The sequence below is a fragment of the Streptomyces sp. NPDC093065 genome, assembly GCF_044754585.1.
GTDB lineage: Bacteria > Actinomycetota > Actinomycetes > Streptomycetales > Streptomycetaceae > Streptomyces.
This window is the reverse complement of sequence record NZ_JBIVPJ010000015.1, coordinates 54,908-103,595: the sequence shown is the minus strand read 5'-3', so window position 1 is coordinate 103,595 and position 48,688 is coordinate 54,908. Positions and strand designations below refer to the sequence as shown.

The following is a 48,688-nucleotide window of genomic DNA, read 5'->3' as shown; positions in this document are numbered from 1 at the left end:
CGCGGGCCACCGCGATGCTGCTGTCCGGCTGCGCGCTGCTCGCCGTCTACGTCGTGCCGTTCCTCAAGTACCCGGCCAACCCGCCGGCCGTCGGCGATCCCGACACCATCGGCAAGCGGACCACTCTGTACTTCCTGATGATGGTGCTCGCGGTGCTGCTCGCCGTGGCCGCGGCCATCCTCGGCAAGCGGATCACGCCGAGGCTGGGCACCTGGTACGCCACCGTCGTCGCGGTAGCCGGGTTCGCCATCGTGATCGGCCTCGCGTTCGCCTTCCTGCCGGCCGTCAACGAAGTGCCGAGTGACTTCCCGGCCACCGTCCTGTGGCGTTTCCGAGTCTCGGCGCTGGCCATGCAGGTCACCCTGTGGGGCGGCTTCGGTCTCCTCTTCGGCGAACTGGCCGAGCGGTTGCTGAACCCCAGGCCCGCCGTTGTGGTCCCGGCCTCGACGGCAGCCGCTCCCCACTGACCGGAAGGCGACCACATGTGAGGGCCCGCGGAACCACCCGCAGGCCCTCTCGCGTTCTCCGGGCAGTGAAGGCATCGGGAGCGGAGGAAACGAGTGGCCAAGCTACCCCGACCGCGCCACATCACCCTCGGCGGCCACGAGGCGGTGGCGCTCACCGTGGAGGAGTACGAGCAGCTGATCGCCAGCCGCCGGCAGATCGGCGGCCAGAGCGCCCGCGTGCGGGTACTCGCTCAACAGGCGCAACGCACCGCGGAGTTACTGACGGAACTGGAACAACTGGTCGGGCCTCCGGAGGGCTGCCGCGAGGGTGCCACTACGGAATGGGAGGACTGCCCTCCGACGTGCGCCGCAGGTGACAGCGGGCCCTCGGAGCAGGACAGTGGCTGTCTCCGCTGCACCATCGCCAAGCTACTGCGCCGGCACCGGGACCTCTCATCCTGACCATCTGTCGAACGGCCGGAAGACTATGCCCCGCCGTGGGTCGATGTGACCCAGCCACGCATCCCGGTCGTCCGCCCCTGGGCGACTCAGGGGAGGCGGCAGGAACGGGCGGGCGAGGACGAGGCCCGCGTCCTCACGGAGCAGCGGCGGCGCCCGAGACGTCCAGCCGACGGCCCAGCCGCAGATTCCACCGGCCGGATCTGCCGCTGAGCTCCGTGGCCGACAGGGGCGGGACGTCCAGCCGCCAGAAGGCAGTGGTGGGCAGCCCCAGCGCGCACACGACGGCAGCTCGCACAATCTCCGGCTCCACCACGGCCAGCGTGCGTTTCTCGCTCCCCTGCGCTGTCTCGAGCCACTGTCCCACCCGGGCGCACATGTCTTCCACCGACTCACCATGGTGCGGCGCCCACGTCGGGTCGGAGAGCCAGCGGGCCATCCCCTCGGGTTCGGTGGCGGCGACCTCGTCGAGAGTCAGGCCCCGCCACCGACCCACGTTGAGGGGCGCCAGGCCGGGCTCTTCCTCACCAAGGAGCAGCAGAGCGACGGCTGTCTCGTGGCACCGCACACTCCCAGGGGAGAGAACGACACGGCCGGCCCGGGGCAGCGAGCCGGCCGCCGCACGGGCACGAGCGGTGCCCGCCTCGTCGAGCGGTCCGCCGTCGTCGAAGCGGGCCTGCCGCAGCGACTGGCTCGTCGCGGGAGAGATGAGAATGACTTTGCTGGTCACGCGGCGGCGCCTCCTGCTGCTGCATGGGTTTCCGGCCGGCGGGGAGAGGAAGGAAAGCGTATGACACACGAGGACGAGATCGACGCGGCTGGAGGCGATCCCGGTCTGGACACCGGCGCGACGAGACCCCTCGTCGTGGTGGCCGCGGCCGTGGTCCAGGCGGAGCGCCTTCTGGTGGTGAGCAAGAAGGCGGCTCCTGAGATCTTCTATCTGCCCGGCGGCAAGCCCGACGGCGACGAGGAACCACTGCAGACGTTGACCCGGGAGCTGGACGAGGAACTCGGGGTTCGGCCGCTCACGCCGCGATTGCTCACCGCCGTCGAAGCCACTGCCGCGCTGGAGGGCGTGCCGATGAGGATGACGGTCTTCGAAACGGAGATCGACCAGCTCCCGTCGCCGGCCTCCGAGTTGGCCGACCTGCGTTGGATCACCGGGTACGAGCACGACATACGCCTCGCTCCCGCGCTGACGGACCATGTGCTGCCCATGTTGAGACGGCGAGGTGCCCTGGCCTCATGAGGGAACCGGCGTCGGCACCCGTTCACGACGACTGGACGGGCCCGGTGCGGGGCTCGACGGGGTAGGGCACGTAGGTCCGCCGGTCGGGGTCGACTGCCAATCGGCCGCCCGCCGGTGGCCTGGCACGCTGGGCGCAGTCACGGCGCTCGCAGATCCGGCATCCGAGCCCGATCGGTGTCGCGGCGCGGGGGTTGTCCAGGGCCACGCCCTCCGCATAGACGAGGCGGTGGGCGTGGCGGAGTTCGCATCCGAGGGCGACGGCGAACTCGGCGCGCGGTGCGTGGTGCCCGAATCCGCCGCGCGTGATGGTGCGCGCGACCCAGAAATACCGCTTCCTGTCGGGCATCTCGGCGACCTGGGTGAGGATCCTGCCGGGCGCCGAGAACGCCTCGTACACGGTCCACAGGGGACAGGTGCCGCCCAGCCGGGAGAAGTGGAAGTCGGTCGCGGACTGCCGTTTGGAGATGTTGCCGGCCCGGTCGACGCGCAGGAAGGAGAAGGGCACCCCGCGGTGTCCGCCGCGTTGCAGAGTACTCAGGCGGTGGCAGACGGTCTCGAAGCCGACGCCGAAGCGGGCCGACAGCAGTTCGACGTCGTAGCGCACTTCCTCGGCCACGGTGTGGAAGGCGGTGTACGGCATGAGGAGCGCACCGGCGAAGTAGTTGGCGAGACCGATACGCGCCAGCGCCCGTGACTCAGACGAGCGCAGACCCGGTGAGCTGTCTGTCAACTGCCTCAGGAGCGCGCCGTGTTCCAGCAGGGCGAACTGAGTCGCGAGCTGGAAGGCACGCTGGCCGTCGCTCAGCCAGGGGGAGAGGAACAACAGTCCCGTCTCGGGGACGAAGCGCCTGGCGTCGCCCGACCGTCCGGGGGCCGCCTGCACGACGCGAACGCGATGGCACTCGGCAAGCAGCCCCGTCAGCGGGGCGGCCGCTTCACCGGGACGCAGGTCCAGCGTGCGAGCGGTCCGCTCGGCCTCGGTGTCGAGCGGCTCGAAGTGGTTGTGGTGGGCGTAGAAGAAGTCTCGCACCTCGTCGTGGGGCTCGGCCGGATGCAGTAGAGCGCCGACCCGTCCCGGGGATCCCAGAGCGGCGGCCTGCTCGACCGTGTCGCGGTAACGGCGGTGCAGTGCGACCAGGGCGCGGGCCACGTCGGGGTGGTCGCGGGCGGCCTCGGTGACGTCCTCTGGGGCGAGCGGACTCACCCCGCACGCCTCGTCGGAGAGCGCGGCCCGCAGGTCGGCGGCGAGTCGGTCCTCGTCGGCGTCGGAGAAGAACTCCGCGTCGACACCGAACACCTCCGCGATCCGGAGCAGCACGGAGGCGGTCAGTGGTCGCTGGCTCTGCTCGATCTGGTTGGCGTAGCTGGTGGAGATGGAGAGGGCGCGCGCCATGTCGACCTGGTTCATGCCGTGCTCGCGACGCAGCCGCCGCAGCTTGGCGTGGGCATAGACCTTGCGACCGGCTGCTCCTCGTGGCACGGCGCACCTCCTTGTCACAGGCCGGAAAGCGGGACATTCCGGCAGGCGCCGCTTGCGAACATAGCATCCGCCTTCTTCGCAGAATCCGCAGATTCGCAGCTCCGGGTTGTAGGGATTCCGCAGATTGGAGAGGTGGCCGCACGGCGCAGGAGCGGGCACCGTCGATCACATCAGCACCGGCCAGGACCGTCCGAACCCCACGAGGAGCCCCGTGATCGAGCACCACGTCCGTGTCCACCCCAGCGCCGACCGGCTTCCGCGCGAGGAGCAGCTCGCCTGGAAGCTGGCCGCCGTGGCCACCGGCACCCAGGACCTGGACACCGACAGCGCCGCCATGGCGGTCAACCGGGTGATCGACAACGCCTCCGTTGCCGTCGCGTCCCTGCTGCGCCGCCCGGTCGCCGTCGCCCGCGCCCAGGCCACCGCCCACCGCGCCACCACCCCCGGCGCCTCCGTCTTCGGCAGCCGTGCCCGGGTCTCCCCGGAGTGGGCCGCCTGGGCCAACGGCACCGCGGTCCGCGAACTGGACTTCCACGACACCTACCTGGCCGCCGACTACTCCCACCCCGGCGACAACATCCCGCCCCTGCTCGCCGTGGCCCAGCACACCGGCCGCCCCGGCGCCGACCTGCTGCGCGGAGTGATCGCCGCGTACGAGCTCCACGTCGCCCTGGTCAAGGGCATCTGCCTGCACGAACACCGCATCGACCACGTGGCCCACCTCAGCGCCGCCACCGCCGGCGGCCTGGGAGCGATGCTGCGGCTGCCGACCGAGACCGTGTACCAGGCGATCCAGCAGGCCGTGCACACCACCACCGCCACCCGGCAGTCCCGCAAGGGCGCGATCTCCAGCTGGAAGGCGTACGCCCCCGCCTTCGCCGGCAAGGCCGCCATCGAGGCCGTCGACCGCGCGATGCGCGGCGAGACGTCTCCCTCGCCGATCTACGAGGGCGAGGACGGGTTCCTGTCCTGGATGCTGAACGGTCCCGAGTCGGACTACACCGTCGTCCTGCCCGAGCCCGGCGAAGCGCGTCGCGCCATCCTCGACACCTACACCAAGGAGCACTCCGCCGAGTACCAGGCACAGGCGATCATCGACCTTGCCCGGCGACTGCGGGAGAAGGCCGGACCGCTGCGGAACGTGCGCTCGATCGTCCTGCACACCAGCCACCACACCCACCACGTGATCGGCTCGGGTGCGAACGATCCGCAGAAGTACGACCCCTCGGCCAGCCGGGAGACGCTCGACCACTCGGTGCCGTACATCTTCGCCGTCGCGCTGGAGGACGGGACCTGGCACCACGAGCGCTCCTACGCCCCCGAGCACGCGCGGCGCCCGGAGACCGTCGAACTGTGGCGGAAGATCACGACGGTCGAGGACCCGGAGTGGACCCGCCGCTACCACGACCCCGACCCGGACCGCCGCGCCTTCGGCGGACGCGCCGTGATCACCCTCGACGACGGCTCGGTGATCGAGGACGAACTCGCCGTCGCCGACGCCCACCCGGCCGGCGCCCGGCCCTTCGACCGCACCGAATACGTCGGCAAGTTCCGCACGCTCGCCGAGGGCGTCGTCACCGAGTCCGCGCAGAAGGCGTTCCTGGACACCGCCGCCCGCCTCGCGGAGCTGTCTGCGGTCGATCTGGACGGCCTTTTCCCGGCCGTCGACGCCGACGCCGTCGCCGCGTACGACGCGAGCCTGCCGAAGGGACTGTTCTGATGGCGCTGCACACCCGGACCACACCCGCCGAGCGCCGCCGGACCTTCCGCGCACAACTGGCCTCGGGCCGGCTGCTGCGCATGCCGGGCGCCATCAATCCGCTGTCCGCCCGCCTGATCCAGGACACCGGCTTCGACGCCGCCTACCTGTCCGGCGCGGTACTGGCCGCCGACCTCGGTCTGCCCGACATCGGCCTGACCACCTCCACCGAGATCGCGGCCCGCGCCCAGCAGACCACCCGCGTCACCGACCTCCCCGTCCTCATCGACGCCGACACAGGCTTCGGCGAACCCATGAACGCGGCCCGCACCGTCCAGCTCCTGGAGGACGCCGGCTTGGCCGGACTGCACCTGGAGGACCAGGTCAACCCCAAGCGCTGCGGCCACCTGGACGGCAAGACGATCACGCCCCGGGAGGAGATGGTCCGCCGGATCCGGGGAGCCGTCGACGCCCGCCGGGACCCGGACTTCCTGCTGATGGCCCGCACCGACGCCCGCTCGGTCGAGGGACTGGACGCCGCGATCGACCGGGCCAGGGCGTACGTCGACGCCGGCGCGGACGCGATCTTCCCCGAAGCCCTCGCCGACATCTCCGAATACGAGGCGTTCCGCAAGGCCGTCGACGTGCCGCTGCTCGCCAACCTCACCGAGTTCGGCAAGACGCCCCTCCTCGACACGGCCACCCTGGAGAACCTCGGCTACAACATCGCCCTGTACCCCGTCACCCTACTGCGCATCGCGATGGGCGCGGTCGAGGACGGCCTGCGCACCATCGCCGCGGAGGGCACCCAGGAGTCCCTGCTGCCGCGCATGCAGACCCGCTCCCGTCTGTACGAACTCCTCGGCTACGAGGAGTACTCGGCCTTCGACTCGGCCGTCTTCGACTTCACCCTCCCGCCCGGCAACTGACCCGGCACCTGACCCACGAAGGCAGGCACCCCATGACCACCACCGCGCCCGGGATCCACCGCGGTCTCGCCGGTGTCGTCGTCGACACCACCGAGATCTCCACCGTCATCCAGGACACCAACTCCCTCACCTACCGCGGCTATCCCGTCCAGGACCTCGCGGCCCGCCGCTCCTTCGAGGAGGTCGCCCACCTGCTCTGGTACGGCGAACTCCCCGACGACGGGCAGCTCCGCGACTTCCAGGCCCGTGAACGCGCCCTGCGCCCCCTCGACCGCACCACACTCGAACTGCTCACCCGTCTGCCCGAGACGTGCCACCCCATGGACGTCCTGCGCACCGCCGTCAGCTTCTTCGGCGCCGAGGACCCCACCGAGGACGACGGCAGCCTCGCCGCCAACCGCGCCAAGTCCCTCACCCTGTTCGCGAAGCTGCCCACGGTCGTGGCAGCGGACCAGCGGCGCCGCCGGGGCCTGGCCCCGATCCCGCCCGACCCGTCGCTCGGGTACGCCGAGAACTTCTTCCACATGTGCTTCGGCAGCGTGCCCGACCCGGACGTGGTCCGCTGCTTCGAGGTCTCCCTGACCCTGTACGCCGAACACAGCTTCAACGCCTCGACGTTCACCGCCCGCGTCGTCACCTCCACCCTCTCCGACCTCTACAGTGCGGTCACCGCCGCGATCGGCGCCCTCAAGGGACCGCTGCACGGCGGCGCCAACGAGGCCGTGATGCACATGCTGCTGGAGATCGGCGATCCGCAGCGGGCCGAGGCGTGGCTGGACGAGGCGCTGGCGACCAAGCGGAAGATCATGGGGTTCGGCCACCGTGTCTACAAGCACGGCGACTCCCGCGTCCCGATCATGCAGGACGCCCTGGACAGGCTGGTGGCGCGGGTCGCCGACCCGGAGGTGACCCGGCTCGCCACCCTGCACGCCGCCCTGCGGCACGCCATGGTCGACCGCAAGGGGATACACCCGAACCTGGACTACCCGGCCGGGCTCGCCTACCACCTCATGGGCTTCGACATCCCGGTCTTCACGCCGATCTTCGTGATGAGCCGGATTACCGGCTGGACGGCGCACATCACCGAGCAGCTTGCCCACAACGCGCTGATCCGCCCCCTGGCCTCGTACGACGGCCCGGGCCAGCGGGCGGTACCGGGCGCGGCGTGAGTACCCGTCAGACGGAGGCCGCACAACTGTCGTCCGAGGCGGCCGGCACCTCCTCGGCGTCCGTCCCCGGACACAGCACCTGAGCAGCGTCGAGAAGCGTCTCGACCACCTCGTCCAGGTCGAGACGCCTCTCGACGGAGTGCAGCTGCGGCAGCCCGGCGCGGGTGCTGACCCGCGGAGGTGCGAGCAGGCTGCAGCAGTCCTCGTCGGGCAAGACCGAGATCCCGGCTGTGCCGATGGACGCGGCCTCGTCGATGATCTCCTGCTTGTCCCAGCCGATCAGCGGCCGCAGCACGGGCAGTGCCGCCGCCTCGTCCACGGCGACCAGGTTGGCCAGCGTCTGACTGGCCACCTGGCCGAGGCTGTCGCCCGTCACCAGCGCCTCCGCACCGGTACGTGCGGCCAGCGCCGACGCGGTGCGCACCATCAGACGGCGTTGCGCCACTACCTGGAGCCGCCCCGCCCCGGCCACGGCGATCTGCTTCTGGGCCTTCCCGAGAGCGATGACGTGCAGCCGGCCGGGCGGCTGGTAGCGGTTCAGCTCCCTGGCCAGGGCGTACGCCTTGTACACCGACGACGGATTGGTGTACGGGGCGCCGTTGAAGTGTACGAAGTCGCAGGCCAGGCCGCGCCTCATGGCCCGATGGGCGGCCACCGGTGAGTCGTAGCCGCCGGACAGCAGGACCAGGGCACGGCCGCTGGAACCGACGGGCAGCCCGGTAAGGCCCGGGAGGCGTTCGCGGGACAGGTACGTCTCCTTGCGGTCGATCTCCACCGCCAGGACGACATCGGGCCGGGCCAGGTTCACGCGCAGGCCGGGGACCCGGGCCAGGACCCCGGCCCCGACGTGGGCGTCCACCTGGGACGAGGTCAACGGGAACTGCTTGTCCCGCCGTCTGGTCCGCACGGCGAACGTGGCGCCGTGCCGGGCGTCGGCCAGCGCCTCCACCGCCGCCGCGGTGATGGCCTCCAGCTCGCTGGGCACCCGCACGGCCGGCTCCACCGAGTTGAAGCCGATCACCCTGCGCGCCCGCTCCAGCAGAGCCTCTTGGGGTACCTGGCCGCCCAGTACGGTCACGTTCTGCGCGGTCTTGATCCACGTCGAGCCGCCGATCCCGCGCAGTGCGAGGCGCAGGTTGTCGTGCAGCCGCTCGGTGAAAAGGTGGCGGTTGCGGCCCTTGAGGAAGATCTCGCCGTGCTTGAGCAGCACGCACGAGCCGAGACGGTCGGACGCGCCACGGGGAGCGGGCACACGGGGTGTGTCGGACACGGCAACCTCTCAGAAGTCCCAGTCGTCGTCGGCGGTGTCCTCGGCCTTGCCCATGACGTACGAGGAGCCGGACCCGGAGAAGAAGTCGTGATTCTCGTCCGCGCCGGGCGACAGCGCCGCGAGGATCTCCGGGTTCACCTCGGTCTCCTCGGCGTCGAAGCGGGCGGGGTAACCGAGGTTCATCAGGGCCTTGTTGGCGTTGTACCGGACGAAGACCGCCACGTCGTCCATGAGTCCGAGCGGCTCGTACAGCTCGCCGGAATACTGGAGCTCCAGCTGGTACAGCTTCTCCAGCAGGTCGTACGTGAACGCCCGCATTTCCTCCTGACCGGCGGCGTCGAGCTTCTCCAGGCCCCGCTGGTACTTGTAGCCGGAGTAGTAGCCGTGCACGGCCTTGTCGCGCAGGATCAGCCGGATCATGTCGGCCGTGTTGGTGAGCAGGGCGTGGGTGGAGAAGTGCAGCGGCAGATAGAAGCCCGCGTACAGCAGCAGCGAGGACAGGAGGGTGGAGGCGACCTTCCGCTTCAGCGGGTCGTCGCCGTAGTAGTACTCCAGGACCGTCTTGCAGCGCTGCTGGAGGACGTCGTTGTCCACGGCCCAGCGGTAGGCGTCGTCGATCTCCGGGGTGGTGGAGAGCGTCGAGAAGACAGAGGAGTAGCTGCGGGCGTGCACGGCCTGCATGAAGGCGATGTTGGTGTACACGGCCTCCTCGTGCTCGGTGCGGGCGTCCTGGATCTGGACGATCTCGCCGACCGTGGCCTGCACGGTGTCGAGCATGGTCAGGCCGGTGAACACCCGCATCGTGAGCGTACGCTCCTCGGCGGTGAGCTTCTGCTGCCAGTCCTTGACGTCGTTGGACAGCGGGACCTTCTCGGGCAGCCAGAAGTTGGCGGTGAGCCGGTTCCAGACCTCCAGGTCCTTCTCGTCGGTGACGCGGTTCCAGTTGACCGGCCGGAGCCGGGCGGCCGGGTCGTGACGGTAGGAGGGCGGCGTGACCGACAGCTCGGTCGGTGCAGGGGGAGTCGTGGTCATGGTGCGTGCTTCCAGAAGGTGGGGGAGGGCGGGGTCACAGGGTGCAGGACAGGCAGTTTTCGATCTCGGTGCCTTCGAGGGCCTCTTGGCGCAGCCGGATGTAGTAGAGGGTCTTGATGCCCTTGCGCCAGGCGTGGATCTGCGCCTTGTTCAGGTCGCGGGTGGTGGCGGTGTCCCGGAAGAAGAGGGTGCAGCTCAGACCCTGGTCGACGTGCTGGGTGGCCGCCGCGTAGGTGTCGATGATCTTCTCGTAGCCGATCTCGTACGCGTCCTGGAAGTACTCCAGGTTGTCGTTGTCCATGTGCGGCGCCGGGTAGTAGACGCGGCCGAGCTTGCCCTCCTTGCGGATCTCGACCTTGGAGGCGATCGGGTGGATGGAGGCGGTCGAGTCGTTGATGTAGCTGATGGAACCGGTGGGCGGTACGGCCTGGAGGTACTGGTTGTAGATGCCGTGCTCCATGACGGACCGCTTCAGCTCGCGCCAGTCGCCCTGCGTGGGCAGGGCGATCCCCGCGTCGGTGAACAGCGTCCGCACCCGCTCGGTGGCCGGCTCCCACACCCGCTCGGTGTACTTGTCGAAGTACGAGCCGTCCGCGTACGCCGTGTTCTCGAAGCCGTCGAAAGCCGTGCCGTGCTCGATCGCGATCCGGTTCGACGCGCGCAGGGCGTGGAAGACGACCGCGTAGAAGTACATGTTCGTGAAGTCGACGCCCTCCTCACTGCCGTAGTGGACGCGCTGCGAGGCGAGGTAGCCGTGCAGGTTCATCTGGCCGAGGCCGATGGAGTGGGACAGGTCGTTGCCGTGCGCCACGGAGGGCACGGCGTCGATGTTCGACTGGTCGGAGACGGAGGTGAGTCCGCGCACCGCCGTCTCGACCGTCGCGCCGAGGTCGGGGGAGGCCATCGCGGCGGCGATGTTCAGCGAGCCCAGGTTGCAGGAGATGTCCCGGCCGACCGTATCGTAGCCGAGCGAGGCGTCGTAGGTGCTGGGAGTGTTGACCTGGAGGATCTCCGAGCACAGGTTGGACATGTTGATCCAGCCCGGGATCGGGTTGGCCCGGTTCACCGTGTCCTCGAACAGCAGGTACGGGTAGCCGGACTCGAACTGCAGCTCCGCAACGGTCTTGAAGAACTCGCGGGCACTGAGCGTGGTCTTGCGGATGCGCGGGTTGGCGACCATCTCGTCGTAGTGCTCGCTCACCGACAGGTCGGCCAGCGGCCTGCCGTACTCGCGCTCCACGTCGTAGGGCGAGAACAGGTGCATGTCCTCGTTGCGCTTGGCGAGCTCGAAGGTGATGTCCGGGACGACCACGCCCAGCGACAGAGTCTTGATGCGGATCTTCTCGTCCGCGTTCTCCCGCTTGGTGTCCAGGAACCGCATGATGTCCGGGTGGTGGGCGTGCAGGTACACCGCGCCCGCTCCCTGCCGCGCGCCGAGCTGGTTGGCATAGGAGAAGGAGTCCTCGAGGAGCTTCATCACCGGGACGACACCGGAGGACTGGTTCTCGATCTTCTTGATCGGCGCCCCCTGCTCGCGCAGGTTCGTCAGCAGGAGCGCCACGCCGCCACCGCGCTTGGAAAGTTGGAGGGCGGAGTTGATGCCGCGTCCGATGGACTCCAGGTTGTCCTCGACGCGGAGCAGAAAGCAAGAGACCAGTTCGCCGCGCTGGGCCTTGCCGGCGTTGAGGAAGGTCGGGGTGGCCGGCTGGAACCGGCCGGTCATCATCTCTTCGACGAGCCGCGAGGCGAGGGTTTCGTCGCCGGCACCCAGGAACAGGGCGGTGGCGACGACCCGGTCCTCGTAGCGCTCCAGGTAGCGGGAACCGTCGAAGGTCTTGAGCGTGTACGACGTGTAGTACTTGAACGCCCCGAGGAAGGTGCGGAAGCGGTGCTCGTGCGCGTACGCCTGCCGGTAGAGGTCCTCAAGGAACTCCCAGCGGTAGCGCCGGATCGGCGCTTCCTCGTAGTAGTCGTGTCCGACGAGGTAGTCGATCTTCTCCTTGAGCGACCCGAACTCCACGGTGTTCGGGTTCACATGCTGGAGAAAGTACTGCCGTACGGCTTCGCGGTCCTCGCCGAACTGAATATTGCCGTCGCAGTCGTACATGTTCAGCATGGCGTTGAGCGCGTGGTAGTCCTTGCGCGTGCCGACCGACTCGCGCTGCGCCGCGGGGACCGTGACCGCCGTGGGGAGGGTGCTCATGCCGCCTGCCGCTCCGCCGTCCGCCTGGTTGACGAGTGTCGTGTCCAAAATTCCTGCAGCCCTTCCCTCACGGCGCGGACGTCGCGGTCCGTGCCCAGCAGTTCGAATCGGTACAGCTCCGGGACCCGGCACTTCGCCGAGATCACCCGGCCGGCCAGGCAGTAGTCGGCGCCGAAGTTGGTATTGCCGGAGGCGATGACTCCGCGCAGCAGCAGCCGGTTGGCCTCGATGTTCAGAAAGCGGATCACCTGCTTGGGCACCGCGCCCGCGCGTTCACCGCCGCCGTAGGTCGGAGTGATCAGCACATACGGCTCGGTCACCTGCGGCATGCCCTCACGACGTGGGTGCAGGGGGATCCGCCTTGCCGGCAGGGCCAGTTTCTCCACGAAGCGCCTGGTGTTCTCCGAGACGCTGGAGAAATACACGAGACCGCTCATCGGCCGCCGTCTCCTCTCGCTCGTTCCCGTCCGTGACCGAGGACCAGGAGGAGGAGCGGTGCAGGACGTGCGGCGGAACACCGGGGCGACGGGAGGAAACCGATACGCCTCACCCGGGGCCGTGCGTCTGCCACCTGGCCCTCCCTCGGGGCCTCGGAGCGCGCACACCGCTGTCCGGCGTGCGCACCGGTGGCAGGTCTTCGGACTCGCGGGCGTGTCTCGTGTCGTACGAGACTCCTACTGGCCGTCGCTTCCCAGGCCCGGCATGGTGGACCCAGTGCTTGTGACGGCGGTTGTTCCCGCTCACCGCTGCGGGGCAGTCCCGGTTTTGCACCGGGTTCCCTCTTGCGCCGCCGAACACAACAGTGCCCGGCGAACCACCAGCACCGACAACACTACATCTAGAACTGGGTCGGCATGCGCGGCCCAGATGTTGTGTCGTGGTGGGAATTTAGGTATACCTAAGTTCTGGTATGGTCGGACGGATTCCGGCTTCTCGGGGAGTGTTCTGTTCCGGTTACGGCGCGTACATGGGGTGCGCGCCACTGTGTCCAGGAACTCGCTCAGGTCGGCCAAGGTGTCGCGCAGCAGGCGCTGCTTGGCGGTCTGGCTGCCGAGCTGTCTGAGCATGGTCAGCAGACTCTGAAACTGTTTCGGACACGGCGATCATGGGGTTGTCGTCCACGATGGCCTGCCGCGGACTGACCGAAGAAGGCAGTGGGCCGGCACGGGAGGGCCGGTGAACGCCGCGCTCGCGCTCACCGCCCCTCCCTGTCACGCCGCAGGGACCCTCGCCCCTGTGACGCTGCGTGCCCCTCGGCCCGCGTCTTATCAGGCCCTCAGCCCTGGTCGCAGGTGTGGAACCCCCGGCCGGTCTTCCGGCCCAGCAGCCCCGCTTCTGCCATCCGCTGGAGCAGCGGAGGCGGAGCGTAGAGAGATTCGCGGAACTCGTCGTAGAGGGATTCCGCGATGGAGGCCACGGTGTTCAGGCCGACGAGGTCGGCCAGTCTCAGTGGGCCCATCGGGTGTGCGCAGCCCCGTTCCACACCCGCGTCGATGTCGGCGACCGTGACGAACCCGGAGTCCGCCATCCGCACGGCCGAGAATAGGTAGGGGATGAGCGGCGCGTTGACGACGAAGCCGGCCCTGTCCTTCGAGTGGACTACCGTCCTGCCGAGCGTACGGGCCGCGAAGTCCTCCACCGAGGTGGTCGTCTCGGTGGACGTGTGCAGCGAGGTGACCACCTCGACCAGGGGCAGTACGGGAACGGGTTTGAAGAAGTGCAGGCCGACGACCCGGTCCGCGCGAGCGGTCGCCATGCCGAGCCGCATGACAGCCAGGGAGGAGGTGCTGGCGGCGAGGACAGCCGCCGGATCTTCGACGATCTTGTCTAAGGCCTGTCCGGCGGATCATGGAGCCGGGCTGAGGGTGGCTGCTTCAGCTGCGGGAAATTCGGTGGACCGCCCCGGATCGACCGTGCAACGGTCCTGGCATGCCGAGCGAGATCAACTTGTCAGAGTCCTGCGGGGCCACAGCGTCGTTGGAGTCCTTCGACGGAACCGCCATCAGCTACCGGCAGCTCGGGTCGGGGCCACCGGTCGTCCTGGTCCACGGCTCCGGCGGTGGACTGCATTCCTGGCAGCCGGTGGCCGAACATCTCGCCGCCCGGTTCGAGCTCTGGATGCCCGCTCGCCGAGGGTATGCCCCGAGCGGGCCGGGCCGATCACCGAAGCGCTTCGCTGACGAGGTGGGGGATCTTGACGCGCTGATCACCAAAATTGGCCGCCCCGTCCACCTGGTCGGGATGTCCTATGGCGCCACCGTCGCCCTGCATGCCGGGGCATCCGGGCTGCCGGTTCGGTCGTTGGTGCTGTGGGAACCGCCGCTGTACGCGGCCGGCGACGAGCTGACACCTGTGCGGGACGAGTTCGCGGCACTGACCGCGAAGGGCGACCGACGGCGGGCCGATCGGCTGCTGGCGGAGAAGGTGGCCCGCGTCCCGGCCGCGCTGCTGGAGCTCATGGATACGGGCGAGCCCGCTGACAGTGAACCCGACGACTCGCCCGGCTGGCAGCGCGACCTCGAATCGATGGCCGCCGACTCGGCGGATACGGGGCGCTGGTCCACCGTCACGGCCCCGACGCTGCTGATGCGCGGCGCCGACACCTGGCAGCCGATGCCGGCAACTCTCGACCGGCTCGCCAACGCGCTGTCCCACGTCACCTGCACGACGTTCCCCGGCCAGATGCACTTTGCGCCGTCGGTTGTCCCTGAAGCCGTGGCGGCGGAGATCATTCGTTTCCTGCCGCGCTCCTGAAGCCTTCCAGGGACTGCCGGACCGGCCTGGTCACGTCACGGCCTGAGCCACAGACGGATCGCGGCGACGGTGACGTGCCGTGGAAGATGTAAGCGACGCTTGCCGTACCTGGTGGCCACGGCCCTACAGTCCTTGAGGCCGTGATCGTCCGCTCAACTTCGTTCCTCCTCTTGTAGATCATCTTGTCGAACCCGCTGGGCCGACCGCCTCTGCTTCCTCTGCTCCGGCGGTTGGCCCGCTGGTTCTTCGGTTCGGGGATGGTGTGCTTGATCTGGCGTCGTCGCAGGCGGCGGCGGTTTCGGCGCGAGGAATACGCCTTGTCGCCGCCGACGCGGATGCGCTCCATGACCGGGATGAGCTGCGGGGCGTCGCCCCACTGGACTGGCGTCAGCAGCACAGCCAATGGGCGGGGGCCGCCTTGACCTGCAAGATGGCTCTTGCAAGGTCAATCCGCCCCGGGAGCGTCCGAGTTCGCTGCTGTTGATCATGGGGTCGATCGTTGGGGTGTTGGTGCTGGGGCAGGGGGTGTTGATGCGGATGGTGGTGGTGTGCTGTTGGGTGTGGCGCGAGGTGGAATCCACGTTCACCCTCGACGGTTCGATGTGGCTCTTCAGTGTCGGCGTGGGCCGGGTCGGCTGAGAAGTTCCTGTCCCACGTACGGTCGGCCGAGCAGTGTCTGTGGTGCTCGACGCGGTCCTTCACTTGTTGAAAGGTGTAGGTAGGTCCCGCCGTGGTACCCCGGTCCGATTCCGGTACATGATGCCGTTGATGACCCTGTGATGGCTCGCCCAACGACCGCCTCGGGTGCCGGACTTGGGCAGATGCGGTTTCAGCCGAGCCCATTCCTCGTTGGTGTTGTCGTTGGTGGGGCTGTGGGCCTGGTGGCGGGTGTCGGTGGGTTTTTGGTTGTTGTGTTGACGGCGTTTTCGTTGATGTCGGCGGGGTCGGCGGTGGTGCTGGTTTCGGTGAGGGTGTGTGTGGTGGTCGGGCTTGTGTGGGAGGTGGTGCGGGTGGCGTGGGTGGCTTGGGTGGTGAGGTTGTTGGTGGGTTCGCGTGTGTTCTCCCGTCGGGGGGCGAGGGGTGTGGGGGTGGGTCGGTGTTGTGAGGGGCTGGTGTGGTGGGGCGGCACGGTTCAGAGCGGGGTGGGCTGCGCAGTTCATGTGGGGTGTTTCCTGGGGTGGTGGGGCGGTCATGGGGTCGGTGTGGTGTTGGAAGGCGCCGCGCCCGGTATGGATGGTGTGGAGGTGCTTGGCCGGTGCCGGCGGGCTGGAGTGCTCGGTGTCTGGCTGGATTGCGCCGGGGACGGGGGTGAGTGGTGTGGATGGCGCCGGGGTGTCGTGGAGCGTGGTGGTGTGGGCGGTCTCGGCGGTGAACGCGGTCGGGGTGCCGGTCCGTTCCGGGCTGTTCTGGTCTGTTCTGGTCTGTTCCGGGGGTGGGGAGTACCGGGCTGCTGCCGTTGACGATGAGCAGGGTGCCTCGGTCCGGCTCCCGTATTCCGGGCAGGATGGTGTTCATGCAGGTTGCCGGGTCCTTGACGGAGGGGGCCGGGGGATCCGCCGGATCGCGGCGGTTGTCTCCGGGTCCGGCTTGATGGAGTCGCCGCGGGGTGCCGGGCTGAACTGGAGGATTTTGATCGGTCTCGGCTCTGGCCGCTGCGGTGAGGGCCGGGGTCGGGGGAGCGGGGTTGGGGGCGTCGGAGGTGAGGCCGCGCGTCCGGATGCCGTCGTCGTTGAGTTCGGCTGCGGGGGCGTCGGGGTGCTCGGCGTTGGGGGGGGAGAGCGAGGTGGTGGCGGCCGGCGCCGAACCGGGCGGCGCCACGACGGGCGTCTGGGCGGGGGCGGCTCCGGCCGGGGTGCCGGCGTGGTCGGTCGGCAGCCGGGCGGGCTGCGAGGTCAGCCGGTGGCCGGGGCGGTGGTGTACTCCTTGTCGGTCATGGGGTTCCGTCAGTGCACGACGTCGTGGGTGTCGTCGCCCTGGTTGATGGCCACGTGGACCATGAGCCGGTTCGGGGCTGCGTCGTGCCGGTGCTCTTCGTCGGCTTTGAACAGGATGCGGTCGCCGGGCCGGATGACCTCGACGGGGCCGCCGCGGTGCTGGCACAGGCCGATGTCCTCGGTGACGAAGACGGTCTGGTCCAGCGGGTGGCGGTGCCAGTGGGTGCGGGCGCCGGGCGTGAAGTGCGCCAGGGACGCGGTGACCCGGGACGGTGCGGGGGCGGCGGCGACGGGTCGATGTAGACGTTGCCGGTGAACCAGTGGGCCGGTCCCTTGGCGGTGTCGATCGAGCTGTGGGTGATCTGCACGGGGTGCTCCTTGTGTGGATGGCGGGTCAGGGGTGAGGAGGGTCGTGACGGTGCGGCGTTTGTCCATCGCGCGGCAGCCGTCGGTGATCTGGTCCGGGGCAGGGTGGGGGTCGGGGACCTTGCCCGGGCCGGTCCGGCCGGAGAGGACACGGTCGGTCAGGTGGGTCAGGTGGGTCAGGTAGCGGCGCGCGGGGGCGGGGCCGCCGCGCAGGCCGGCGTGGGAGAAGGACAGTTCCTGCCCGTCGACGGCGGCTTCGTGGGGGCCGCCGGCGGGGCCGGTGTTTCCGCCGGGTCGGGCGGTGTGCGGGGCCTGGCTCATGGCCTTGGTGGTGCCGGCGCACTCCGGGACGCTGTCGGCGCCGGTCCCGCCGGTCCGCTCCTTGGTCTGCTTCACGCCGTCGTCGCCGCGCTCGGTGACGATGTCGGTGGCGTCGAACTCGCAGGCGGGTTTCTGCCGGCTCGTGTGCCGGGGCATGGCGGTGGTCCGCGCGGCGTCCGTTTCCTTGGCGGCCCTCACGGCGCTCACGGCGCTCATGGCGTTCATGGCGTTCATGGTGTTCACGGCGCACAGGCCGGCTGGCGCCGTCGCCGGCGGCCGCGGCGGTCGTGCCGGGCCGTGCCGGGGCGGGCCGGGGCGGCGTGTGCGGCTCACCGGCTGGTGCCCGGGGCCTGGGAGCCGGCTGGCAGCCCTGGCCACCATGTTTTGCCGGGTACCTCGTGGGTGGCGACCAGGGTGCCCTGGGTGGTGGGGACGCGGCTGTGCTCGGCAGCCTGGCAGGCGGGGATGAACGTGTGGTGCGGGCGGCTGGACTGGGGGCCGTTGGTGCAGTGTGCGCAGGTGTTGGCGGAGGCCGTGAAGGAGCCGGTGACGGACTGGCCCGGCTTGACGGTGGTGATGGCGGCGCCGGTCTTCTCCACGGAGCCGACGTGCTCGACGTGTTCGTGGCCCGTCGGGTGCGGGTTGCCGATCGGGTCGGTACCCCGGTGGGGCCGCGGGTGCGAGCCGCAGGTACGGGTGACGGTGCCGCAGGTACGGGTGACGGCCGTGCGGGTGGTCGTGTCGGTGGGGTGGGGCAGTTGCGGGTTGTCCAGGGACTGGAAGCGGACGACGTCGTCGGGGGCGTGAATGACTGCGCCGGGTATGGGGGGAGCTTCTTTCGCGTGCCGGGGCGTGCGGCTCCCGGCGGCTCCCGGGGTGGCGGTGGTGGTGGGGTGCAGGGCCGGGTGCAGGGCCGGGTGGGGGATCCCGTCGTGATGGCCGGGCGGAGAGCATCACGTCGTCGTCCAGGTATCGCGCTCTTGGCGCGGGGAGCGGGACACCGTCAGGGGGTGTACGGCCAGTACATTCCTGTGGATGCGGCGGGACGTGCCGTCGAAGGTGTGGACAACCAGGAAGAGGTCCGCGGGTTCCTGGTCTCGCGGCGAGCGTAGATTACTCCCGGGCGGGCCGGTCTGCCCTGCGGCAGCGGCCGACGGGTGCCGGGCTTGCGCCGCAGTGAGGTCGCCGTGCTCGCCGATGTGAGCCGTGGAGTAGTACGCCGGGCTGGAGCGCGGCAATCTCGCCGGGGTTTTCCCTGCTGTCCTTGAAGTGGTCGCCCGCGCCCTGCGGCTCGGCGACGCGGAACGCGCCCATCTGCTGAATCCGGCGCAGGCTGCCGACGGCTCCGGCGTGTTCACCCGCTCCCGGTGCCGCGTCGTGCTGGGGAAGGCGCGCCGCAGCCTGCAGTGGGTTCTGGACGCCGTTATCGCGGGCCTGGCCTTCGTGTGCAACGGCCGCATGGACCTGCTCGCCGCCAACCAGCTGGCCCGCGCCTTCTGCGACGACGTCTGCGCCTTGGCCGGCAACCGGTTCAACCTGGCCTGCTTCCAGTTCGCCGGCCCTGCCTCCCGGCGCTTTTGTCCCGACGGGGACCGGGCCGCTGACGTGGCCGTGGCCGTGGCCATCCTGCGTACCGAAGCCGGCCGCAGTCCCCACGACAAGGGCCTCCACGGCCTGGTCGGTGAGCTGTCCACCCGCAGCGGCGAGTTCCGCACCCGCTGGGGTGCCCGCAACGTCCGCCACCACGGCACCGGCACCAAACGCTTCCACCACCACACCGTCGGCGGTCTCACCCTCACCACACCGTCGGCGGTCTCACCCTCACCACACCGTCGGCGGTCTCACGCTCGCCTACGAGGGACTCGAGATGGCCGCCGTGCCCGGTCTCACTCTCACGGTTTACACCGCCGAATCCGGCTCGTCCTCTGAAGAGGGCCTGCGTCTCCTGGCCTGCTGGGCAGCCGCCCAGAGCGTCGGCGCCCCCATGGAGCAGGGTGCCGGCTGACGACCCTGCTTCGGTGGGCGCGCCGCGCCGAAGCAGGGTCGTGGACGGCGACCGCGAGCGCACGGCTGCCGCGCACCCCGGTCGCCGACGACGTGTTCCGCACGGTGCCGTTGCCCCGGGGGGGGCGGACGGTCCCGTGGGGGGACAGACAACGACGGGGAGTGGTGACGTTGGCGGGGGCGGCGGGCCGTCGTGCCGGCCACGTTTCCGGGCCGCCGCCCCCGGGGCTGCTATGTCGTGTCAAGCCGTTTGAGAGAGCTCTTCCTCGTTCGACTGATTCCTTCGTTCGAGGATCTTGAAGATCTGGCGGCAGACGTTGCGTTTGAGGCATCGCTGGGCGTCGCGGGAGCTCTTGTCCTGGCTGATCCGGCGAGCGATGTACGTCTTCGTGGTGGGGTCCGGCCTCATCCTGGTCAGGGTGATCGTGTGCATCGCTCGGTTCAGCTGGCGGTCGCCGCCCCGGTTCAGCCGGTGCTTGTTGGTCAGGCCCGGCGAGGCCGGGATCGGCGCGACGCCGGCGAAGGAGGCGAAAGCAGCCTCGGAACGGAACCGGCCCGGATGCGACCAGCTGACCAGGATCTGGGCTGCGGTGATCGCGCCAACGCCAAGCATCTCCAGTAGTTCGGGGGCCTGTTTGCCAACGAGCTGGAGGAGTTCCTTCTCCAGCTCGCGGGCCTCGGCCTGGAGGTGCCGGATGCGCTGGGCAGTAGACCGCAGGGCGCGGATGGTCATTACGGTGCTTGGCGGACAGCGCTGGGCGGTCACGGAGGTCAGCGCAGCGTGTGACCTGCTGCGGTCGGCTGAGGCGTCGGAGTTCGGCGCGGAGGTCGTCCGGCGCGGAGACGATCAGCGCCTTGAGCTGGTTGATGGCTGCGGTGGAGGCGTGCACCGCGCTCTGCCGGGTGGCCAGCAGCACGCGCATCGCCTCGCGTTCTCCGCGGCTTCGGGGCTGGATGACGTGCTCGGTGGCCGGGGCCTCGCGGGCCGCGCGGATGGCATCGAGCATGTCCGTCTTGCGGCCTTCGCGGACGGGCGGGTGTTTGGGGCGACAGACCTCGGCAACGCGTTCACCAGCGTCTTCGAGGAAAGAGGCGAGGCCGGCGCCGTAACTGCCGGTTCCTTCGAGTGCCCAGCAGCGGCGTCCGGGCACGTGCTGGCGGGCGAACTCCAACAGGCGCCGGTAGCCGCGGGTGTGAGCGGGTGCGTCGGTGGTTTCCAGGACAGCACTGATGGGGCGGATGGCGGCTGCGGCAAGCGTGTCGCGGTGAGTGTCGACTCCGGTGACGCCGTCGAGGTGTTCTGCGAGCATGGTCACGCGGTTGTTCTCCTCCGGGCGGACGGGCCGTGGTCGGCGTCGGCCTGGGTGGAGTCACCACGTGGCGGAACTGTGATGAGTCACGCCGTGAGGCGGACAAGCTGCTGATCAAGCCAACGGGTGGGCCAGGTCGGCGCCCGCGTCCGGCAGACATCTCGGGGGCACGGCAGCCCCTGATGGGGCGCCAGTTATTTTGCGAGTCATGCCGGATCACGAGCGCCGAGCCTGGCAGCAGCCCGTCCCGGGCCGCAGAAGAACTCTCACAGTTGTGTTTTTCGCGGTCCTGCAAGGGGGCCGCTGGCCTCCGGGCCGGGCATGACTGTGTCCCCCTGTCGAAGGCATGGCCTGGGGGTGTGTCGCCGGGCCCGGGGGGTGCCGTCGGGGACGTTGATGGGAGGTCCGGCCACCATCCGGTCCGGCGTGATGCCGGACAGTTCGCGGGTGGCAGGTCTGCATAACGTGGATGCGCGCGTACGCCACCGGTGCCGGGGCCGGCACGTTCAACTCCCTCGGAAAGGGCGCAATGTTCGCCACCGAGGGCGTGGGCGTCTTCCTCGGCCTGGACGTCGGCAGGGGTACTCATCACGGCCATGGGCTGGCCCCGGTCGGCGAGAAGGTTGTCGACAGGCAGCTGCCCAACAGCGGGCCGAAACTGCGGGCCGAAACTGCGGGCCGTCTTCGACAAGCTGGCCGCGACGTCCGGCACCGTCCTGGTCATCGTGGACCAGCCCGTCTCCGTCGGCGCCTTCCCGTTCATGGTCGCCCGGGATGCCGGCTGCCAGGTCGCCTGCCCGGCCTGGCCGTGCGCCGGATCGCCGACCTGTATGCGGGCGAGGCCAAGACCGATGCCAAGGACGCCGCCGTGATCGCGGACGCGGCCCGCGCCAGGCCGCACATCCTGCGCTCGCTGGAGCTCACCGACGAGATCACCGCCGAGCTGACCGTGCTCGTCGGCGTCGGCCAGGACCTCGCGGCCGAGGCCACGTGCACCTCCAACCGGATACGCGGCCTGCTCATCCGGTTCCCCCCGGCCTGGAGTGCGTCCTCGGGCCGCGTCCGGACCACCCCGCCGGCGCCTGGCTGCTGGAACGCCACGGCTGCCCGGCGGCGCTGCGGAACGCCGGTCGCCGCAGACTCGTCGGGGTGTTTCGGCCCAGGGCCCCGCGCGGGGCCGCCCGGCTGATCGACAACGTCTTCGACGCCCTCGGTGAACAGGGCGTCGTCGTCCCTGCACCGGCACTCTCGATGTGGTCATTTCCTCGCCGGCCTGCTTCCTCGCCGGCCTGCTTCCTCGCCGGCCTGCTTCCTCGCCGCGGTCCACGAACAGTGCCGGGCCCTGGAGACCCAGATCCAGGCCCTGCTGGAGGACCAGTCTCTTTCCACGGTCCCGACCCCGATGCCGGGGGTCGCGGTCAGGACCGCCGTCGTGCTGTTGGCCGCCGTCGGCGACGGCACCGGCTTTTCCACCGCCGTCCATCTCGCCTCCTACGCCGGCCTTGCCCCGGCCGCCGTGAAGTCGTCCGGCACCTCGGTCCACGGCGAACACGCGCCCCGAGGCGGAACCGGCGGCTCCGGCGGGCCATGTTTCTCTCCGCCTTCGCCGTCCTGCACGATCCCGCCTGCCGCACCTGTGACGACACATGCCGGGCATGCGGGGAAGCCCACACGCAAGCCCTCTTCCGCCTCGCCCGCCACTGTGTCAGCGTGCTCTTCGTCATGCTCCGCGACGGCACCTTCTACGGACCACGCACCCCCGAGGCAGCCGTCGCATGGCCAACTCGGGCCTGACGGCGGACGGTGAAGCCCTCCACCCGGCCCTTACCCCTGACGTAATCGACCGCGCTTCCCTGCTGCGGCAGCGTGGTACATGCCAGCGAGATCCCGACGAGGGTTCCGGCACCTAAGGCGCGAGGAGCAACCATGCCCGTCAAGTCCGCTGACCTCACCGCGAGTTCCGTCACCGGCACCACCCGCCACGTCGTCCAGGAGTTCCTCGCCGCCCGGATGGCCGGGGACGTCGAGCGGCTCGTCGCGCTCTTCGCGGACGACGTCGACTGGCTCCTCGCCGAGAACCCCGCCGTTCCGTGGATCCGGCCGCGCTCCACCGGAGCCGAATGCGCCGCCCAGTTCACGGAGCTGGCCGAGCACACGGTGGCCGAGGATGCACGGGCCTTCGTCGACACGTTCCTCGTCGACGGCACCGACGCCGTCCTGACGGGGTACCTCTCGGGGACCGTGCGCGCGACGGGGAAGTCCTTCGAGGGCCCCTTCGCGCTGCGCCTCACCGTCGAGGAGGGCCGGATCACCCGGCATCACCTCTACGAGAACAGCGTATCGATCGCCGAGGCGTGCACCCCTTCCTGAGTCCCGCCTTCCTGAGTCCTGCCCTCCCGAGTTGCGACCTGGCTGGTGCCGGGGCAGGCCCTCGCGGAGATGGTCCGCGCGCCGAGCGGGTGGCGTAGCGCGGTCTTCGGAAAGACCCGCACCCCAGCTCCCTTGCGCCTGGTCCGCCACCGCACCAGTGTGCTGTCGCGATGCTCCCCGACAGCACCTTCTACGGACCCGGAACGCCGCGCGCCGCTTGACGAAAGACACAGAGGCACTCCCCGTCGGCGGGTACGGGACTGACTGGTCTGCGTCGGTCCACGGCAGGGCGCGAGGGGGTGCAGTTCGCGTCGAGGCTCCAGCACGCGAAGCCGGGCCGTCCGCCCGGTACTTCTGGCGTCTCCAGGACGTGCCCCGGTTCGCCCCGGACGATGCAGTCCGCGCCGCGCCGGCCGTACGCGAACGCGAAGCTCACGCCGTCTCCGGCGCGGGCCGACGGCCACCCGTCCTTGACGGCAGGGACGGTTCCCGTACGGCGACGACGCCCGCGCAGGCCTACGCCGCGGTGCCGGGCCCGGCCTCCCGCACATTCCCGTGCGGCCGCGTCAGCCCCTCATCGGTGGGCAGGCGTCGTGCCGGCTCCGTCTGGTCCAGCTCCCAGTGGTGCCGGCACTCCTCGCACCGCACCCCGTCGACCAGTTCCTCGGTCTCCCCGTTCGGGCAGTCTGAGCCGTCCCCGCGCCCCGCACACGCCTGCACCCGCGCATCCGCCATACGCTCGACCGTGCGACGGTCCGGCCTGCGTCGGGCAGTGGGCGCAGCGGGGCGCACAGGCGTACGGCACCGGTCGCGTCACCCCAGCACCCCCCTTGCGCATCACACGCCGCCTGAGGGACGTTCACGGGCTGTGGTGGTGCACCCGAGAGGAGAAAGCGCTGCGCCTCCGGACACCCGTCGAGAGCGTCTCTATGCCTGTATGTCGTCGTCGGCGGTCGGCAGCTCCTTGCTGCTCTCCCACCACGGGTTCGACCACCCGCAAACGCCGCAGCTGTAGAGTCCGTTCACTCCGGCGATCTCCGTACCGCACTGCCCGCACTGCGTATGCGTGATCTCCTGCCTCTCCAGGAACGCCGCCGCAGCTGCGGCCGTCTCCGGGTCCGGGACAGCCTGCGGGAGGGAAGTCTTCCGGCGTGTCACCCTGCCGACCCTACGCGCGGTGGGGGCGCCGTCCCAGAGAGCGAGCCGATGGCTGCGGACGGGGCCGGCGAACCGTTTCGCCTGCTGCTCTGCCGGTCATACGACGTCACGTGGCCCCAAAGGCCGCGAACGGAAGCATGGGACGGCACACACGCACCAGGCGAAGCCGTCACCGGATGAGGACTCCGCCTCCCATCGCGCCGCGCGCCCGGCGGCCTCTTCCACGACCGCCGGCCGCTCCGGGATTGCGCCCCTGTGCTCCTCGACGGCCCGCACGGGCTCCGTTTCCGCGACGGCCCCGTCCAGGTTCTCGCGGAGCGGCACGCACGTACACAGGAATCCGGTGACCTGCGCAGGATCGGCCTGCACCTCCGCATCAGTGCGGACCGGAACGAAGCTGGCGCCCGGTGAACGCATCACTTCCGCGCCCTGCGCGCGCGTGTGCGAACTCGTGGGCGCAGTCGATCCGGCTGTCAGTCCCTGTGAGCCATCGCCCACGGGCGGGTGCCGGCAAGGCTCTGCCCGTGGGCATTCCTGCCGGGGGGCAGCCGCTCGGACTGCATGGGCCGGCCGGCCGCTGCCGGCCGCCGCGGACCACCATCCGCACCTGGTCACCTCCAGAGCCGGCACGGCCGCGTCACGCCACCCCCTCTCCGGGGCGGGGCCGCTCCAGGGGCGTTCCTCCCCGGCACCGTCCTGACCCGCCGCCCGCACGGCCCGGACACGGGCGGGCCGAAACCTTCCAGCGGGGCCGGGACCCACCGTCGACACCACCGAGGCGAGGGAACCGGCACGGGCAGCCGTGGCGGCGGACGTCTTTGCAGGAAGGCACGTCCGGTCCCGGTGACTGACAGTGAGTCCGTCGCCGAACCCCGGCCGTACTGCAGCCGGGTCGTGCGCACCGCGCGCGGGCCGCCCGTCCGCAGGCCGCGTCAGAACGCCTGCTGTCCAGTGGCCGGGTCGGACCATTGCCGCGCGCCTGGACGCCGGGGCGGGGGGTGCCTGTACGTGCTGCACGCCGAGCGTGGTCAGCCGGTGCCGCTGCCCGGCCGGCGGCTGTTCCCGGGCGGCTGGCCGGCGGGCACTTTCGCTTCAGCCATCGTCCGGTGGCGTCGTCCATGAGGACGTCAGGTGCGCTGCCGGGCGGATGGCCGTCCGGCCCGTCGCCGGGAGGCGGGCGAGGACGTGCCTCAGCGGCCCTGCGAGCCCAGTGGCCAGGGACGGGCGCAGGAGACCCCGCGCGTTCCCACGCCGTCAGCTCCAGCCCGCCCAGGGGCCGGGCTACTGGCCGGCCCCTGGGCGGGATGTGCCCGAAGGGCACCCGCCGGAGTCCTGCGGACCGGGACCGGACGCGGGCGACGTGGACAGCATGCCGGACACACCCGCCATCCGCCGGCGCGGCCGGTGTTCACGGTGCCGCCGGCCGGTGGCACCGCGGCCGTCCTGCACAGCCCCTCCTCCGGCATGTCGCCGGTGTCCCGCGCCGGCACACCGATCTGACTGACACGCGGCCGCCCGCCGTGCGCGGACCGCCCGGTCCGGAGCGGAGACGGCCGGCGGTTGGTGAAGACTTTGCGTGTGGCCGATTCCGCGTGGCGAACGCCCTGGCCGAGGGCGGCGGAAGGTATCGCGACCGCAAAGGACGGCCGGAAATGAGGGATGACCCATGCCCCTCGCATCACGGCCATATTGACCCCGCCTACTCGCATGACGCACGCTCAAAATATAGATGGCAACTACAACCGGTTCGTTGTCGGCCTCACTCGCAGCCGCAAAGCAAACGACTGTGCAGAGTCGACCGGCAGGCCGGACGCGGGAGGTAACGTATGTGCGGCATCACCGGCTGGGTCTCCTTCGACCGCGATCTCGGCACCGAGAAGGCGGCGCTGGACGCGATGACCGAGACGATGGCCTGCCGCGGACCGGACGACCACGGCATCTGGACGCAGGGCCCCGCCGCGCTCGGCCACCGCAGGCTCGCCATCATCGACCTGCCCGGCGGCCGGCAGCCGATGAGCACCGAGACCCCCCACGGTACAGTCGCACTCGTCTACTCGGGAGAGACCTACAACTTCACCGAACTCCGCCGTCAACTCCAAGGCCGCGGGCACCGTTTCGCCACCGGCTCCGACACCGAGGTCGTGCTGCGCGGCTACCTCGAATGGGAAGACGCCCTCCCCGAACACCTCAACGGCATGTACGCCTTCGCGCTCTGGGACGGCCGCAAGAACAAGCTCGTCATGGTCCGCGACCGCATGGGCATCAAGCCGTTCTACTACCACCCGACCGCGGACGGCGTGCTGTTCGGCTCCGAGCCCAAGGCGATCCTCGCCCATCCACTGGCCCGCCGCCGCGTCCGGCTCGACGGCCTGCGGGAACTCTTCACCATGATCAAGACGCCCGGCCACGCCGTCTGGGACGGAATCCGCGAGGTCGAGCCCGGCACCGTCGTCACAATCGACCGCTCGGGCCCGCACCAGCGCCGCTACTGGGAGCTGGAGACCCGCCCGCACACCGACGGCAGGAACGCCACGATCGCACACGTCCGCTCACTCCTCGACGACATCGTGCGCCGCCAGCTGGTCGCCGACGTGCCCCGCTGCACCCTGCTCTCCGGCGGACTGGACTCCTCCGCGATGACCGCGCTCGCCGCCCGGCAGCTGGACGGACACGGCGAGACAGTACGCAGCTTCGCCGTGGACTTCGCAGGCCAAACCGAGAACTTCATCGCCGACGAACTCCGCGGCACCCCCGACACCCCCTTCGTCCACGACGTCGCCCGCGCCTCGAACACCGACCACCAGGACATCGTGCTCGACGCACAGGCCCTCGCCGACCCCGAGATCCGCGCCGAGGTCGTCCGCGCCCGGGACCTGCCGGCCGGCCTCGGCGACATGGACGCCTCCCTCTACCTGCTCTTCCGGACGATCCGCGACCACTCCACCGTGGCCCTGTCCGGCGAGTCCGCCGACGAGGTCTTCGGCGGCTACCTGCAGTTCTTCGACGAGGCGGCACGCCACGCCGACACCTTCCCCTGGCTGGTGTCCATGAGCCGTCACATGGGACAGGACACAGACGTGCTGCGCCCCGACGTGACGGCCAAACTGGACCTGCCCGCGTACGTGGCCGACGGCTACCGCGACGCCGTGACCGGTATCCGGCGCCTGGACGGCGAGAGCGACTTCGAGTACCGGATGCGACGGATCTGTCATCTGCACCTGACCCGCTTCGTGCGCATCCTGCTCGACCGCAAGGACCGCGCCAGCATGGCCGTCGGCCTGGAGGTCCGCGTCCCCTTCTGCGACCACCGGCTCGTCGAGTACGTGTACAACACCCCCTGGACACTGAAGTCCTTCGACGGCCGGGAAAAGACCCTGCTGCGCGAGGCGACCGCGGACGTGCTGCCGAAGTCCGTGTACGGCCGGGTCAAGAGCCCCTACCCCTCCACCCAGGACCCCAAGTACGCGGCGGCCCTCCAGGACCAGGCCAAGGACCTGCTCACCCACACCGGCCACCCCGTCTTCGACCTCGTCGACCCCGCCCGCCTGCGACAGGCCGCCGAGCGGGAGACGCCGATGAACGGACAGGCGGACCGACGCGGCCTGGAACGCGCCCTCGACCTCGCCCTCTGGCTGGACCTCTACCGCCCGGAACTCGAGTTGAGCTGAACGACTCGCCCCCCGCCCCCGAGGCAGGGTCAACCGGCACGGCGCCCGGAGACGAGCACCCGGCAAACCGGCCCTGGACGTGTTCGTACGGGGGGAGGGATGCGGTCTCCCGCGTCGGGCACGGAGCACGGCCGGCACCGCCGGACGGCACGGAACAACCCGTGGGCACAACGATGAGTACAAGGCTCCCGGACGAGGCCCGTCCCGCCGACGCCCACCTGCAGGAGAGCGGGTGGACGTACTCAAGATGGGTGTACTTCCAGGACAGTGACCGCCGCGCCGAAGGCTTGCAAGAGACCCCGCTCAGGGACAACGCGCACCTTGAATTCGCCCTCTGACGGCCGCACCCACACGGCCAGGAGCCAGCCGCAACGCGAGGGCAGCGCGCGGCCCACCACCTGCAAGGACATCGACGAAACCGCCGACCGCCGACCGCCGCCCGCCGGAAACCGGCATCCGGCGAACGAGATCAAGATCGCCGCAACCGGTTCGACGTGGAAATACACCAAGCGCGTGGCGACCGGAGAGTCCGGTGACAACACGTGGCCCGACGACGTGGTCGTACGCCGGGCCAACGGCGAGGTGACGAGGCACACCAACGTCGATGGTGCGGGGTTCCACGCCGCACAGCAACTGCAGGCCCCAGTGCCCTGTGGAAGAACCACGCCACGATCACCTGAGGGCGACGACTTCGACCTGCTCGTCCGCTGGTCCGACGGCGAACTCACTGTCTGCGAGGACCTCGGCGCCAACAGTCTGAAAGGGGAACGGGGCTCAAGCCCGCGAACCAGTTGTGGCCCACTCCCGTGGTCTCGCGCCTGGCGAGTTCGGTTGCAACCTGTGGGAGGACGACCTCTTCGTCCGCTGGACCGATGGTGAAGTGACGGTCTACGGAAACACCCGGGCCGACGCACTGAGCCGGGAGCACCGGCTTGTTGACCCGCCTGCCAGGAGCACGGCGCGACTGCGCGGGCAACTCGGTGGCCGGCCCGCCGAAGAATCCCGCGACTCCGTGTGCAGCCCCGGTCTGCTGCGACGGATCGCCGTAGGCGAGTGAGCAACAACCCACGTTGAGGCGGCGGCGGGGCCACGGCCCCGTCACCGACCCTCTACCAACGGTGGACACATGCGTAAACGTCGATTCCTGCCGGTCTGCGTCGCAGTGATCGCTCTGCTCACTGGCTGTGCCGACGCGACGCCGGAGCCGGACGGCGCAGAGGACCAGTCGTCTGCTCAGCCGTCGGCGCCCGCAGGCGGGCAGAGCGAGCCGCCGGGTGACGGCAGCCAGGCGTGGGAGCCGGACGACGCGATGCGACGGGCGGAGCGGGCCCTGGAGTCGGCTCCGACAGCGACGCGCGTCCGAACCTGTCGACACCGCAGACGCCACGCCTGGGCGGTCTGTGCCAGCAGGTCCAGGGTGGCACAGTCACGAGGATCCGGCCGTCCGCGAACGACTCCAGCGCACACACGGCGACCGTGGCCGTCTTGCCCGACCCAGTCGCTGACACGATCGTGCCCCCGGCACCCCGCGGGGGCACAGATGATCTTTCAGGAAATCCCACCCACTTACGGAAAGCTGACCTCTGATCGACTTGGTGTTCCTTCAGGGCAATCCGTTGCACCCCAAATCTTTTCTCTCAACCAGTCGATTCTAGGCTTACGGCTTGCCCTGATGATTTTTCCCAGCCCAGTACAGAGCGGTGTCGATGTCACGCGCCCTCCAGCCCTCTGCGCGCCCTCCGCTGTGTTCGAGGAGGGCGTCGAGGAGAGCCATGTAGCGGCCATAGCTCCCCGACTCGTCTGTGAGAGTCAGCCCAAGGACCTCGATGGCGCACTGGACATGCCGGTCGTACACCGCCATCCGCTGAGGAGCCGCCGCGGTCAGGATCGCCGAAGCAAGAGCGTCACCGTGGCGAAATCCTGGCAGTCCCGAGATGATGCTGCGCCCCGCCCGAGCCGCCTCGCCACGAGAGACACCGAGGTCCCTGACCGAAGCAACAGCACGCCCCGTGACGGCCCGTACATCACTGTCGGGTAGCGACATGAGGGATGTGACCCAACGAGTTTGCACGGAGAGTCGTTTCCACACGATCAAGGCCGAGATCTCGGTCTTGCCGAGACTGCCAGTGCGATCGACTCGCTGCGCAACCTCCCACAAGATCACTTCGTAGTGAGGCGAAACAGCCGCTTCATAGGCGGCACGCGCCAGAATCAGTATGTCCCACGAAGGATGACAGGATGAAGCGGTTTCTTCTCCAGCCGGGTTTACGCGTTTCATCTCCTACAAAGCGATGATCTCAGATCAGGGTGTCCCACCTTTCTACCAAAGGTACATGCTGATCACTATGATGCAGCCAAGCCATCAATAAACCTTCCACCCTCGACACCCCACCCGGTAGCTAGCTCAGCCCGCGTTAGCGGGCCTAAGTTCCGCAGGCGAAGCCGAAGGAGCGCGCGGGCGGGGGAGCACAGCGAACCCGCCCCAGAGGCTGAAGCGCTGCGCAAGCCTCTCATCGGGGGCGAAGCCCCCGATGCTCCGGAAGCGCAGCGGACGGAGCATCAACCCTCATGCGTGGCATGAGGGTTGAGCGGGATGCGCAGCATCCCCGCTGGCGCACCCGCGGAGCGGGTACCCCATCGCTGCGCGATGGGCAAGCGAACACTCGCGCTGCGCGCGAGTGTTCGCGCTCACGCTCCGCGTGAGCGCTTGGCGGGATGCTGCGCATCCCGCTCACCAACCCGGCTGCGCCGGGTTGGTGACGCTCCGTCCGCTGCGCTCCCGGAGCTGCGAGGCTTGCAGCTGCGCTCCAGCCATCCGGAAGTGCTGCCCACTTCCAAAGGCTGGCCCCGCTGCGCGGGGCCGCCAACGGGTCTACGATCCGAGCGCCTACGAGGAGGAGGTGGCTGGTGGCGTCTTCGGTGCTTGCGTGATCCGCCTGTTCTTCTTGAGCTGGTACTGAGTCCCCAGGAGCATGAGCGGGAAGAAGACGGTACCGATCCCATGCCCGCAGGCGTGCCGGACAGTCGGCCTGCAGACGCCCCGAGAGCGCTTGCGTAACCGGCTCAAAGGGCCGCCTGCTTGCGTCGTGCAGTGTGGTTGGCGGCCAGGAGACAGATCCACACGAGGACTTGGCCGGCCGCAAAGACGATGGGGCCAGGGCCCTCACCGTCGATCACTCGCCACGCTAACAAGGCGATGCTGATAGAGAGCATCGGCCAGTAGATCCATGGTCCCCACCTGTTACCCGGTTTGGCCCATGACAGCGGGACACGAGAGCCAGAACGTTGCATCTTGCACTCCTTGGGAGCGGCTACGGAGAGCTCCTCATTCCTTGCCTAGATCGCGTCCTGGTGGCGCCTCAGGCGTGAGCGTGACGGCGGATGCTTGACAGTTTGTGCGGGGCAGCGTGGTGCACGGGCCGGCCCGCGGCGGGAACGGCGAGACGCCGAAGGGCGAGACTCGCGGTAATGAGCAGTACGGTGAAGACGGTCAGGAGGAGGACGGACACCCACATCTGCCGGCTCCCCGGAGCCTGCCAGCCGGTCCAGGCCGCGGACCCCGTCCACAGCAGGATGGCCGCAGTGTAGAAGGAGCGGATACGGTGCAGCTGCCGCACGGCCCGCAGGAACTGGATGCGTTCGGTCTTCGGTGCCATGCGGCGCCGTGTACCCCGATGCACGATGACCATCGGGATCGGGGTCGAACGGGATCTCGTGGAGGGGATCTGCCGAGGGTCTCGGAAGTCTGCCTCTCGATGTGATGCGGCATGTAGCATTGGCGTATCTAGGGGACACCCGGTAGCAGGTGTTCGGGGCGTGGCAGCCTCGTTTCGTAGAGCTTGGGGGAGGCATTGATGGGGAACACGCAGGCCTATCCGGTCTATCGGATGTTTGACGTAGCGAGCACCGTTTCTGTGGCTTCTGATCTTGTCCGATGCGGAGAAGTTGATGAAGGCGAAACTGTCTACCTCGATGCTGAGCTTCGCGAAATTGAGGATGTTTTGAAGGCCCGTGGCCTCTTCCCCGAGGCGTGGTTCTCTCACCGCCGTTCTGATTTTCGAGGCGTCGAGCTGCCTGACGATGCCGAGGTGTTGGCCGGACTGCTGCCCATGGAACTTGCCGCGGAAGAAGTCTTGGAAGGGGACGTTCTCTCTAAAGCCGTAGAGGTGTTGCCCACTGCGGTGTGGGGGCAGCTCGCCTGGATGGGTCTCGGCTGGCCGGCGGTCCCGGAGCTCGACCTCGGTCCCGAGTACTCACGCACGGGCGTTCAGGCCTGCTTCGGCATGGACGCCAACCACGGACCGGCGTTGGGACATACGGTCTACGTCCATGTCTATCCCGGGGACGAAGACAGGGCGCGGCACCTTGCACGCCTCATCGGGAAGGACGTTATCGGCCCGCCTGAGCATGGTTGGTAAGTCTTTGCTTTCTGGTTCGTTCAGGTCGGGGCTGTATTCAGCCTCGTCGCGTTAGGCCCGTGGTCCGTCCGCTGATCTGACAGCCATGGCCCAGGAAGGCCGGTGGAGAAGGGAAGGGTGCTATGGGTTCCGATGCGCTGGGGCCTGGCTCCTGGCCTGAGGTGGAGCCGTGGACACCGGCGCATCAGGCCGTGGAGATCAGTGAGTACGAGGCCCTCTCCATGCTCCTGGACTCCGGAGCCGACCCAAACGAAGTGTGCTTCGGGCACACGCTGCTGACTCACGCGATCGACCTGGAAGGCGACGGCCACGTGCAGGCGAACTACCCGCTGCACACAGCCTCCACGGCGATCCTGCTGGCCTGCGGTGCCGACCCACGTCTGCCGGCCATCGACGGCGAGACTACCCTGCAGATCGCTGAGTACTACCACCACGAACCAGCCCAGCGGCTGCTCCAGCGCTTCCTCGCCCTCACCCCGGCCAGATCCCCGGAGAGCGCGCGTGACCAATGATCGCGGGCCTTCGTCTCTCGACCCGGACTCCCCTTACAGCGACGCCTCGGTCTTCGTGGACGCGGTGGCCGCCCCGCGGGTCGTGGGCCGGCTTCGAGACTCCCTCGGCCTCGAGGGCGACGGTGCGGAACTCACCGTCGGGCCGATGCGCGTGGCCGGCGCGCACAACGACTACGCCACCGGCCGGCGCGCCCGCCCTTTCGACTTTCTGGAGTGGCCGACCGTGCTGGAGTGTGAGGCCCCCGCGGGGACGCCGGACGAGGTGGTGCAGGCCGTCACAACCGTACTTGAGGCACTGTGGCTCGGTGGCTTCAAGGCCGTAGCCGCCTGTGACTACGAGGACGAGCTGCCCGCACGCGGCGGGATCGACCGGTACCCCTGCCCCGCCTCTGCCTCTGGCGCGTCTGCAGCCTCCTCGGGATCGTGGTGGAGAAACCTGATGCCACCCGGAAAAAGAAAGGGATGAGTTCTGTGATCAGCCTCCGGGAACATCAGGTGACCCAGAAAATGAGTATTCGGGAATGGGTCAGATTCTTTGCAAGATCTTCTGTGCCTGCTGAGGGGGCCCGGGGCACGCTGGTGTCCGCCACCGGATCCGGTAAGACGATCACGGCTGCCGCGAGCGCGCTGGAGTGCTTCCCGGGCGGACGGATCCTGGTGACCGTGCCGACCCTGGACCTGCTCGCGCAGACCGCCCAGGCGTGGCGGGCGGTCGGGCATCGGGCGCCGATGGTGGCGGTGTGTTCGCTGGAGAACGACCCGGTGCTGGGCTCGTTGGGGGTGCGCACCACCACGAATGCGATCCAGCTTGCGCTGTGGGCCGGGTCCGGGCCGGTGGTCGTGTTTGCCACGTACGCCTCCCTGGTGGACCGTGAGGACTTCGACGTCCCGATGGGCCAGGGGAAGGTTCGTGGGCCGCTGGAGGCGGCTCTGGCCGGCGGGGAGCGGCTGTATGGACAGCAGATGGACGGTTTCGCGCTCGCCATCATCGACGAAGCCCACTCAACCGCAGGTGATCTAGGTCGGCCGTGGGCGGCGATCCACGACAACCAGCGGATCCCCGCCGACTTCCGGCTCTACCTGACCGCGACCCCGCGCATCCTCGCCTCGCCCCGGCCGCAGAAGGGCGCGGGCGGCCAGGAGCTGGAGATCGCGTCGATGGGCGAGGACTCCCAGACCTACGGTCCCTGGCTTGCCGAGCTCGGCCTGAGTGAGGCGATCGAGCGGGGCATCCTCGCGGGTTTCGAGATCGACGTGCTGGAGATCCGCGACCCTGCGCCGATCCCCGGGGAACCGGATGAGGCGCAGCGAGGCCGGCGCCTGGCCCTTCTGCAGACCGCGCTCCTGGAGCACGCCGCGGCGTACAACCTGCATACGGTCATGACGTTCCACCAGAGGGTCGAGGAAGCCGCCGCGTTCGCGGAGAAACTGCCGAAGACCGCAGCCGAGCTGTACGCACGCGATGCCTCGGACGAGGACCTGGCGGCCGCGGAGAAGCTGCCCGCGTCGTCGATCGGCGCGGCCTTCTACGAGCTGGAAGCCGGCCGGCACGTACCGCCGGAGCGAGTGTGGTCGGCATGGCTGTGCGGCGACCATCTCGTCACCGAGCGGCGCGAAGCCCTGCGCCAGTTCGCCAACGGCATCGACGCAGCCGGGCGCAGGGTGCACCGGGCGTTCCTCGCCAGCTGCCGCGTGCTCGGCGAAGGTGTCGACATCACCGGCGAACGAGGAGTCGAGGCCATCTGCTTCGCCGACACCCGCGGCTCCCAGGTCGAGATCGTCCAGAACATCGGCCGGGCACTCCGGCTCAACCGGGACGGCACCACGAAGATCGCGCGGATCATCGTGCCCGTCTTCCTCGAGCCCGGCGAAGACCCCGCCGACATGGTCGCCTCCGCCAGCTTCAAGCCGCTCGTGGCGGTCCTCCAGGGCCTGCGCTCTCACGACGAGCGCCTGGTCGAACAGCTCGCCTCCCGCGCCCTCACCAGCGGCACGCGCAAGACCCACATCCAGCGGGACGAAAACGGGCGGATCGTCGGGACCAGCGGTGGGGCCGACGGCGAGGACCAAGAGCAGGACGACACCGACGCCGCTGCCGAGTCGGCCCTGCTCCACTTCTCCTCCCCCCGGGACGCGGCGACCATCGCCGCGTTCCTGCGTACCCGCGTCTACCGGCCGGAGTCACTCGTCTGGCTGGAGGGCCACCAGGCCCTGCTCCGCTGGCGGAAGGAAAACAAGATCACCGGCCTGCACGCCGTGCCCTACGACGTCGAGGTCGAAGTGGGAGCGACGAAGACTTTTCCTCTTGGGCGATGGGTCCACCAGCAGCGAAAAGCGCTACGGACCGGGGAACTCGAACCATGCCGCAAGAGGCTCCTCGACGCCCCCGGGGCGGGCATGGTCTGGGAGCCCAGCGAAGAAGCCTGGGAGACCAAGCTCGCCGTCCTTCGGGCCTACCGGCGGGCCACCGGACACCTCGCACCCCGCCAGGACACGGTCTGGGGCGAGAGCGAGACCGAGGGCCTCGTACCGGTGGGGCAGCTACTGGCGAACCTGCGCCGCAAGGACGGCCTCGGCAAGAACCCCCAACGCGCGGAGACCCGGGCCGCGCAGCTGACCTCGATCGACCCCGACTGGAACTGCCCCTGGCCCCTGGACTGGCAACGCCACTACCGCCACCTCGCCCACCTCGCCGCCGACGAACCCGGCGGCCTGCTGCCCGACATCGCACCCGGCGTGCAGATCGACGGCGACGACACCGGACACTGGCTGAAGCGGCAGACCCAGCCGGCCACCTGGAAACAGCTGTCCACCGAGCAGCAGAAGCGACTGACCACACTGGGCTTGAAGCCTGTGGAAGCTCCGTCTCCCGCTCCGACGGCCAAACGCTCGGCGAAGGGCCCAAGCAAAACACAGCAAGCCTTCCAGCGCGGACTGGCAGCCCTGACACAGTGGGTCGAACGGGAAGGCGCCCACCGGCCCGTACCGCGTGGTCATGCCGAGAAGATCGTGATCGACACCGAAGCCGAGCCAGTGACCGTGAAACTCGGCGTGTGGCTCTCCAACACCAAGCAGCGACGAGACAAGCTCTCGCAGGAGCAGCTCAACGCACTGCGGAAGCTGGGCATCGACTGGATCTGACGTTCCTCGGCCAGAAACCTCTCGTTTGGCATCGACCCGCGGCCGGGCCAGGGACGCGGGGGTGATGTGGCGAGATACGGCGCGAGTTGGGCCTCAAGACCTGCAATGCGTTCGCCCAGGAAGCGGTTGTTCTGACAGGCGCTGGCCACACGCTCTCGAAGGCGCTGGACGTCCTGGGTGAGCCGCCGTACGTACTGCTTCACCGCGATGTTCCCGGTGACGACCCCTTGAAGTGAACCTTCGGAGAGACCGTGCTCGAGGTCGCGGACCTTGCCGAGGAGTCCTGCGATGCCGGAGCACTGAGTGCAGATTTCCCGCTGGGCCCGGGCGAACCCGTCTTCCGCGTTGAGGGCACACTCCCCCCAGGTTGAGGGCACACTCCCCCCAGACGGAGTGCGTGCGGCTGCGGGCGCAGAAGGTACCGGACTGGGACCTGCTAGTGCGGGTGACCTGTTCGACCAGAGCTCCGGCCTGCTGATTTTGCCAGAGAACGGAGCATGAGACACGGACGGTACGGGCGAGGACCGCGACGGTGACAGGCGTACGGTCGCAAACTGCAGCCGCCAGGACGCTCTGAAAGCGTTGAAGCATCTCTTGGACGGCTCTGGCGGCCGGCACAGACGGCCGCGTCGGCGCGGGACATGCTCATGCCTGTCCTGTGGCGTCGTCGGGCGCCTTCAGTGATGCGAGATCACGGGCACGCAAAAGCGGGACCCCAGGTGCAGTGGACATAGCCCTGGAGACGCCGCAGGTCGAGGGTGAGGGTTTCATCGAGAATACCGAGGACGGCCAAGGCCTGCCCGAGCCCTTCGATGGCCTGGACGGTGGGTTCGAAGACAGTGTGAAGGCAGCCGGCGGCAGCATCGTCAAAGGCGTTCCCGGCGACAGAGCGCCACTGTTCACCTTCGCGCCGCCAGTAGAGGAGACCGGCACCGGAGAAGACCAGGCTGCCGCAGTTCGCGCAGTTCGCGCAGTTCGCGCAGTCGAGTCTCCAGGGGCAGGATCCGCGTCGACGACGGGTTGACAGGTGCAGAATCCGCCGCCGGCGGGGGTGCTGCGGCGGGAGAGGTCCAGGGCCAGGGCGAGGGCTGTCTCGCGGTTGACGGGGGGTGGTGCCGCCGCAGAGGAGTCCGCCTGGGTTGGGGGCGCCGGGCCCGGCCACCCAGATGGTGTCCAGGACGTCTTCGAGGTCACTGTTGGTGATCTTCACGTAGTGCTCGGCCATGCGTTCGGAGAGCCGGCCGAGGCAGCAGCGGATGTGGGTGAGTGCGGCGCCGGCGCGCAGCAGGCCGGTGACCAGAGTGCGGCGGGCCTGGCGGGCGACGTAGGCGCCGCCGAGGTCGAGGCCGGCAATCCAGGTCTCGAAACGCCGGTTGAAGTGTCCGTAGGAGACCGGCCGTCGGCCGCTGGGGCTACGGATGCGAGAGGAGAACAGGGCCAGGCCGGAACGTTCAGCGCCGGTGGGACACGGCCGTAGCGTTCTTCGAAGAACTGGAGCGTCTTGGTACGGCGGGCATCCAGGCACTGGTAGACAGACTCCGGGACACGGATACCCTCGCTGCAGTTGCCGGCCTTGACCTGGTCGTGCCACAGCATCGCCAGACCGCGGTAGCAGCCGACGCAGCCCAGCCGCAGCCCGACGACCCCGCCGCAGCGGCGCCCGGTGGCGACAATGGTCTCCCACATGCCCCACAGGCCACGACCGTGGAAATCGAGTTCCTCCAGCGAGGCACACGCCCCAACGAAAAAAGCAACAGCAATGACGATGCCCACAACCGAGAAAAAGCCCCTCACGACAGCCAACCCGGACAACAGGACCGTCCCGCCAGCAGCGGCCCCGAAATCGACACCAACAGCCCGAGCAAGCACCATGCCGAGGACGGTCGCCACCAGCGCCGCGAACATGGCAGCAAGACCGGAGCCGGGCGAGGCCACACAGCCGGCGGGACGTGACCAGTCCCACCCGATACCGGCCCTGCGACAGCCCCCACACCATCCACACAACACCACCCGGCTCACGGTCTGACACCGGCCGGGGAACGGTACCGCTACTTGGAAGGGTGGAGACAACGGAAATACGTCCAACTCGTCTCGTTGGGCACACTCCACTGCTCCGGCGCCCGGGCCAACTCCGGCCGATGTTCAGCAATACATGCACGAATCCGCTCGGGAACCTCCTCGTACAAGCCGAGCTTGCGCCCCCGGCAATGAAACGCCAGCCCGCCAGCCCGCCGGCCACGAGCCATCCCCAGCACCCAGGGCGACATCCGCATCCAGGACATGACAGCCGGAACACCGGGGACCGCACCGGCCAGGTCGGCACGCTCGGCAAAAAACTGGAACAGTTCCAGAACCCGGTACGTGTCACCCGCCGAGTGCACGGGATACTGGGCCACCGGCAGCGGAGAGGGACAGGAGAGCGGGACCTCCAGACTGAAACAGACCTGCCCACCGAGCTCGGTAACCGGGACGGGGAAAGGACGCCACTTCTGATTCGCCGGGCCGTTCCACACGTGCACGACGGGCAGGTCCTGCCAGACCTCCAGAATCTCCCGCGTGACAGGATCCAGATAGAAAGCAGCCTCACGCGCGAGCAGGAGATAGGCATCCTCCCCGGCCCCAGGGTCCACCACCAGACGGGCCACGTTGACCCCCTCAAAACCGAAAACCCGCTCGTAAGGCACACCGGGCACCCAGAAATTTGTACTCGAAACCGTTTACAGCGCCCCGCTCGAAGCCGTCGACGCCGCGACAGAAGCGCACGTGACATGGCTCAACAAACTCTACGAGCAGGGCGTCTTCCTGGCGTCAGGGCGCAAGAGGCCCCGTGACGGCGGGGTGATCCTCGCCGTCGCCGAGGACCGTGCGCGGATCGAGGAGATCACCGCGAACGACCCGTTCGTCGAGGCGGGAGTGTGCACCTACCGCATCACCGAGTTCGTCGCCACCAAGACGGCTCCGGAGCTGGCGGGGTACCGGGAGACACTGGCGTAGGCGGTGCGACAGACTTCTGCACACATGTGAGTCGATCTGTCGTACTTGCCGTTGAGCAGGTGTCGGAACATGTGTGGGCTGGCGACGGTCGTGCGCATGTGCCGAGCCGGTTCTGGGCCGGCAGCCGTCGTTGTTGTGCCGTTGTGTTCTGTAGGAATCGCTGGTTCTCGCGTGGCGCAGCCGGGTGAGGGCCGCAGGAGGCACCGTGCTCACCGCTTTCGTCCGCGCGTTCAGAACACCTGACCTGCGCAAGAAGCTGATCTTCACGCTGGGCATCATCGTGGTGTACCGGCTCGGTGCCCATGTCCCGATTCCGGGTGTCGACTACAGGACCGTCCAGGAGTGTGTCGGGCAGGCCTCGGACAGCCGGGGACTGTTCGGGCTGGTCAACCTCTTCAGCGGGGGTGCGCTGCTCCAGATCACCGTCTTCGCACTGGGCATCCTGCCGTACATCACGGCCAGCATCATCCTGCAGTTGCTGACCGTGGTGATCCCGCGGCTGGAGGCGTTGAAGAAGGAAGGACAGTCCGGCACCGCGAAGATCACCCAGTACACCCGCTATCTGACCGTGGCGCTGGCTGTCCTCCAGGGCACCGGTCTGGTCGCCACGGCGCGCAGCGGCGCGCTGTTCTCCGGCTGCTCGGTGGCGTCGGAGGTCATTCCGGACCGGTCGGTGTTCACCACCGTCACCATGGTCGTCTGCCTGACCGCCGGTACCTGTCTCGTCATGTGGCTCGGGGAACTGATCACCGACCGGGGCATCGGCAACGGCATGTCGATCCTGATGTTCATCTCGATCGCCGCCACCACTCCGTCCGCGCTGTGGTCGATCAAGCAGCAGGGCAAGCTGGCCGGCGGCTGCATCGAGTTCGGGGGTGTCGTCGTCGTCGCCCTCGCCATGGTCGGGCTGGTCGTGTTCGTCGAGCAGGCGCAGCGGCGCATTCCGGTGCAGTACGCCAAGCGCATGATCGGTCGCCGTTCCTACGGCGGCACCTCGACGTACATCCCGCTGAAGGTGAACCAGGCGGGCGTGATTCCGGTGATCTTCGCGTCGTCGCTGCTCTACCTGCCGGCCCTGGTGGCGCAGTTCTCCGGTGGCGGGTCCGGCTGGAAGACCTGGGTCACCCGGAACCTGACCAGGGGCGACCACCCGCTCTACATCTCCCCGTACTTCGTGCTCATCGTGTTCTTCGCCTTCTTCTACGTCGCCATCTCCTTCAACACGGACGAGGTCGCGGACAACATGAAGCAGTACGGCGGTTTCGTCCCAGGTATCCGGGCCGGGCGGCCGACCGCCGAGTACTTGTCGTACGTGCTCAACCGGATCACCTGGCCGGGCGCTCTGTATCTGGGGCTGATCGCCCTCGTTCCCACGATCGCGTTGGCCGGGTTCGGGGCCAGCCAGAACTTCCCGTTCGGCGGGATGAGCATCCTGATCATCGTCGGGGTCGGTCTGGAGACCGTGCGGCAGATCGAGAGCCAGCTCCAGCAGCGTCACTACGAGGGTTTCCTGCGCTGAAGCCCGTCGTCCTCGGTGTCCTCGTGTGCGGGGCTCGCAGGGTTCAGAGTTCGAAGTCCAGGTGTTCGATGTCCGTGAAACGGATCTCCTCCAGTTGGCCGGCGCGGCGGCCGTTGTCCTGGAAGTAGACCTCCTTGAGGGCCTCGGCGGTGATCTCGCGCAGGCGCTGGTCGTCCGCGCCCTGCTGATGGGCGTCGAAGAGCCTGGCGGCGTGCTGGGGCGGCAGGGCTACGGTCAGGTGACGGATGCGGTCCTGGTCGGTCGTACCGATCGGCGCGGTGTAGCCGAGGCGGGCTCGGGTGTCGACGACGATGCCGCCGGTCGTGACCGCCCGCTCGCGGGCCCTGGCCCGGATCTGGGGCTGCCAGCGTCTGGTGACCTCGCGTTCCATGCGGGCCGCGAGGTCCGGGCGGGGGTTTCTGATCTGGTTCTTCACATACCGTTCGACGGTGCGCTGGGAGACGCGGAGCAGGTCGGCGACGGCTCGGGTGCCCTTGAGCTGCTTGACCAGGTACCGCATCCGCGCGCCGGCCGACTTCGGTGCCGGGCGCGTGAACGACTTCCGCACCGCGTGTTCCAGGCCGTCGCCGAACATGCTCATGGTCCGTTCCTCTATTCGCCGTTGTCCTGCTCGGTGACGGTACCGTCCTTGATGTACCGGGCCAGGTTCAGCTCCGGAGCGTCGAACCGCTCGCGGACGCCCTCGCCCCACAGCACGCTCTGGGTGCCCTCCCACTTCACCAGGCCCGGATTCACCCCGAGTTTGAAGCCGCCCGGCAGCGGCTTGCCCTGGCGGTACGGGAGGAAGTCGAGCGGCGAGGTGCCGTCGGTGGCGTAGACCGCGCAGTCGGAGAGAACCGCCACCGGGTACTGGCCGGTGAACACCGCATGCCTGACGATCTTGCGGTGCATGTTGACACGTGTGCGGGAGATGACGGCGGCGCGGATGTCCGGTCGCCAGGTGGGCCGGGACAGGGCACGCCACGGGCGGCCCGGCCGCCAGCCCTCGCCGCGCGGGCGTTCGCGCAGCTTGCCCAGGCCGCCCTTGACGGTTGCCTTGATCGCGGACGCGACGATCGCCAGCTGCGGATCACGCCGGCGGTAGTCGGTCATCGCCGCCAGGAAGTCCTCGGGCGGCAGGTCCGTGCCGACGCCGAGGTCGGCCATCGTGGCCAGGTAGGCGTCGCGCAGTCTGTTGTACCAGGCGTCCAGGTAGCGGCCGTTGTCGTGGCGGACCCAGGCTTCGAGCGGGCGTACCTCGTATCCCAGCTCCACCGCGTACGCGACGGTCGGTGTCGCGTACCAGGCGGGGCCCCCGGGCTGCTCGCCCTTGGGGGTGAAGGGGCTGGGCAGCAGGTCGCCGTCCAGGTCCACCCACTCCTTGCCCGCCTTCACGCGGGACAGGTCGACGTGGCTCAGATCGACCAGCCAGGAGCCGGGCAGCTTGGGGTCGAACACCGGGTTCTCGACGTACGTCGGCGCGCCCAGGCCCACGACCAGGCCGTTCGCGCCGGCGGCGAAGGCCATGTTCACATCGATGCCGACGAGGTTGCGGCGCATGCACTCGGCGTCGGTGAGCGGCCGTGCCCAGTCGTACGCCTCCTCGAAAAGCTTCTCCGACGGGCCGCGTACGTGGAACCTGGGCAGGTCGGTGAGGAGGGGATGCCCGTCGGGTGCCTCGCAGGGTGCGCAGTCCACCGGATCCTTGCCCAGACTGCCGGGGTTGTGCTCGGAGCGCCGCTTGCCGTCCGGGCCGGGTGCGGAGGCGCGGGTGGGCGGGTGCAGGGCGGTCATCAGCTCCAGGCCGGTGACGGCGGTGGAGCCGCGCGGGGTCATGACCCGGGACGCGTACACGCCGAGGAGGTGGGCGAGTTCGGCCGGCTGGAGCCGGGCGGCGTCTCCCCAGTGCCGGGAGTCGAGCGCGTGCCAGGACGGGACGCACAGCTGGACGCAGGCCCGCTCCGAGCCCTGGGCGGGGCGGTAGATGCGCGCCCACGGGCCGAAGCCGCGCTTGGTGAGCTTCCAGTCGGCCCGCGCGAGCTGCTTGACGACCTTGTGGTTCTCCGGGATCCGCCCGGCGAGCCGCTCCTCCTCGGTGAGGGCGACGGGCAGGCCGTAGCGCTCCAGGGCGGCCTCGGTGAGCACGAGCAGCGGGTCGGCGTCCTTGCCCGCCCCGGCCAGCTTCGGCTGACCGAGCCGCGCCTCGCGCAGGGTCCAGTCCACCAGTGCCGCAACGCTCTTGGCGGGCACGTCCAGGACCAGGCCGCCGGTGCAGTACGCCAGCACCCGGCCGTCCTCGACGTCGACCACCGCGAGCGGGCCGTTCTCGAAGCGGGGGTCGGTGGCGTGGGATGCGGTGTCGGCCGGGGGCGGCGTTGCCGTGGCGGGGCGCTGGGGCCGGTGAGCGCTCCGGTTCGCGGGCCGGGGCGCGTTTCGGTCTCGCCGCGCCGCCGCGGGTGAAGTCGCGTTCACGGCCCCGGCCCCGGTCGCGGCCTCCGTCTCGGCTGCCGGGGCGGGCTCTTCGCGCGTCTCGGGCACCGGTGTCGTGTCCGCCTCTGCGGCGGGGTAGAGCTGCGCGAGCTGCTTCAGCAGGCGGGCGTACGCGTCACGCTCCGGTGGACGCGGTTCCGTCTTGCCGGACTCCCAGCCGGACAGGGTCGCGCGACGCACCTTCAGTGCGGCGGCCACCTCCTCGGCCGTCAGGCCGTGGGCCTTCCGCAGCCGTTTGCGCTCTTCCGGCGGCGGCAGCGGAGCGCGGGACGCGACCAGTGCGTCGACCGCGTCGAACAGACCGGGCATGGGACACCTCCTGGGCCGTCATGCTACCCAGGCACGACCCCCGCCGCGTACATCGACCGTACATTGTGCGTACGCGGCGGGGTGTCGGGCGGTGCCGGTGAGGAAGGTCAGCCCAGGTGGCCCGAGTGCCAGCCGCATGCCTCGTCCGGGCACGCCAGGTACAGGAGGGCCGGGTGACTGCTCGGTGCCCGGTGGATGCCGAAGGCTCCGCACTCGGGGCACTCCGTGTCGGGCAGTTCGGGCGGAATGGACGGAACGGGGCTGTCGGGCTCGACGGTCACCTTCGTGCCGCCGTCAGCGCTTGACGTCGTAGATGCGGTTGGTGACCGTCTCGACGGCGAGCCTCCAGCTCTTCAGACCCGCCTCGGCGGCGACGGCCGCGAGGGCGTCCTGGCCCGGGTGGTTGCCGAGTGCGTGCGGGCCGTCCTGCGCCATGGCCGTCGGCAGGCAGAGCACGGCGGAGGTGGAGGCGAAGGAGCGGCCGACCGGATTGACGTTCTCCCCCGGCTCGCCCGACACGTTCGGCTCGACGACCAGGCAGCTCCCGTCGTCCGCGAGGGCCTTCTCGGCACGCCGGAGCGCCGCGCCGGGATCACCGAGGTCGTGGAGGCAGTCGAAGAAGGTGACGAGGTCGTAGCCGTCGCCGGGGAAGTCGTGCGCGGCGGCCACCTCGAAGGTCACGCGGTCGGCGACGCCCTCCTCCTCGGCCAGCTTCCGGGCCCTCTCGATCGAGGGCCCGTGGAAGTCGAAGCCGCGGAAGCGGGACTCCGGGAACGCCTTGGCCATGAGCACGGTCGAGTGGCCGAAGCCGCAGCCCACGTCGGCGACCGAGGCGCCCCGCAGCAGCTTGGCCACGGCACCGTCCATGGCGGGCAGCCACTCCTGGACGAGGACCGCGTCGTACCCGGGCTTGAAGAAGGCGGCGACGCCCTCGGCCAGCTCGGGACCGTAGTCCTTCCAGTTCACGCCGCCGCCGTTGCGGTAGGCGTCCGCCAGTGCCTCCTCGGCGCCGTAGAGGGCCTTCAGCATGGTGAAGCCGCCACCGACGTAGGTCGGGAGCGAGGAGTCGGCCAGTACGGCCGCGTGCTCGTCCGGAAGCACGTACGTGTGCGTCTCCGCGTCGTACAGGACGTAGGCACCGGCGACCTGTGCCGCCAGCCACTCGCGGGTGTACCGCTCGACGAGACCGGTCCGCCCGGCCAGCTCCTCCGAGGTGAGCGGGCCCGCTCCGGACATCGCCCGGTACAGTCCGAGGCGGACGCCCAGGGACGTCGACACTCCCGCGAAGGCGGCCGCGTTGTCGGCGACCACCTGCCCGAGAAACTCCATCACGCGGTTCTCATCCGACATGTGCTCATTCTTTCGGCTTCGACCTCTCCCACCGGTGCTCGGCGGGGGAGGAAACGACTGGCAGCCCCAGTTCCTCGCCAGGCGTCTCACCTGGCTCTTTCCCTGTAACGTGCCGGGGCGTGCGATCGGTTCACGTCGTGTGCTCGCCCGCGGGCAGGTGCAGGACGAAGGTGGAACCGACGCCCGGGGTGCTGTGCGCCTCGACCGTGCCGCCGTGGGCCTCGATCAGCTTGCGCACGATCGACAGGCCCAGTCCGCTGCCACCGGTCTGGCGCGAGCGGGACTTCTCGGCCCGCCAGAACCGGTCGAAGACGTGCGGCAGTTCCTCGGGCCCGATGCCGGAGCCCGTGTCGGAGACCTCGATGCGGATTCCGCCCGCCGCGGTGGCGTCGCCGCCGACGCCGCCGGGTACCGACGGCTCACGGGCCGCCCGCAGGCCGACGGTGCCGCCGGGCGGGGTGTGGCGGACGGCGTTGGACACGAGGTTGCCGAGCGCCTGCCGGAGCCGTACGGGGTCCGCCCGGATCGTCAGGCCGGGTTCCGCTCCCACCACGAGGCGTGTCCCGGCGGCCTCGGCGAGCGGGCCGTGGCCCCGGGCCGTCTGGGCGAGGAGGTCGTCCACGTGCAACGGCTCGGTGGCGAGGCGCAGTTCGCCCGCGTCGGCCGCCGAGAGGTCCCGCAGGTCGTCGATGACGTGCTGGAGCAACAGGGCCTCCTCCAGTACGGAGGCCACCAGTTTCCCGTCCGGCCGGACCAGGCCGTCCTCGACCGCCTCCAGCCAGCCGCGGATATTGCTCAGGGGGGTGCGCAGTTCGTGCGCGACGTCGCTCACCATGGCCGTGCGGGCGGACTCCAGTTGCTCGCGCCGCCGTGACATCGCGTTGAAGGCGGCCGACAGCCGGGCGATCTCGTCGCCGCCCGTCACCTCGACGCGTGCCGAGACGTCCCCGGCCTCCATCCGCTGGGCGGCCAGAGTGAGCCGGCGCAGCGGCCGCACGAGCCGCAGGCCGGCGAAGGCGGTGACCGCGACTGTCACCAGCAGCACGAGCGCCGCCCCCCACGCGATCCGCAGTTTGTTGGGCGCCGACAGGTCGAGGAAGGTGGTCGCGCTCCGGCCGCCGGGGCTGCTGACGTAGAGCTGGGCGGCGGGTGCCACGTACGGCTGGAGCTGCTCCTTGCGGCTGCCTGCGACGCAGTCGCGGACGTCCTTGTCCGGGGCGGCGGCGAGGGCGGGGGCCGTGGCGGTGCGGGCCGGTGGCCGCGCCGTCCGCCAGGTTCCGTCGGGCAGCACGGTCACCGGCCGCAGCCCTCGCCGCGTCAGGCAGGTGCCGACCAGAGTGTTCAGGGTGCCGAGCGCCTCGGTCTCCGAGGGCACCGGATGGTTCAGGGCGCTCTCCTCGCACCGGGGGTCGACGGGCTGTTCGTCCGGTGTCCGCACGGCGGGCCGGCCGCCGGCGCCGACCACCACCCCGGCGGTGATCCCCGTGACCCTGCGCAGGCAGGAGACGACCTCCCGGGCCGTTTCCAGCAGCCGCGCGCGCTCCGCGTCCGACAGCCGGTAAGGGCCGACCGCGCGCGGGTCGATCCCGTCCTCGCGGGCCGCGGCGGGCAGCAGTTGCGGGTCGACCGACAGCGGGTCGACGACCGCGGTCGGCTTGGGTGCGGGGACGTACGGGTGGCCGGGCACCGGAGCCGAGTCCGCGAGCGTCCGGTCACCGTCGCGCAGCACGATCCGGTGACCGGTGCTGCGGCCCAACTCGACGACGGTGGAAGTCACTTCGTCCCAGGTCCGGTGCCGCGCCGCGTAGCCGACCAGCGTGTCGTACGTCTTCGCGTCGTCGGCGAGGTCCTTGCCCTGTTCCTGCCGGATGGCCACGGCCGTCGTCCGTACGACCACCCACGCCGTGGCCGCGACCGAGCACACCGAGACCAGGGCCGACACCGCGAGCAGCCGCAGGAGCAGGCTGCGCCTCGGCAGTACGGCCGGGCCCCCGCGTGCGGAGGTGTCAGGCCTCATCGCGCGCGTCCCCGGCGGCCCGGGACGGGTGTGGGTCGTCGGACAGCTTGTAGCCCACGCCGTACACGGTCACCAGGGTCGTCGGCCGGCGCGGGTTCCGCTCGATCTTCTTGCGCAGGTTCATGACGTGCACGTCGACCGTCCGTGTGGTGATGTACCGGTCGAAGCCGTGCAGCCGTTCCAGGATCTGCGACCGCGTGAACACCTGCCCCGGCCGGCCGGCGAGCACCTCCAGCAGCCGGAACTCGCCCGGGGTGCAGGTGATGCCCCTGCCGTGCGCCCGGACCTCGTGCCGGGCCGGGTCCACGGTCACCGCGCCCGCGGTCAGCAGGGCCGCACCGTCCGGGACGGACGGCGCACCCGGGGCAACCCGTACGGCGCCCGGTGCGCCGGCCGCCGCGGCAGGCGTCGCCGGGGTGCGTCCGCTGCGCCGCAGCAGCGCGCGGATCCGGGCCATCAGCTCGCGCGGGCTGAAGGGCTTGGTCAGGTAGTCGTCCGCGCCGAGGTCCAGGCCGAGCAGCAGGTCGTCCTCGGTGGACCGGGCGGTCAGCATCAGCACCGGCAGCCCTTCGAGGCCGGCCTCCGACCGGACGGTCCGGCAGACGGCGAGCCCGTCGAGGCCGGGCATCATCACGTCGAGGACCAGCAGGTCGGGCAGTCGGCGGCGGACCTCGTCGAGCGCGGCCCGGCCGTCCTGGACGACGGTCACCGCGTGACTCTCGTGTTCCAGGTAGCGGCGGATCAGCTCGGCCTGCTTGGCATCGTCCTCGGCGACGACCACATGCGCACACATGTGCCGAGTGTAGGAACGCCCGCACGGTGCTCGGGCCCCTCGTGAGCGGGAGCACGACAGGAACACCGCTTCCTGACAGTCCTCTGACATTCGCGCGGCAGGCTCCGGTGCCATGGACCACGAGACAGACCGGCCGCATACGGCCGCAGGCGCGCGTCGCAGCGCCCGACCGCGCAGTACCGGCCTCCTGAGCGCCGTCCTCCTGGCGGCGGGCCTCGTCCTCACGGCCTGTGCCGGCGGGGACGGCGACGGGGACGACGGCAGTGGACGGACGTCGTCGGACGGTGGCGTCGCGTCGCTGGTGACGCCGTCGCCGGGCGGCGGGAGTCGCGGGGCGGACCCGTCCGCGCGGTCCTCGGCCGCCGCCGACGAGGCCAGACGGCCCGTGCTGCGCCTGGACAGCTCCCAGGAGGAGATCGACCGGCTGTGGGACGGGTACTGGGCGTGTCTCCAGGCCCGGGGCGTCCCGATGAACACCGGGCGGGTCGAGCATCCCGGCGAGCAGGCGCCCCCGGCCCAGGACGTCGCGGACCAGTACAAGAAGCAGTACGAGGCGTGCCGTTACAAGATGCCGCTCCAGCCGGTCGAGGAACGGCCCGAGACCAACCCGCACTACGCGGACGACTACCGCGCCTACGTCAAGTGCCTGAACTCGAAGGGCCTGAAGGTCCACGAGGTGTTCAAGCCCGACGGAAGTCCCGACGGCTGGACGTACGACGACGACTTCACCGGTGCCGGTGACAGTCCCGCCTTCCGGAAGACCGACAACGACTGCCGCCTGGAGGCGTTCGGTGGCAAGGGGAAGAAGTAGGGGCGCCACGCACGCCTCCGCCGAGGGCGGGCGGCGGACCGGCCGCCGGATCGCGGTCGCCGTCGCCGTCCTCGCCGTGGTCGCGGGCGGTGTCGGTGGCGGTACGGCGCTGAAGCGGCACGGGGACGCCGCCCACGCCCGGCCGGTCGACGCGCCGTCGGCGCAGACCACGCTCGTGCGCCGCACCGACCTGGCCGACAGCACGACACTGCCCGGCACGCTCGGTTACGGCCCGCCGCTCACGATCAGGGGCACGGGCGAGGGGGTGGTCACCAGATTGCCGGCGCCCGGGGCGACGGTCACCCGGGGCAAGCCCCTGTACTGGCGGGACGACCGGCCGGTGATGGTCTTCTACGGTGACACCCCGGTGTTCCGCACCCTGGACAAGGCGGCCGTGAAGGCCGGGGCGAGCGGCACCGACGTGACCGTCCTCGCGGACAACCTGAAGGCGCTCGGGTACGACATCGGCCCCGAGCCACGCGACGCCCGGCCGGCCACCGGCGCGGGCGGGGC

At 69.8% G+C, this 48,688-nt stretch carries 38 protein-coding genes, 8 pseudogenes and 1 riboswitch (1 of these 47 only partly in view); of the genes and pseudogenes, 23 read left to right on the top strand and 23 right to left on the bottom strand.

All coding sequences use genetic code 11. The features are described 5' to 3' along the window. The coding region (locus ACIQFU_RS24965; protein ID WP_402554382.1) for a CbtA family protein at nt 1-467 on the top strand (467 nt) is incomplete at its 5' end. A gap of 93 nt (nt 468-560) precedes the next feature. Beyond that, entirely contained in the window at nt 561-908 is a 348-nt protein-coding gene (locus tag ACIQFU_RS24960; RefSeq protein ID WP_402554381.1) for a hypothetical protein, read from the top strand. 133 nt (nt 909-1,041) lie between these two features. Here the strand turns inward: ACIQFU_RS24960 and ACIQFU_RS24955 are convergent, their stop codons facing one another. Continuing rightward, nucleotides 1,042-1,635, bottom strand: a complete 594-nt coding sequence (locus ACIQFU_RS24955; RefSeq protein ID WP_402554380.1) for a histidine phosphatase family protein — start codon at nt 1,633-1,635, stop codon at nt 1,042-1,044. 60 nt (nt 1,636-1,695) lie between these two features. Here ACIQFU_RS24955 and ACIQFU_RS24950 point away from each other — a divergent pair, with 60 nt between their 5' ends. Then, nucleotides 1,696-2,154: an NUDIX domain-containing protein gene (locus tag ACIQFU_RS24950; RefSeq protein WP_402554379.1), complete on the top strand. Its 459-nt coding sequence runs from the start codon at nt 1,696-1,698 to the stop codon at nt 2,152-2,154. A gap of 22 nt (nt 2,155-2,176) precedes the next feature. Here the strand turns inward: ACIQFU_RS24950 and ACIQFU_RS24945 are convergent, their stop codons facing one another. Further along, nucleotides 2,177-3,634, bottom strand: coding sequence for a short-chain fatty acyl-CoA regulator family protein (locus tag ACIQFU_RS24945; RefSeq protein WP_402554378.1), 1,458 nt, complete (start codon nt 3,632-3,634; stop codon nt 2,177-2,179). Nucleotides 3,635-3,845: 211 nt separating this feature from the next. On the opposite strand from ACIQFU_RS24945, the gene ACIQFU_RS24940 reads away from it, so the two are divergent. From ACIQFU_RS24940 to ACIQFU_RS24930, 3 genes are read left to right on the top strand one after another with little or no spacing between them, the layout of a single operon-like run. Continuing rightward, entirely contained in the window at nt 3,846-5,354 is a 1,509-nt protein-coding gene (locus ACIQFU_RS24940) for an MmgE/PrpD family protein (protein ID WP_402554377.1), read from the top strand. Next, a complete protein-coding gene (gene prpB / locus ACIQFU_RS24935; RefSeq protein WP_402554376.1) occupies nt 5,354-6,262 on the top strand; it encodes a methylisocitrate lyase in 909 nt (302 codons plus the stop codon). The genes ACIQFU_RS24940 and prpB overlap by 1 nt, the downstream gene beginning before the upstream one ends. A 32-nt stretch (nt 6,263-6,294) precedes the next feature. Next, nucleotides 6,295-7,431 (top strand): bifunctional 2-methylcitrate synthase/citrate synthase, encoded by a 1,137-nt coding sequence (locus ACIQFU_RS24930; protein WP_402554375.1) that lies wholly within the window; start codon nt 6,295-6,297, stop codon nt 7,429-7,431. 7 nt (nt 7,432-7,438) lie between these two features. On the opposite strand, the gene thiI is transcribed toward ACIQFU_RS24930, so the two are convergent. From thiI to ACIQFU_RS24905, 5 genes and pseudogenes are all read right to left on the bottom strand, one after another. Then, a complete protein-coding gene (gene thiI, locus ACIQFU_RS24925) occupies nt 7,439-8,701 on the bottom strand; it encodes a tRNA uracil 4-sulfurtransferase ThiI (protein WP_402554374.1) in 1,263 nt (420 codons plus the stop codon). Between the two features lie 9 nt (nt 8,702-8,710). Beyond that, nucleotides 8,711-9,733 carry a class 1b ribonucleoside-diphosphate reductase subunit beta gene (gene nrdF, locus ACIQFU_RS24920; protein ID WP_402554373.1) on the bottom strand — a complete coding sequence of 341 codons (1,023 nt, stop codon included), beginning with the start codon at nt 9,731-9,733 and terminating at the stop codon, nt 8,711-8,713. 34 nt (nt 9,734-9,767) lie between these two features. After that, nucleotides 9,768-11,936 carry a class 1b ribonucleoside-diphosphate reductase subunit alpha gene (gene nrdE / locus ACIQFU_RS24915; protein ID WP_402554372.1) on the bottom strand — a complete coding sequence of 723 codons (2,169 nt, stop codon included), beginning with the start codon at nt 11,934-11,936 and terminating at the stop codon, nt 9,768-9,770. After that, nucleotides 11,933-12,373: a class Ib ribonucleoside-diphosphate reductase assembly flavoprotein NrdI gene (nrdI, locus tag ACIQFU_RS24910; protein ID WP_402554371.1), complete on the bottom strand. Its 441-nt coding sequence runs from the start codon at nt 12,371-12,373 to the stop codon at nt 11,933-11,935. Before nrdI ends, nrdE begins: the two co-directional genes overlap by 4 nt. A 173-nt stretch (nt 12,374-12,546) precedes the next feature. Continuing rightward, nucleotides 12,547-12,770, bottom strand: a riboswitch (cobalamin riboswitch). 442 nt (nt 12,771-13,212) lie between these two features. After that, a pseudogene (locus tag ACIQFU_RS24905) lies at nt 13,213-13,770 on the bottom strand (3-hydroxyacyl-CoA dehydrogenase family protein); the annotation flags it as partial. Between the two features lie 95 nt (nt 13,771-13,865). On the opposite strand from ACIQFU_RS24905, the gene ACIQFU_RS24900 reads away from it, so the two are divergent. Then, the gene (locus ACIQFU_RS24900) at nt 13,866-14,690 is read left to right on the top strand and encodes an alpha/beta fold hydrolase (protein ID WP_402554370.1); all 825 of its coding nucleotides are present in this window, start codon (nt 13,866-13,868) and stop codon (nt 14,688-14,690) included. A gap of 35 nt (nt 14,691-14,725) precedes the next feature. Here the strand turns inward: ACIQFU_RS24900 and ACIQFU_RS24895 are convergent. Both ACIQFU_RS24895 and ACIQFU_RS24890 read right to left on the bottom strand, forming a co-directional pair. Continuing rightward, nucleotides 14,726-15,550: pseudogene (locus tag ACIQFU_RS24895) on the bottom strand (IS5 family transposase); the annotation flags it as partial. 1,470 nt (nt 15,551-17,020) lie between these two features. Beyond that, nucleotides 17,021-18,135, bottom strand: a pseudogene (locus tag ACIQFU_RS24890) (zinc-binding dehydrogenase); the annotation flags it as partial. 288 nt (nt 18,136-18,423) lie between these two features. Here ACIQFU_RS24890 and ACIQFU_RS24885 point away from each other — a divergent pair. Further along, nucleotides 18,424-19,316 (top strand): annotated as a pseudogene (locus ACIQFU_RS24885) (helix-turn-helix transcriptional regulator). 240 nt (nt 19,317-19,556) lie between these two features. Here the strand turns inward: ACIQFU_RS24885 and ACIQFU_RS24880 are convergent. Together ACIQFU_RS24880 and ACIQFU_RS24875 are read right to left on the bottom strand one after the other, a co-directional pair. Next, a complete protein-coding gene (locus ACIQFU_RS24880; protein WP_402554369.1) occupies nt 19,557-20,048 on the bottom strand; it encodes a transposase in 492 nt (163 codons plus the stop codon). Nucleotides 20,049-20,220: 172 nt separating this feature from the next. Next, nucleotides 20,221-20,625 (bottom strand): annotated as a pseudogene (locus ACIQFU_RS24875) (transposase); the annotation flags it as partial. A 469-nt stretch (nt 20,626-21,094) separates the two neighbouring features. Between ACIQFU_RS24875 and ACIQFU_RS24870 the strand changes: the two are divergent. From ACIQFU_RS24870 to ACIQFU_RS24860, 3 genes are all read left to right on the top strand, one after another. After that, nucleotides 21,095-21,814 carry a transposase gene (locus tag ACIQFU_RS24870; protein WP_402554368.1) on the top strand — a complete coding sequence of 240 codons (720 nt, stop codon included), beginning with the start codon at nt 21,095-21,097 and terminating at the stop codon, nt 21,812-21,814. Nucleotides 21,815-22,027: 213 nt separating this feature from the next. Beyond that, entirely contained in the window at nt 22,028-22,432 is a 405-nt protein-coding gene (locus ACIQFU_RS24865) for a transposase (protein WP_402554441.1), read from the top strand. Between the two features lie 119 nt (nt 22,433-22,551). Then, a complete protein-coding gene (locus ACIQFU_RS24860; protein WP_402554367.1) occupies nt 22,552-22,995 on the top strand; it encodes a nuclear transport factor 2 family protein in 444 nt (147 codons plus the stop codon). A gap of 516 nt (nt 22,996-23,511) precedes the next feature. On the opposite strand, the gene ACIQFU_RS24855 is transcribed toward ACIQFU_RS24860, so the two are convergent. Further along, complete coding sequence (locus ACIQFU_RS24855) at nt 23,512-23,730, bottom strand: hypothetical protein (protein WP_402554366.1); 219 nt, start codon at nt 23,728-23,730, stop codon at nt 23,512-23,514. A 192-nt stretch (nt 23,731-23,922) separates the two neighbouring features. Beyond that, the gene (locus tag ACIQFU_RS24850; RefSeq protein ID WP_402554365.1) at nt 23,923-24,153 is read right to left on the bottom strand and encodes a hypothetical protein; all 231 of its coding nucleotides are present in this window, start codon (nt 24,151-24,153) and stop codon (nt 23,923-23,925) included. Nucleotides 24,154-25,979: 1,826 nt separating this feature from the next. On the opposite strand from ACIQFU_RS24850, the gene asnB reads away from it, so the two are divergent. Next, nucleotides 25,980-27,821, top strand: coding sequence for an asparagine synthase (glutamine-hydrolyzing) (asnB, locus tag ACIQFU_RS24845; RefSeq protein ID WP_402554364.1), 1,842 nt, complete (start codon nt 25,980-25,982; stop codon nt 27,819-27,821). Nucleotides 27,822-27,994: 173 nt separating this feature from the next. Further along, nucleotides 27,995-28,159 (top strand): hypothetical protein, encoded by a 165-nt coding sequence (locus tag ACIQFU_RS24840; RefSeq protein ID WP_402554363.1) that lies wholly within the window; start codon nt 27,995-27,997, stop codon nt 28,157-28,159. Between the two features lie 1,039 nt (nt 28,160-29,198). On the opposite strand, the pseudogene ACIQFU_RS24835 reads toward ACIQFU_RS24840, so the two are convergent. The 3 genes and pseudogenes from ACIQFU_RS24835 to ACIQFU_RS24825 all read right to left on the bottom strand — a co-directional run. Continuing rightward, nucleotides 29,199-29,443 (bottom strand): annotated as a pseudogene (locus ACIQFU_RS24835) (DEAD/DEAH box helicase family protein); the annotation flags it as partial. 35 nt (nt 29,444-29,478) lie between these two features. Next, entirely contained in the window at nt 29,479-30,099 is a 621-nt protein-coding gene (locus ACIQFU_RS24830; RefSeq protein WP_402554362.1) for a hypothetical protein, read from the bottom strand. 1,081 nt (nt 30,100-31,180) lie between these two features. Continuing rightward, entirely contained in the window at nt 31,181-31,477 is a 297-nt protein-coding gene (locus ACIQFU_RS24825; protein ID WP_402554361.1) for a hypothetical protein, read from the bottom strand. Between the two features lie 198 nt (nt 31,478-31,675). Between ACIQFU_RS24825 and ACIQFU_RS24820 the strand changes: the two genes are divergently transcribed. The 6 genes from ACIQFU_RS24820 (at nt 31,676) to ACIQFU_RS24795 (ending at nt 37,845) form a co-directional block, all read left to right on the top strand. Further along, a complete protein-coding gene (locus tag ACIQFU_RS24820) occupies nt 31,676-32,239 on the top strand; it encodes a hypothetical protein (protein ID WP_402554360.1) in 564 nt (187 codons plus the stop codon). A 122-nt stretch (nt 32,240-32,361) separates the two neighbouring features. Further along, nucleotides 32,362-32,751 carry an ankyrin repeat domain-containing protein gene (locus ACIQFU_RS24815; protein WP_402554359.1) on the top strand — a complete coding sequence of 130 codons (390 nt, stop codon included), beginning with the start codon at nt 32,362-32,364 and terminating at the stop codon, nt 32,749-32,751. Then, on the top strand, nt 32,741-33,217 hold the full coding sequence (locus tag ACIQFU_RS24810) for a hypothetical protein (protein WP_402554358.1): 477 nt from the start codon (nt 32,741-32,743) through the stop codon (nt 33,215-33,217). Before ACIQFU_RS24815 ends, ACIQFU_RS24810 begins: the two co-directional genes overlap by 11 nt. Then, on the top strand, nt 33,214-35,892 hold the full coding sequence (locus ACIQFU_RS24805; protein ID WP_402554357.1) for a Helicase associated domain protein: 2,679 nt from the start codon (nt 33,214-33,216) through the stop codon (nt 35,890-35,892). The genes ACIQFU_RS24810 and ACIQFU_RS24805 overlap by 4 nt, the downstream gene beginning before the upstream one ends. A gap of 724 nt (nt 35,893-36,616) precedes the next feature. Then, a complete protein-coding gene (locus ACIQFU_RS24800) occupies nt 36,617-36,916 on the top strand; it encodes a hypothetical protein (RefSeq protein ID WP_402554356.1) in 300 nt (99 codons plus the stop codon). A gap of 680 nt (nt 36,917-37,596) precedes the next feature. Beyond that, complete coding sequence (locus tag ACIQFU_RS24795) at nt 37,597-37,845, top strand: hypothetical protein (RefSeq protein ID WP_402554355.1); 249 nt, start codon at nt 37,597-37,599, stop codon at nt 37,843-37,845. Between the two features lie 95 nt (nt 37,846-37,940). Here the strand turns inward: ACIQFU_RS24795 and ACIQFU_RS24790 are convergent. Next, a pseudogene (locus ACIQFU_RS24790) lies at nt 37,941-38,588 on the bottom strand (DUF1838 family protein); the annotation flags it as partial. A 4-nt stretch (nt 38,589-38,592) separates the two neighbouring features. On the opposite strand from ACIQFU_RS24790, the pseudogene ACIQFU_RS24785 reads away from it, so the two are divergent. Continuing rightward, nucleotides 38,593-38,886: pseudogene (locus tag ACIQFU_RS24785) on the top strand (YciI family protein); the annotation flags it as partial. 205 nt (nt 38,887-39,091) lie between these two features. Then, nucleotides 39,092-40,405, top strand: a complete 1,314-nt coding sequence (gene secY / locus ACIQFU_RS24780; protein WP_402554354.1) for a preprotein translocase subunit SecY — start codon at nt 39,092-39,094, stop codon at nt 40,403-40,405. A gap of 43 nt (nt 40,406-40,448) precedes the next feature. On the opposite strand, the gene tpg is transcribed toward secY, so the two are convergent. The 6 genes from tpg to ACIQFU_RS24750 form a co-directional block, all read right to left on the bottom strand. Then, nucleotides 40,449-41,006 carry a telomere-protecting terminal protein Tpg gene (gene tpg, locus ACIQFU_RS24775; RefSeq protein ID WP_402554353.1) on the bottom strand — a complete coding sequence of 186 codons (558 nt, stop codon included), beginning with the start codon at nt 41,004-41,006 and terminating at the stop codon, nt 40,449-40,451. An 11-nt stretch (nt 41,007-41,017) separates the two neighbouring features. Then, a complete protein-coding gene (gene tap, locus ACIQFU_RS24770) occupies nt 41,018-43,204 on the bottom strand; it encodes a telomere-associated protein Tap (RefSeq protein WP_402554352.1) in 2,187 nt (728 codons plus the stop codon). Nucleotides 43,205-43,311: 107 nt separating this feature from the next. Next, a complete protein-coding gene (locus ACIQFU_RS24765) occupies nt 43,312-43,485 on the bottom strand; it encodes a hypothetical protein (protein ID WP_402554351.1) in 174 nt (57 codons plus the stop codon). 13 nt (nt 43,486-43,498) lie between these two features. Continuing rightward, nucleotides 43,499-44,554 carry a class I SAM-dependent methyltransferase gene (locus ACIQFU_RS24760; RefSeq protein ID WP_402554350.1) on the bottom strand — a complete coding sequence of 352 codons (1,056 nt, stop codon included), beginning with the start codon at nt 44,552-44,554 and terminating at the stop codon, nt 43,499-43,501. A 130-nt stretch (nt 44,555-44,684) separates the two neighbouring features. Beyond that, on the bottom strand, nt 44,685-46,571 hold the full coding sequence (locus ACIQFU_RS24755) for a sensor histidine kinase (protein ID WP_402554349.1): 1,887 nt from the start codon (nt 46,569-46,571) through the stop codon (nt 44,685-44,687). Continuing rightward, nucleotides 46,561-47,364 carry a response regulator transcription factor gene (locus ACIQFU_RS24750; RefSeq protein WP_402554348.1) on the bottom strand — a complete coding sequence of 268 codons (804 nt, stop codon included), beginning with the start codon at nt 47,362-47,364 and terminating at the stop codon, nt 46,561-46,563. The genes ACIQFU_RS24755 and ACIQFU_RS24750 overlap by 11 nt, the downstream gene beginning before the upstream one ends. 112 nt (nt 47,365-47,476) lie before the next feature. On the opposite strand from ACIQFU_RS24750, the gene ACIQFU_RS24745 reads away from it, so the two are divergent. Beyond that, the gene (locus ACIQFU_RS24745; protein WP_402554347.1) at nt 47,477-48,175 is read left to right on the top strand and encodes a hypothetical protein; all 699 of its coding nucleotides are present in this window, start codon (nt 47,477-47,479) and stop codon (nt 48,173-48,175) included. After that, on the top strand, nt 48,156-48,688 hold the 5' portion of the coding sequence (locus ACIQFU_RS24740; protein ID WP_402554346.1) for a hypothetical protein. It continues 640 nt past the right edge of the window; only the first 533 of its 1,173 coding nucleotides appear in the window; its start codon is at nt 48,156-48,158; its stop codon lies off the right edge, out of view. The genes ACIQFU_RS24745 and ACIQFU_RS24740 overlap by 20 nt, the downstream gene beginning before the upstream one ends.

Coding starts and splice junctions, on each gene's coding strand:
- ACIQFU_RS24950 (WP_402554379.1), top strand. CDS start 1,696: ATGACACACGAGGACGAGATCGACGCGGCTGGAGGCGATCCCGGTCTG.
- prpB (WP_402554376.1), top strand. CDS start 5,354: ATGGCGCTGCACACCCGGACCACACCCGCCGAGCGCCGCCGGACCTTC.
- ACIQFU_RS24930 (WP_402554375.1), top strand. CDS start 6,295: ATGACCACCACCGCGCCCGGGATCCACCGCGGTCTCGCCGGTGTCGTC.
- nrdF (WP_402554373.1), bottom strand. CDS start 9,733: ATGACCACGACTCCCCCTGCACCGACCGAGCTGTCGGTCACGCCGCCC.
- nrdE (WP_402554372.1), bottom strand. CDS start 11,936: ATGAGCACCCTCCCCACGGCGGTCACGGTCCCCGCGGCGCAGCGCGAG.
- nrdI (WP_402554371.1), bottom strand. CDS start 12,373: ATGAGCGGTCTCGTGTATTTCTCCAGCGTCTCGGAGAACACCAGGCGC.
- ACIQFU_RS24900 (WP_402554370.1), top strand. CDS start 13,866: ATGCCGAGCGAGATCAACTTGTCAGAGTCCTGCGGGGCCACAGCGTCG.
- ACIQFU_RS24880 (WP_402554369.1), bottom strand. CDS start 20,048: ATGACCATCCGCGCCCTGCGGTCTACTGCCCAGCGCATCCGGCACCTC.
- ACIQFU_RS24870 (WP_402554368.1), top strand. CDS start 21,095: ATGCGCGCGTACGCCACCGGTGCCGGGGCCGGCACGTTCAACTCCCTC.
- ACIQFU_RS24865 (WP_402554441.1), top strand. CDS start 22,028: ATGCCGGGGGTCGCGGTCAGGACCGCCGTCGTGCTGTTGGCCGCCGTC.
- ACIQFU_RS24860 (WP_402554367.1), top strand. CDS start 22,552: ATGCCCGTCAAGTCCGCTGACCTCACCGCGAGTTCCGTCACCGGCACC.
- ACIQFU_RS24855 (WP_402554366.1), bottom strand. CDS start 23,730: ATGGCGGATGCGCGGGTGCAGGCGTGTGCGGGGCGCGGGGACGGCTCA.
- asnB (WP_402554364.1), top strand. CDS start 25,980: ATGTGCGGCATCACCGGCTGGGTCTCCTTCGACCGCGATCTCGGCACC.
- ACIQFU_RS24840 (WP_402554363.1), top strand. CDS start 27,995: ATGAGTACAAGGCTCCCGGACGAGGCCCGTCCCGCCGACGCCCACCTG.
- ACIQFU_RS24830 (WP_402554362.1), bottom strand. CDS start 30,099: ATGAAACGCGTAAACCCGGCTGGAGAAGAAACCGCTTCATCCTGTCAT.
- ACIQFU_RS24825 (WP_402554361.1), bottom strand. CDS start 31,477: ATGGCACCGAAGACCGAACGCATCCAGTTCCTGCGGGCCGTGCGGCAG.
- ACIQFU_RS24820 (WP_402554360.1), top strand. CDS start 31,676: ATGGGGAACACGCAGGCCTATCCGGTCTATCGGATGTTTGACGTAGCG.
- ACIQFU_RS24815 (WP_402554359.1), top strand. CDS start 32,362: ATGGGTTCCGATGCGCTGGGGCCTGGCTCCTGGCCTGAGGTGGAGCCG.
- ACIQFU_RS24805 (WP_402554357.1), top strand. CDS start 33,214: ATGAGTTCTGTGATCAGCCTCCGGGAACATCAGGTGACCCAGAAAATG.
- tpg (WP_402554353.1), bottom strand. CDS start 41,006: ATGAGCATGTTCGGCGACGGCCTGGAACACGCGGTGCGGAAGTCGTTC.
- tap (WP_402554352.1), bottom strand. CDS start 43,204: ATGCCCGGTCTGTTCGACGCGGTCGACGCACTGGTCGCGTCCCGCGCT.
- ACIQFU_RS24760 (WP_402554350.1), bottom strand. CDS start 44,554: ATGTCGGATGAGAACCGCGTGATGGAGTTTCTCGGGCAGGTGGTCGCC.
- ACIQFU_RS24755 (WP_402554349.1), bottom strand. CDS start 46,571: ATGAGGCCTGACACCTCCGCACGCGGGGGCCCGGCCGTACTGCCGAGG.
- ACIQFU_RS24750 (WP_402554348.1), bottom strand. CDS start 47,364: ATGTGTGCGCATGTGGTCGTCGCCGAGGACGATGCCAAGCAGGCCGAG.
- ACIQFU_RS24745 (WP_402554347.1), top strand. CDS start 47,477: ATGGACCACGAGACAGACCGGCCGCATACGGCCGCAGGCGCGCGTCGC.